50 protein-coding genes (2 of these 50 running past the window's edge) are annotated in these 57,237 nt (G+C 72.0%); 23 read left to right on the forward strand and 27 right to left on the reverse strand.

Annotated elements, in window-relative coordinates:
• The 7 genes from ACIBR0_RS15130 to ACIBR0_RS15160 all read right to left on the reverse strand — a co-directional run.
• On the reverse strand, positions 1-82 hold the beginning of the coding sequence (locus ACIBR0_RS15130) for an ABC transporter ATP-binding protein (RefSeq protein WP_396715913.1). 1,712 nt of this gene lie to the left of the window's left edge; only the first 82 of its 1,794 coding nucleotides appear in the window; its start codon is at positions 80-82; its stop codon lies off the left edge, out of view.
• Between the two features lie 60 nt (positions 83-142).
• Positions 143-1,225, reverse strand: coding sequence for an amidinotransferase (locus ACIBR0_RS15135; RefSeq protein WP_357032898.1), 1,083 nt, complete (start codon positions 1,223-1,225; stop codon positions 143-145).
• Positions 1,218-2,894 carry a carbamoyltransferase N-terminal domain-containing protein gene (locus ACIBR0_RS15140; RefSeq protein ID WP_396715915.1) on the reverse strand — a complete coding sequence of 559 codons (1,677 nt, stop codon included), beginning with the start codon at positions 2,892-2,894 and terminating at the stop codon, positions 1,218-1,220. Before ACIBR0_RS15140 ends, ACIBR0_RS15135 begins: the two co-directional genes overlap by 8 nt.
• Positions 2,891-3,097 carry an MbtH family protein gene (locus ACIBR0_RS15145; RefSeq protein ID WP_357032905.1) on the reverse strand — a complete coding sequence of 69 codons (207 nt, stop codon included), beginning with the start codon at positions 3,095-3,097 and terminating at the stop codon, positions 2,891-2,893. Before ACIBR0_RS15145 ends, ACIBR0_RS15140 begins: the two co-directional genes overlap by 4 nt.
• Positions 3,094-4,863, reverse strand: a complete 1,770-nt coding sequence (locus tag ACIBR0_RS15150) for a SidA/IucD/PvdA family monooxygenase (protein ID WP_396715917.1) — start codon at positions 4,861-4,863, stop codon at positions 3,094-3,096. Before ACIBR0_RS15150 ends, ACIBR0_RS15145 begins: the two co-directional genes overlap by 4 nt.
• Before the next feature lie 30 nt (positions 4,864-4,893).
• Complete coding sequence (locus ACIBR0_RS15155; RefSeq protein WP_396715919.1) at positions 4,894-5,859, reverse strand: fatty acid desaturase family protein; 966 nt, start codon at positions 5,857-5,859, stop codon at positions 4,894-4,896.
• 310 nt (positions 5,860-6,169) lie between these two features.
• Entirely contained in the window at positions 6,170-6,664 is a 495-nt protein-coding gene (locus ACIBR0_RS15160) for a GNAT family N-acetyltransferase (protein ID WP_357032916.1), read from the reverse strand.
• 207 nt (positions 6,665-6,871) lie between these two features.
• Between ACIBR0_RS15160 and ACIBR0_RS15165 the strand changes: the two genes are divergently transcribed.
• The 4 genes from ACIBR0_RS15165 (at position 6,872) to ACIBR0_RS15180 (ending at position 12,165) form a co-directional block, all read left to right on the forward strand.
• Positions 6,872-7,909 (forward strand): Inducer of phenazine A, encoded by a 1,038-nt coding sequence (locus ACIBR0_RS15165; protein ID WP_396715921.1) that lies wholly within the window; start codon positions 6,872-6,874, stop codon positions 7,907-7,909.
• A 136-nt stretch (positions 7,910-8,045) separates the two neighbouring features.
• Complete coding sequence (locus ACIBR0_RS15170) at positions 8,046-10,154, forward strand: iron-containing redox enzyme family protein (RefSeq protein ID WP_396715923.1); 2,109 nt, start codon at positions 8,046-8,048, stop codon at positions 10,152-10,154.
• Positions 10,147-11,982: a carbamoyltransferase gene (locus ACIBR0_RS15175; RefSeq protein ID WP_396715925.1), complete on the forward strand. Its 1,836-nt coding sequence runs from the start codon at positions 10,147-10,149 to the stop codon at positions 11,980-11,982. The genes ACIBR0_RS15170 and ACIBR0_RS15175 overlap by 8 nt, the downstream gene beginning before the upstream one ends.
• Before the next feature lie 39 nt (positions 11,983-12,021).
• Complete coding sequence (locus ACIBR0_RS15180) at positions 12,022-12,165, forward strand: hypothetical protein (RefSeq protein ID WP_396715927.1); 144 nt, start codon at positions 12,022-12,024, stop codon at positions 12,163-12,165.
• Here ACIBR0_RS15180 and ACIBR0_RS15185 read toward each other — a convergent pair.
• The 3 genes from ACIBR0_RS15185 to ACIBR0_RS15195 are packed head-to-tail and all read right to left on the reverse strand — an operon-like array spanning position 12,152 to position 15,192.
• Positions 12,152-13,387, reverse strand: coding sequence for an acetyl-CoA carboxylase biotin carboxylase subunit family protein (locus ACIBR0_RS15185; protein ID WP_396715929.1), 1,236 nt, complete (start codon positions 13,385-13,387; stop codon positions 12,152-12,154). The genes ACIBR0_RS15180 and ACIBR0_RS15185 overlap by 14 nt on opposite strands.
• Positions 13,384-14,385 carry a fatty acid desaturase gene (locus tag ACIBR0_RS15190; RefSeq protein ID WP_357029880.1) on the reverse strand — a complete coding sequence of 334 codons (1,002 nt, stop codon included), beginning with the start codon at positions 14,383-14,385 and terminating at the stop codon, positions 13,384-13,386. The genes ACIBR0_RS15185 and ACIBR0_RS15190 overlap by 4 nt, the downstream gene beginning before the upstream one ends.
• A 15-nt stretch (positions 14,386-14,400) precedes the next feature.
• Positions 14,401-15,192, reverse strand: a complete 792-nt coding sequence (locus tag ACIBR0_RS15195; RefSeq protein WP_396715931.1) for a thioesterase II family protein — start codon at positions 15,190-15,192, stop codon at positions 14,401-14,403.
• Positions 15,193-15,274: 82 nt separating this feature from the next.
• On the opposite strand from ACIBR0_RS15195, the gene ACIBR0_RS15200 reads away from it, so the two are divergent.
• Together ACIBR0_RS15200 and ACIBR0_RS15205 are read left to right on the forward strand one after the other, a co-directional pair.
• Positions 15,275-16,027 carry a leucyl/phenylalanyl-tRNA--protein transferase gene (locus tag ACIBR0_RS15200; RefSeq protein ID WP_396715933.1) on the forward strand — a complete coding sequence of 251 codons (753 nt, stop codon included), beginning with the start codon at positions 15,275-15,277 and terminating at the stop codon, positions 16,025-16,027.
• A 243-nt stretch (positions 16,028-16,270) separates the two neighbouring features.
• Entirely contained in the window at positions 16,271-17,137 is an 867-nt protein-coding gene (locus ACIBR0_RS15205; RefSeq protein WP_396715935.1) for a ParB N-terminal domain-containing protein, read from the forward strand.
• 63 nt (positions 17,138-17,200) lie between these two features.
• Here the strand turns inward: ACIBR0_RS15205 and ACIBR0_RS15210 are convergent, their stop codons facing one another.
• Genes ACIBR0_RS15210 through ACIBR0_RS15225 form a run of 4 tightly spaced genes read right to left on the reverse strand, consistent with a single transcriptional unit; the run spans position 17,201 to position 22,326 of the window.
• A complete protein-coding gene (locus ACIBR0_RS15210) occupies positions 17,201-17,434 on the reverse strand; it encodes a hypothetical protein (protein WP_396715936.1) in 234 nt (77 codons plus the stop codon).
• A gap of 59 nt (positions 17,435-17,493) precedes the next feature.
• Entirely contained in the window at positions 17,494-20,817 is a 3,324-nt protein-coding gene (locus tag ACIBR0_RS15215) for an amino acid adenylation domain-containing protein (RefSeq protein WP_396715938.1), read from the reverse strand.
• Between the two features lie 25 nt (positions 20,818-20,842).
• Positions 20,843-21,034, reverse strand: a complete 192-nt coding sequence (locus tag ACIBR0_RS15220; protein ID WP_357029868.1) for an MbtH family protein — start codon at positions 21,032-21,034, stop codon at positions 20,843-20,845.
• Positions 21,031-22,326, reverse strand: coding sequence for a cation:proton antiporter (locus ACIBR0_RS15225; protein WP_396715940.1), 1,296 nt, complete (start codon positions 22,324-22,326; stop codon positions 21,031-21,033). Before ACIBR0_RS15225 ends, ACIBR0_RS15220 begins: the two co-directional genes overlap by 4 nt.
• Positions 22,327-22,755: 429 nt before the next feature.
• Between ACIBR0_RS15225 and ACIBR0_RS15230 the strand changes: the two genes are divergently transcribed.
• From ACIBR0_RS15230 to ACIBR0_RS15240, 3 genes are read left to right on the forward strand one after another with little or no spacing between them, the layout of a single operon-like run.
• Complete coding sequence (locus ACIBR0_RS15230; protein WP_396715942.1) at positions 22,756-23,361, forward strand: LuxR C-terminal-related transcriptional regulator; 606 nt, start codon at positions 22,756-22,758, stop codon at positions 23,359-23,361.
• An 11-nt stretch (positions 23,362-23,372) separates the two neighbouring features.
• Positions 23,373-23,780: a nuclear transport factor 2 family protein gene (locus ACIBR0_RS15235; RefSeq protein ID WP_396715944.1), complete on the forward strand. Its 408-nt coding sequence runs from the start codon at positions 23,373-23,375 to the stop codon at positions 23,778-23,780.
• A gap of 7 nt (positions 23,781-23,787) precedes the next feature.
• A complete protein-coding gene (locus ACIBR0_RS15240; RefSeq protein ID WP_396715946.1) occupies positions 23,788-25,566 on the forward strand; it encodes a hypothetical protein in 1,779 nt (592 codons plus the stop codon).
• Positions 25,567-25,955: 389 nt separating this feature from the next.
• Here the strand turns inward: ACIBR0_RS15240 and ACIBR0_RS15245 are convergent, their stop codons facing one another.
• The 7 genes from ACIBR0_RS15245 to ACIBR0_RS15275 are packed head-to-tail and all read right to left on the reverse strand — an operon-like array spanning position 25,956 to position 35,018.
• Positions 25,956-27,119, reverse strand: a complete 1,164-nt coding sequence (locus tag ACIBR0_RS15245) for an acyl-CoA dehydrogenase family protein (RefSeq protein ID WP_396715948.1) — start codon at positions 27,117-27,119, stop codon at positions 25,956-25,958.
• Positions 27,116-29,089 carry a biotin carboxylase N-terminal domain-containing protein gene (locus tag ACIBR0_RS15250; RefSeq protein ID WP_396715950.1) on the reverse strand — a complete coding sequence of 658 codons (1,974 nt, stop codon included), beginning with the start codon at positions 29,087-29,089 and terminating at the stop codon, positions 27,116-27,118. Before ACIBR0_RS15250 ends, ACIBR0_RS15245 begins: the two co-directional genes overlap by 4 nt.
• 11 nt (positions 29,090-29,100) lie before the next feature.
• Complete coding sequence (locus ACIBR0_RS15255) at positions 29,101-30,702, reverse strand: acyl-CoA carboxylase subunit beta (RefSeq protein WP_396715952.1); 1,602 nt, start codon at positions 30,700-30,702, stop codon at positions 29,101-29,103.
• Positions 30,703-31,857, reverse strand: a complete 1,155-nt coding sequence (locus tag ACIBR0_RS15260; RefSeq protein WP_396715954.1) for an acyl-CoA dehydrogenase family protein — start codon at positions 31,855-31,857, stop codon at positions 30,703-30,705. It abuts the gene before it with no gap.
• The gene (locus ACIBR0_RS15265; RefSeq protein WP_396715955.1) at positions 31,854-33,533 is read right to left on the reverse strand and encodes an acyclic terpene utilization AtuA family protein; all 1,680 of its coding nucleotides are present in this window, start codon (positions 33,531-33,533) and stop codon (positions 31,854-31,856) included. Before ACIBR0_RS15265 ends, ACIBR0_RS15260 begins: the two co-directional genes overlap by 4 nt.
• Entirely contained in the window at positions 33,530-34,345 is an 816-nt protein-coding gene (locus ACIBR0_RS15270) for a TIGR03084 family metal-binding protein (RefSeq protein WP_396715957.1), read from the reverse strand. The genes ACIBR0_RS15265 and ACIBR0_RS15270 overlap by 4 nt, the downstream gene beginning before the upstream one ends.
• Positions 34,346-34,373: 28 nt before the next feature.
• Complete coding sequence (locus tag ACIBR0_RS15275; protein ID WP_396715959.1) at positions 34,374-35,018, reverse strand: TetR/AcrR family transcriptional regulator; 645 nt, start codon at positions 35,016-35,018, stop codon at positions 34,374-34,376.
• A gap of 49 nt (positions 35,019-35,067) precedes the next feature.
• Here ACIBR0_RS15275 and ACIBR0_RS15280 point away from each other — a divergent pair, with 49 nt between their 5' ends.
• From ACIBR0_RS15280 to ACIBR0_RS15315, 8 genes are all read left to right on the forward strand, one after another.
• Positions 35,068-37,290 (forward strand): gamma-glutamyltransferase family protein, encoded by a 2,223-nt coding sequence (locus tag ACIBR0_RS15280; RefSeq protein WP_396715961.1) that lies wholly within the window; start codon positions 35,068-35,070, stop codon positions 37,288-37,290.
• A gap of 127 nt (positions 37,291-37,417) precedes the next feature.
• Complete coding sequence (locus ACIBR0_RS15285) at positions 37,418-39,688, forward strand: HAMP domain-containing protein (RefSeq protein ID WP_396715963.1); 2,271 nt, start codon at positions 37,418-37,420, stop codon at positions 39,686-39,688.
• A gap of 1 nt (position 39,689) precedes the next feature.
• The gene (gene pgsB, locus ACIBR0_RS15290) at positions 39,690-40,931 is read left to right on the forward strand and encodes a poly-gamma-glutamate synthase PgsB (RefSeq protein ID WP_396715966.1); all 1,242 of its coding nucleotides are present in this window, start codon (positions 39,690-39,692) and stop codon (positions 40,929-40,931) included.
• Positions 40,928-41,413 carry a poly-gamma-glutamate biosynthesis protein PgsC/CapC gene (locus ACIBR0_RS15295; RefSeq protein WP_357029071.1) on the forward strand — a complete coding sequence of 162 codons (486 nt, stop codon included), beginning with the start codon at positions 40,928-40,930 and terminating at the stop codon, positions 41,411-41,413. Before pgsB ends, ACIBR0_RS15295 begins: the two co-directional genes overlap by 4 nt.
• Before the next feature lie 211 nt (positions 41,414-41,624).
• Complete coding sequence (locus ACIBR0_RS15300) at positions 41,625-42,242, forward strand: DUF6230 family protein (RefSeq protein WP_396715968.1); 618 nt, start codon at positions 41,625-41,627, stop codon at positions 42,240-42,242.
• An 18-nt stretch (positions 42,243-42,260) separates the two neighbouring features.
• Positions 42,261-42,881: a DUF6114 domain-containing protein gene (locus ACIBR0_RS15305; protein WP_396715970.1), complete on the forward strand. Its 621-nt coding sequence runs from the start codon at positions 42,261-42,263 to the stop codon at positions 42,879-42,881.
• 332 nt (positions 42,882-43,213) lie between these two features.
• Positions 43,214-43,630: a hypothetical protein gene (locus tag ACIBR0_RS15310; RefSeq protein ID WP_396715972.1), complete on the forward strand. Its 417-nt coding sequence runs from the start codon at positions 43,214-43,216 to the stop codon at positions 43,628-43,630.
• 12 nt (positions 43,631-43,642) lie between these two features.
• Entirely contained in the window at positions 43,643-44,431 is a 789-nt protein-coding gene (locus tag ACIBR0_RS15315) for a M15 family metallopeptidase (RefSeq protein WP_396715974.1), read from the forward strand.
• Between the two features lie 64 nt (positions 44,432-44,495).
• On the opposite strand, the gene ACIBR0_RS15320 is transcribed toward ACIBR0_RS15315, so the two are convergent.
• A complete protein-coding gene (locus ACIBR0_RS15320) occupies positions 44,496-45,173 on the reverse strand; it encodes a Crp/Fnr family transcriptional regulator (RefSeq protein WP_007073398.1) in 678 nt (225 codons plus the stop codon).
• Between the two features lie 217 nt (positions 45,174-45,390).
• Here ACIBR0_RS15320 and ACIBR0_RS15325 point away from each other — a divergent pair, with 217 nt between their 5' ends.
• The 6 genes from ACIBR0_RS15325 to ACIBR0_RS15350 all read left to right on the forward strand — a co-directional run bounded on the left by ACIBR0_RS15325 (position 45,391) and on the right by ACIBR0_RS15350 (position 50,754).
• Positions 45,391-46,053 carry an adenosylcobinamide amidohydrolase gene (locus ACIBR0_RS15325; protein WP_396715976.1) on the forward strand — a complete coding sequence of 221 codons (663 nt, stop codon included), beginning with the start codon at positions 45,391-45,393 and terminating at the stop codon, positions 46,051-46,053.
• 56 nt (positions 46,054-46,109) lie between these two features.
• Positions 46,110-47,276, forward strand: a complete 1,167-nt coding sequence (locus ACIBR0_RS15330; RefSeq protein WP_396715978.1) for a CapA family protein — start codon at positions 46,110-46,112, stop codon at positions 47,274-47,276.
• 82 nt (positions 47,277-47,358) lie between these two features.
• Entirely contained in the window at positions 47,359-48,147 is a 789-nt protein-coding gene (nth, locus tag ACIBR0_RS15335) for an endonuclease III (protein ID WP_396715980.1), read from the forward strand.
• On the forward strand, positions 48,144-48,782 hold the full coding sequence (locus tag ACIBR0_RS15340) for a TlpA family protein disulfide reductase (RefSeq protein ID WP_396715982.1): 639 nt from the start codon (positions 48,144-48,146) through the stop codon (positions 48,780-48,782). The genes nth and ACIBR0_RS15340 overlap by 4 nt, the downstream gene beginning before the upstream one ends.
• Positions 48,779-49,471: an NUDIX hydrolase gene (locus tag ACIBR0_RS15345; RefSeq protein WP_396715984.1), complete on the forward strand. Its 693-nt coding sequence runs from the start codon at positions 48,779-48,781 to the stop codon at positions 49,469-49,471. Before ACIBR0_RS15340 ends, ACIBR0_RS15345 begins: the two co-directional genes overlap by 4 nt.
• A gap of 104 nt (positions 49,472-49,575) precedes the next feature.
• The gene (locus ACIBR0_RS15350) at positions 49,576-50,754 is read left to right on the forward strand and encodes a MarP family serine protease (RefSeq protein WP_396715986.1); all 1,179 of its coding nucleotides are present in this window, start codon (positions 49,576-49,578) and stop codon (positions 50,752-50,754) included.
• An 18-nt stretch (positions 50,755-50,772) separates the two neighbouring features.
• On the opposite strand, the gene ACIBR0_RS15355 is transcribed toward ACIBR0_RS15350, so the two are convergent.
• From ACIBR0_RS15355 to eccCa, 5 genes are all read right to left on the reverse strand, one after another.
• Positions 50,773-51,650 (reverse strand): IS5 family transposase gene (locus ACIBR0_RS15355; protein ID WP_396716072.1). Its coding sequence is split into 2 segments (ribosomal slippage): positions 50,773-51,257 and positions 51,257-51,650, totalling 879 coding nucleotides; the frame shifts between segments, so codons are not numbered across the junction.
• A gap of 145 nt (positions 51,651-51,795) precedes the next feature.
• Positions 51,796-52,515 (reverse strand): phosphatase PAP2 family protein, encoded by a 720-nt coding sequence (locus ACIBR0_RS15360; RefSeq protein WP_396715988.1) that lies wholly within the window; start codon positions 52,513-52,515, stop codon positions 51,796-51,798.
• Positions 52,516-52,567: 52 nt separating this feature from the next.
• The gene (locus ACIBR0_RS15365) at positions 52,568-53,362 is read right to left on the reverse strand and encodes a phosphatase PAP2 family protein (RefSeq protein ID WP_396715990.1); all 795 of its coding nucleotides are present in this window, start codon (positions 53,360-53,362) and stop codon (positions 52,568-52,570) included.
• 53 nt (positions 53,363-53,415) lie between these two features.
• Positions 53,416-54,780, reverse strand: coding sequence for a type VII secretion-associated serine protease mycosin (gene mycP, locus ACIBR0_RS15370; protein WP_396715992.1), 1,365 nt, complete (start codon positions 54,778-54,780; stop codon positions 53,416-53,418).
• Between the two features lie 74 nt (positions 54,781-54,854).
• Positions 54,855-57,237: the 3' portion of a type VII secretion protein EccCa gene (eccCa, locus tag ACIBR0_RS15375; protein WP_396715994.1), read on the reverse strand. 1,565 nt of this gene lie beyond the right edge of the window; the window shows 2,383 of its 3,948 coding nt (coding positions 1,566-3,948); its start codon lies off the right edge, out of view — the gene reads right to left on this strand; the stop codon is at positions 54,855-54,857.

Raw genomic sequence — 57,237 nt, forward strand, 5'->3', positions numbered from 1 at the left:
GATGGGCGCGGAAGGCAGCGAGCAGCAACGCCCGGGATCGCCGGATCTGCCTGAACCGCCCGGCGGTAGTCTGGTCTGCCATCGCGCCTTCCCTGCCACTCGCTGTGCCGGACTCAGTAGTAGAACCCTCGCTGCGCCGGAATCAGAAGTAGGACCGGAGCTCGCCGCGCCGGCGGACGTCCGTCGTGGCACAGTGGAACGAGCCGCCGAAGCTGTTGAAGTTCCGGAACGGGCAGGGGAGCGGTGTGATGCCCCAGCTCTCGGCGAGTTCCTGCATCGGCCGGTCCTCGGCCTCGACCAGCATATGGGTCTCGTCCACCATCAGGACGTTCATGTTGATCCACTTGCTGGTCATGTAGAGCGGGTGGCCGTCCGGGATGACCGGCTCCGGCGCGCGGCGGATCTCCCAGTCCTTGAACTGGCGCGGCACCTCGACCACCCGGTCGGGGTGGATGAGCAGCTTGCCGGGCGCGAGCGGCATCAGGCTCGCGTCGATGTGCATCGGATGGTCGTCGACCAGGTCGACCACGTGCACCTGGTACTCGTCGCCGATCTCCCGGCGCACCCACTCGATGCCCATCATGTTGGTGACATGGCTGCGCTGCACGAAGATGTCCCGGCCGCACCGGATGAAGTCGGCCGCGTCGAAGGTCGGCTCGAACTCGGTGATCACCGACCGGAACGGCTCGCCGTCGGGCTGGTCGGTCCAGCCCTCGACGTACAGCTCGTCGCTGAGCTCCGGGCGCGGGCCGGCGGACCACCGGGCGCCGCCGCGGAAGTACTCCTTGAGCAGCGGCCGGTAGGCGGAGCTGGCGAAGTAGCGCGACCGCCAGGCCATCGGCGCCTCGATGATCTGCTCGCCGATCACCAGCAGCAGGTCGCGCGGCATCGCGTCGTAGAGGCCGGTGCTGGTCCAGCCGGGCGCGCCGTACGACAGGCCGTGGTCGCGCGGGTCCGGCCGGCGCACCCGCACGCCGTGGTTCGTCAGGATCTCGACGAGCTGGTCGAGCTCGTCGCGGGCGGCCGCGATCTGGTCGGCCGGAAACGGCTTGCCGGCCTGCTCCCGGAACACCGCCCGCTGTTCCGGGGAGAGCGGCGCGGCCGTCACGGTGTCGTACGGCGGGAAGTGCGCACCGTCGACGGTGCCGACGATGACCTCCTCCAGCGGGTCCCACTCGTTGTAGGCACGCACCGGTGACCCGGTCGCCCCCTCTGCCTCAGGCACGCTTCGTCCTCCGCTCGTCGGTGTACAGGGTTGCGCCGGACCACACGTACGACGTGCCGCCCCAGGCGGTGGCGGTGGCGACGTCCGGGAAGAACCCGTGCCCCGCCAGGTTGGCGCTGGTGTTGCACAGCAGGGGGATCCCGCTGATCCGGTGGTACTCGTCGAGCACCCGGCCGACCCTGGTGTGCGGCGTGTCCGGCCGGATGGTCTGCAGCCGGGCCGTCCCGTCGAGGTGCAGGACGGCCGGCACCTTCTGCGCCCAGCCGGGACGCAGCCGGTGGTCGAAGAGCATGTACGGGTCGGCGCCGCCGGGGTCGAAGACCGAGGCCGCCGCCGACTCCAGGCAGATCGGCGCGACCGGGCGGTACGGCTCCCGGTGCTTGATCCGGTTCAGCTCGTCCTTCATGGCCGGTGCCACCGGGGCGGCGATGATGCTGCGGTTGCCGAGTGCCCGCGGCCCCAGCTCCGCCCGGCCGTCGACCACCACCACCGGCTCACCGGTGGTGTGCAGCAGCGCGGCCAGCTGCGCCTCGTCGCACGGCCGCGCCGTCCAGCCGGGCGCCGGCCGGCTCGGCGTGACGGCCGGTCCGGAGTAGACGTTCCACTCCAGCGCCGGATCACCGCCCTCGGTCAGCACCTCGCAGAGGGCGGTGCCGATGGCGGCGCCGGAGTCGTTGGTGAACGGCGGCACCCAGACACCGGTGAACAGCCCGCTGGAGCGGATCATGCTGTTCCACTTGATGTTGAGCGCGCACCCGCCGGCGAGGCTGATCGGCAGCGGTGCGGGCAGTTCGAGCCGGGCCACCGCGTCGGTGAGCGCGCTGACCATCGTCCGTCCGATGAACTCCTGGAAGGAGGCGATCAGGTCGGCGCTGGAGTGCGACGGGAACAGCGCGGCGCAGCGGGCGGCCAGCGTGGTGCCGACCTCCGGGCCCAACGACTCGGCGCCCAGCTCGGCGACGAATTTGTCAAGGGCGGCGAGCACGTCGTCGTCGACGCCACCCAGGCCGGCGTACGCCATCGCCTTGCCGGCGGTGCCGAGATGGTGTTCGACGATCTGCACCTCGGTGAGCCCGTCCAGCGGCCGGTGGAACGGCTCCAGCGCCAGGCAGAAGTACGTGAACGCGTCACCGACCAGGCCGAACAGCGGACCCAGGTACTCGCCGGTCACCGGCCGCCCGGGGCGTACGAGGTACAGCCGGGGCAGCGTGCCGCCGTCCCAGACCAGGCCCAGTGAGCTCTGCCCCGCGTACGGGCCGGTGCAGTAGCTGGCGTACAGGTGGTGGCTCGCGTGCGGGTAGCTGCTGTATCCCCCGGCCAGCGGGCTGCCCGCGATGCCGGTGAAGGTGTAGCGCGGCGGAGGGGCGGGCACGAACGGGTCGGCGACGTACGGCGCGGTGGCGACGCTGACCGGCTTCCCGCCGGACAGGGTGTCGATCCGGGTCGGCCCGTCGTCCTCCGACCACCACCCGTCGATCACGAAGCGGTCCACGTCGGCGACGTCGAGCCCGTGGTCGGCCAGGACGGCGGAGATTCGGTCGAGGTCGCCGAGCGCGCTGTAGCGGCGGCCGTTGCCGATCTTCTCCATCTCGGCGCTGAAGATCAGGCGGCGCCCGTCGAGGACGGCGACCGCGCCGTCGTGGGACACCTTGATCCCGCAGACGATCATCGCTGGGACCTGCTCATGGCCGCTCGCAGGCTGGCCGGCCGCATGTCGGTCCACAGCTCGCCGATGCGGGCCAGGCACTCCTCGCGGGACGCCGGCTCGCCGACCGGCGTCCACCCCGCCGGCACCGGGCGGTCCGACCGCCAGATCGAGTACTGCTCCTCGTCGTTGCGCACGACCACGTACGTCTCGTCGGTGTCGGTCATGACTGCCCCTCGTTCTCGGTTCGGACGGCCTGCGGCTCCTGGGTCGAGTGGACGCGGCCGGACAGCATCTCGATCTCGATCTCGATCCCGACGGTGGCGCCGGGCGGGCCCGCCGGTCCTGCCGGGCCGAGCCGGGCCAGGTGCGCGGCGATCCGGTCGCGGTCGCTCACCAGCCGGACGTGCCCGCGGACGTCGACCGACATCGGCCTGCCGGCCGGCGGCCCGGACGGCACCGGGCCGGGGTCGAACACCGCCAGCACCTTGCCGCCGTCGCTCAGCGGCGTCGCTTCGGTGCGGTCCAGGACGCCGAACAGCACGCCCTGCCGGCCGCGGGAGCGGTCCAGGGTCAGCGGCAGCCGGGTCACGACCGGGAACTCCGAGGGTCCGGCGCTGACCACGGTGCCGGAACCGCACCGCTCGATCTGCGCGACCATGGCCTCGGCGCCGTCCCGCGCGGCGGGGAACGCCCGCGCCAGGGAGCCGCCGTCCTTCACGATGGCGGTGACGATCTGCTTGGACCGGAACGGCAGCAGCGACAGCAGCGTGTCGCCGAGCCCGTGCGTCGCCTCGGCGAGGCCCTGCACGTACAGCCCGCAGGTCAGCTCCTCGGCGCAGCGCACCCGGTGGTCGCGGGAGACCACCGGCCGGCCGTCGTCGCCGAGTTCGAGGTGCGGCAGGACGGCCCGGTACATCCGCGTGTCGAGCTCCCGCCGGTACCCGGTGGCCAGCACCAGTCCGTCGGCGCGCAGCTCGTGGGACCCGGCGCCGAAGCGGCTGTGCACGCCGATGCGCACTCCCCCGCCGTCCGCCTCGGCCCGGGTCAGCCGGGAGCCGTCGTGCACCACGAGCCGGGTCCGTCCGCGTACCTCGTCGGCGTAGACCAGCCGGTACAGGTTGTCGAGGAAACCCGCCTCCACCACCCCGTAGTTGGTGTTGCGCAGCCGGGCCGCGTAGTCGCGCCGGTTCTCCTCACTGCGGGAGTAGAACTCGTCGGCGTTGGCCTCGAAGAACTGCTCGTTGGCGAACGGGTTGTTGTCGGTGGCGCGCAGCGAGTACCCGGGCAGGACCAGGTGGACGCGGGCGTTGCGGTAGTGGTCCAGCAGATAGTGGGTGATCTCGCCGGCGCTCTGCCCGTCTCCCGCGACCGCGAACTCCCACTCCCGGTCGTGGTCGGTGAAGGCGCCGGGGAACTGCGACAGGAACGCGCTGGAGTGCACCACGGCCGGGCCGGTCGTGACACCGGCGGGCACCATCGGCACGCCACCGAGCGCGTGCACCACGTTGCGGGCGTGGTACTCGACGACCTCGCCGGTGGCGGTGTCGGTGGCCGTCACCCGCCACAGCGACAGCGTGCCGTCGTCGTCGCGGACCGGCGTCACCGCGGTGACCGCGGAGCGGTACCGCACCATGCCGGCGAACTGCCCGCCGACCCACCGCAGGTAGTCCTGGAACTCCAGCCGGGTGGGCCGGAACTCGGAGAGGTTGACGAACTTCTCCAGCCGCCCCTTGGCCTTCTGGTAGGCGAGGAAGGTGAACGGGCTGGCGAGGTTGCGCAGCGACACCAGGTCCTTGAGGAACGAGATCTGCATGCGTGCCCCGTCGATGAGCATGCCCTCGTGCCAGCAGACGTCCGGCGACCGCTCCAGGAACAGGCAGCTGCGATCGGGGGCGATCTCCTGGGCGGCGATCGCGAGAGCGATGTTCGACGGTCCGAAACCCAGACCGAGCACATCGTACGGATCGTCCGGCGTGCCGAGATCCTTCACGTACCGCTCCTTCCTCGACGACTTACCGGCTCATCCGACGGGCGGTGTCGCGGGTGAGCGCTGGGCGACGCGACCGGTGTCCAGGAAGCCCACCAGCGCCGGCACCGGGGAGACCACGCGTCCGGCTTCGTCGAGGCGCTCCTGGTACTGCTCGGCGACCTCGGGCAGCCGGCTCCAGTGCGTCGCGGGGCGCAGGTGGTGCTCCTGGTGGTAGCCGTCGTTGAAGGTCAGCAGGTTGTACAGCCGGCCGTAGTGGCTCACCGAGTTCGCGTACCGGCTCTCCGGCTCCGCGCCGAAGTGCCGGTAGTAGTTCTGGACGTTGACCAGGGTGAACGCGAGCGCCACCGAGGGCAGGTAGCAGAGCAGGGTCCACTGCCAGGACAGGACCGCGAGCAGCACGGTGAACGCGAGCTGCGCGAGCCGGTCGTACCTGATCTGGTTGAGCTCGGCGGCGCGCCGGGCCGGGTTGCGCGAGGCCAGCCCCAGCAGGGTGGTCTCGCGCGGGCCGACCCCGCCGCCGCGGCGCAGCGTCCCCCAGGTGGCCACCCACTCCTGCGCGGAGGAGGCCAGGCCGCAGACCAGGTACCACCAGAGCGGGGCGTGCCCGTCGTCGCGGCTGTACCGGTAGGTGGAGGTGATGTCGGCGGTGGTCCCGTCGCGTTTGCGGTCGTTGTTGTACCGGTGGTGGTTGCGGACGTGGGTCAGGTGGTAGCCCTGCACCGACTGCGCGATGTTCGCCGAGCTGATCATCGACAACACGGCATTCAGGCGGTTGTCGGTGAACCAGGGCTGATGGACGAACAGGTGGGTGACCACGATGATCGAGTACGTCATCATGGCCGTGACCAGCGCCGCCGAGGCGAGCCGTGGCCAGAGTCCGTCCGGTGTCAGGGCGGCCAGCGCGATCGTGCCGGCGAACTGGGTGAGAGTGATCGCGAGCAGGATGGCGTCGGCCGGGCTGTTGCGCCAGAACTGTCGCGGCTTGGCGTCGACCATTTCACCAGCACCTTTCGTACGCTGCGGACCTGCCCGGTGATTCACCGACGTGTCGATTCACCGGCGCAGATGCGCCGAGCGTCAGGAATTGGGCCGTGACCTACGGGGCCCGGGATACGGCGACGACGCTAGCCATGGCCGGCAGCTGTCAACGATGCCGCGCCCGGCGTCCAACTGTGCACATTCGCCATTTGGAATGGCGGATATGTGTACGCACAGCGACGCGCCGCGCGGTCGTCGGACCACGCGGCGCGTCGCTGTCGTTGATCTGTCCCGGCCCTCGGCGCGTCAGGCGCGCCGGGCCCGGTCGTCAGCCGTCCAGTCTGAAGATCAGCTCGGTGACGGTGGCCTGCCGGCCGGGGGCGAACGAGTCCTCGCTGCCGACGCGCACGAACCCGTTGCGCTCCAGCACCCGGATCGAGCCGGGGTTGTCCTCGACGACCCGGGCGTGGATCGGCCGCTCGGTCACCTCGCGGAGCAGCGCGGCGACGGCGGCGGTGGCCGCACCCCGGCCCCACCAGTCCTTACGGATCCAGTAGGTGAGCTCGGTGTCGCCCTCGATCGGGAAGGTGGCCACGCTGCCGACGACCTCACCGCCGACCTCGATGACCCGGTTGACGATCGCGTCGTCGGCCAGGATCTTCCGATACTTCTCCCGGAAGGCGTCGGCGTCGCGGGCGGTCTTGGCATCGGTGAACGCCGCCAGGTGCTGGGCGGTCTCGTCGAGCTGGATCTCGAAGAGCGCCGGGACGTCGTTCTCGGTCAGGGGTCGTAGCGAGATGTCCCTGGCCACGCTGTCAGTCATCACGCCTCCGCGTCGGACGGAACGACGGGTCGTTCCACATCAGAACCGAGCCGAGGCTAGCACGCCGGCGGGGTCGCTCCGGGCCGGGAAAATCGGCCGCCGGCGCGCGGCCCTTTTAGGGGACACGCCGCCCCGGCGGCCCGGCATTAGGTTGCTTCACAGGGATTTCGGCCGGAGGGCCACCTGCTCGCGAATGGAGGTCCTCTCATGGTGCGGCAGACCGAGCTGTTGACGCCTCAGCTGTCGGACTATCTCGATTTCCTGGATCGCGGGGAGATGAGATACCTCCCCTATCTGATGTATTTCAACAGGCCGAACTACCGATCCGCGGCCATCAACACCGACCGCCTCGGATTCCGGATCTCGCACGGTCCGAGCGGGCCGGGATCGGCCGGCGGCGACCGGATCGAGGGGCCGGTCCGGCTGCTGGTCGGCGGTTCGGTGTCGCTGGGTTACGGCGCCACCACCGACGCGGCCACGATCGCGTCGCGGCTCTGGTCGAAGCACGCGCCGAGCCGGCCGTGGTTGACCTTCGGCGCCCCGTACCTCAACTCCACCCAGGAGTTGATGCTGTTCATGCTCTACCGGCACCTGTTGCCCCCGATCGACGAGATTGTCATCATCAGCGGCTTCAACACGCTGGTCATGGGACAGCTGACCGGGGTGGACGTCGGCGGCCAGGAGCCCTTCTTCTTCTGCAACGAGTACTTCGAGAAGATGCAGGAGCTGCGCGCCCGGTACGCCGAGCCGGCCAGGACCAAGCGGTGGCGCACCGGCCCGCGGCCGCCGTCCCCGTCGGTCGCGCCGTCCGCGGCCCGTCCGACGACGGCCGGCATGATCGAGTCCGCGGTCGGCATCACGATGCGCAACCTCGACAGTTGGCTGGTGATGGCCGCCGCGACCGGCGCCCGGGTGAGTTTCGCCCTCCAGCCGCTCGCGACCTGGCTGCGGGAGACGCCGGCGCCGCAGGAGAAGCTGCTCTTCGACGAGTTCGACGAGCTCTCCGACTACGGCACCTGGGAGGAGCGCTACGGCGACGTCGGCAGCATCGCGACCGGGGCCGCCTACGCCTCGGCTCTCGGCGAGGCATGCGCCCGCAAGGACGTCCCGTTCGTCGACACGCTCTCCCGCCTCGCCGAGGTGACCAAGCCGTCGGACTGGCTCTTCGTCGACCGCGGTCACTACACCGACGAGGGCAACGACGTCGTGGCGCAGGTGCTGGCCGAGAGCCTCCAGCTGTCGTGAGGCCCGGATGTCGACCCGAAGTGAACTGAGGTGACCTCTCCATGTCGTTCCTGCGTACGGTGATCGCCCGGCTGTTCGGCCGCCGCAAGAAGAAGGCGAAGCGCGACGCCTCCATCTACCCGATGTTCTGATGGCGATGGGTGACGATGCGCTGACCCTGCCGGTCCGGACGGTGTTCGCGCGGGCGTGCGAGCCGGAGGAGACGCCGCTGCCCGACACGCTGCGGCCCGCGATCCTCGGCGAGCTGGCCGGCGCCGGCCTCGACGGCGCCGACGGCGACGTCGCCGCGGTCGCCGCCTGGGCCGAGGCCGAACGGGCCCGCTTCACCGCGCTGTTCGCCACCGCCGAACGGGAGGGCTGCGCGGACGTGCTGGTACGCCGTGCGGTACTCGCCTGCGCGCCGCTGGCCTCGATGTCGGGTGCCTGGTTGCAGTGGATGAGCGAGCCGGGAAACGCCGAGGAGCCGGTCACGATGCGGGCGCTCGCGCTGTTCGCGGCCGATGTCGGCGCCGGGCATCCGGGGGCGTCCCGGGGCGATGCCTACCTGGCGCTGATGCGGCACGTCCGGGTGGCCGTGCACGCGCGCCCCGCCGGCCGGCTGGCGCAGGACCGCCGGATCGCAGACCCGTCCTTCCACCTGCCGGCTCTCGCGTTGACGATGAGCCGGCGCCCGGACACGTACGCCGGTGAGATCTTTGGTGTTGATCTTTGTTTGCGTGCCGCCGGTCTGTTGCCGCCGCTCGCCGGTGTCCGGACCCGGCTCGCGGACGCGGCGGACTGGACCGCGCTGGACCCGGGTCGCGCGCGCCGGCCGCACCGGGCGCCGGCGGTCGACGACGCGCGGGCTGTGGCGGACGCGTTCGCCGCGGCAGCCGGCCCGACCGGCGCGGCGGCGTTCGGGCGGGGATTCGCCTGGGCCTTCGCCGCGCTCCGCCGCTGGAGCGACGAGGTGTACCGGGAGCTCGACGCCGCGCGCGACCCGTGGTTCGAGATGGCCGAGCTGATGCGCTCGCGGGCCCGCGAGGCGTCGGCCTATCACGACCGGTTCGTGATGCGCGGGCGGCCGCTGAAGCAGTGGCTGGCCGAGGCCCGGACCGATCCGGGCCCGTTCCTGGCCGCGCTCGCCGACAGCCGCCTGGTGCGCCCGGGCCGGTCGGGGGCGAGCCGGCTCACCGGCGAGCTGGTGTCGGAGAACGGCCGGATGTTCCGGGTGTTCCCCGACGACGACCTCGACGTCATCAACCGGTGGATCGACGCGCTGCCGGCCGATCCGGCCGAGCGCGCGCGGCTGCGGCCCTCCGCCCACCAGCCCCGGAGCATCGAGCTCCGCGTGGCCGCGGGCGGTGACGATGACGGCGAGGCTCCCGCCGGTCCACGGCAGGCCTACACCCGACTGCTGCGGCGCACCATCACGCCGGCCACCCGGCGCTACGCGCTGCGCTACGTCCAGGGGTGGCTGGCCCGCTCCCGCCACGGCATGAGACGGGACACGCGAACGCTGCCCGCCGAGCCGCCGGCGGACGGCCTGCGGCCGTGGCTGCTCGACCAGCACGACCGGCACAACAGCGAGTTCCAGGACGGCTCGGACGATCCCCTGCCGGAGCGTGCCGAGCTGATCGACTCGACGTTGCAGCTGGCGCCCCTCACCCTGATCGACGGCGCCTGGCTGGCCGGTCACACCGACTACCAGCTCGCCTCCACCGAGCGGGGCCACTTCCTGTTCGCGACCTACTGGGACGAGCTGGGCAACGGCGAGCTGGAGCTGAACCATCCGCTGATCTACCGCACGGTGCTGCGGGAGATGGGCATCGACCTGCCGCCGACCCGGTCACCGGAGTTCGCGGCCTGGCCGGCGTTGCGGGACCGCTCGTTCGAGCTACCGGTCTACTGGCTGGCGATCGGCCGGTTCCCGCGTACGTTCGAGCCGGAGATCCTCGGCTTGAACCTGGCCATGGAGTTGTCCGGTGTCGGTGGCAGTTATCGCCGCGCCCGGCAGGCGCTCAAGCGGTACGGCTTCAGCACCGCGTTCGTCGACATCCACAACACCATCGACAACGTGGCGACCGGGCACTCCGCGTGGGCGGCGGACGCCGTCGACGGATATCTGGCGCAGCAGGCGCCGGCGGACCGCGCGCAGGCGTGGGACCGGATCCGGGCCGGGTACCGCTCACTGAACCCACCATCCGGATTCTGGGCGCGTACCGCGGCTCGTCGCGCCCGAGTGGAGGCCTCCGCACATGTCTGACCTGGTTCTCGGTGTCTCCGCGTACTACCACGACAGTGCCGCGGCGCTGGTGTCCGGCGGCCGCCCGGTGGCGGCCGCGCAGGAGGAGCGTTTCACCCGCCGCCGCCACGACTCGGCGTTCCCGGCGAACGCGGTCGCCTACTGCCTGGACGAGGCCGGCGCCACCCTCGCCGACGTGTCGGCGATCGCCTACTACGAGGACCCGGCGCTCAAGTTCCGCCGCGTCCTGGCGACCTATCTCGGTGCGGTCCCGTTCGGGCTGGCCTCGTTTCGTGACACCCTGCCCGGCTGGTGGACGTCGAAGCGACGCGTCACCGACGTGGTCCGCCGCGAGCTCGAAGGGCTGGACCGGGGCCGCGTGCCGGAGATCATCTGCCGGCGGCACCACGAGTCGCACGCCGCGTCGGCGTTCCTGGCCAGCCCGTACGAGTCGGCCGCCGTGCTCTGCATCGACGGTGTCGGCGAGTGGGCGACCACCTCGATCTGGCACGGACAGGGCACCCGGCTGACGCCGAAGGCCGAGATCCGTTTCCCGCACTCGCTGGGCCTGCTCTACTCGGCCTTCACCTACTTCTGCGGGTTCAAGGTGGACTCCGGCGAGTACAAGCTGATGGGCCTGGCGCCCTACGGCGAACCCCGGTACGCCGGCCTGATCCGCGAGCGGCTGATCGACGTCAAGCCCGATGGGTCGTTCCGGCTGAACATGCGCTACTTCGAGTTCCTGCGCGGGCAGGTGATGACCGGCCGCGGCTTCGAGAAGCTGTTCGGCGGCCCGCGCCGCGAACCCGAGGGCGAGCTGACCCGGCGCGAGTTCGACCTGGCGGCGTCGGTGCAGCTGGTCACCGAGGAGGTCGTCCTCGCGCTCGCGCTGACGGCCCGGGAGCTGACCGGCGAGTCACGGCTGTGCCTGGCCGGCGGGGTGGCCCTCAACTGCGTGGCGAACGGGAAGATCGTCGCCGGGTCGCTCTTCGACGAGGTCTGGGTCCAGCCGGCGGCCGGTGACGCCGGCGGCGCGCTGGGTGCGGCGCTCGCGGTCGCGATGGACCGGGGCGCCGAACGGGCGCACGTCGGCACCGGGCACGACGCGATGGCCGGGTCTTTGCTCGGGCCACGGTACGACGACGAGCAGATCGCGGCGTACCTGAACTCCGCCGGCATCCCGCACCGCCGCCTCGGGCCGCAGGAGTTGGCTGCCGAGGTCGCGAAGTCGATCGCCGCGGGGATGGTGGTGGGCTGGTTCCAGGGCCGGATGGAGTTCGGCCCACGGGCGCTGGGATCACGCTCGATCCTGGGCGACGCCCGCGACCCGCGAACCCAATCGATCATGAACTTGAAGATCAAGTTCCGGGAGTCGTTCCGGCCGTTCGCGCCGTCCGTGCTGACCGAGGACGCGAAGGACTTCTTCGACCTGCCGCAGGAGAGCCCGTACATGCTCGTGGTCGCGCCGGTCGCGCAGGCGGCCCGGCTCGCCGTCGACGCCGACTCGGGCCTGACCGGCATCGACCTGCTCAAGGTGCCCCGGTCCGTGATCCCGGCGGTCACGCACGTGGACCACTCGGCGCGCGTGCAGACCGTGGGCCCGCGGGACAACCCCGCCTATCACCGGCTGCTCACCGCACTCAAGCGCGAGACCGGCAGCAGCGTCGTGGTGAACACGTCGTTCAACGTCCGCGGCGAGCCGATCGTGAACACGCCGCAGGAGGCGTACACGTGCTTCATGCGGACCGGCATCGACGTGCTCGCGCTCGGCGGGTTCCTGCTGCACAAGTCCGAGCAGCCCGAGTGGCGCGAGGACCGGGACTGGCGCACCGAGGTTCCCCTCGACTGACCAACCGCCGTCCACCCGTACCGAAGAAAGGACCTTCTGATGCGCAACGCCCTGCTCACCGTCGTGTACGTGCTGTTCGTGATCCCGGCGGGCCTGCTGCTGCGGGCTCTGCGGGATCCGATGCGCCGGTCGTGGTCGCGGCGCCGCCCGAGCTACTGGCAGCAGCCGCTCACGCGGGACTGAAGACCACCTCGTCGGCGATGGCGCGCTCGATGGCGCGCACCGCGGTGAGCACCGCGTCCGGCCCCTCGGCCATGCCCTCCACCACGCCGATCGTGCCGCGGCTGCCCGACCGCCAGTCGACCCGGTCGCCGGGCTCGGCGGTCAGGACGACCGAGAGAATTTCGGGGTGCCGCTCGGTCAGGTCGGCCACGTTGCCCCAGGAGGCCAGCCGCCAGTCACCGAGCGGCGGCAAGATCTGGTAACAGAAGGCGGTTGCCGCCGGCTCCCCCAGCGACACCACCGGCCGGCGGCCGACGGCGACGTCGAACGCCAGTCCGACCGCTCCCACGCCGTACGAGCGGTGCAGCAGGGCGGCCACATAGCCACCCATCCGGGCGTTCACCTCGATCACCACAGGCCCGTCGGCGGTCAGCTTCAGCTCCACGTCGATCCAGCCGTCGCGCAGGCCGAGCGCGTGGCAGGCCGCCTCGGTGACCCGGAAGGCCTCCGCCTCGTCCTTCTCGGGCAGCAGCCCGGGCATGATGAAACCCTGCTCGCGGAACGGTTCCCGCAACGGCAGCCGGGAGTTGAGCACCTGGCAGGCGACCGTGCCGCGCCACAGCAGCATCTCGACCGACACGTAGTCGCCGAGGCCGGGCCCGGCAACCGACGGGCAGCCCACCAGCATCTCCTCGACCACGACCTGGTCGGCCTCGCCCGAGGCGAACGCGTCGGCGGCGTACCGCAGCGCGTCCTGCGGGCCGTCCAGGCGGTAAGTCTGTTGGCTGCCCGCGCCCCGGACCGGCTTGAGCACCGCGGGCGTGCCCACCGAGTCGAGCGCCTCCAGCACCTCGCCGGGCTGCTCCACCAGCCGGAACCGCGGCACCGGCAGCCCGGCGTCGCGCAGCCGCCCCCGCTGCACGTATTTGTCGGTGGCGGCGTGGACCGTGCTCGGCGAGTGGAACTCCAGGCCGAGACGGGACGCCAGCCGCTGCGCGAGCGGCAGGTCACGGTCGCAGAAGACCACGATGCCGGCCGGGTCGCGGGCCGCGAGCACCGCGGCGCCGGCGGCCTCGTCGGTCACGTCGACGACGTCACCGACGGCCGCCAGCAGATCGGCCAGTCCGTCCTCCAACTCGCCGACGGGCGCCGCGAACACCAGGTCGTAGCCCTCGGCGTCGACGGCCAACTCGAGCGGGCTGGCGGCGCCGGCCGTGTAGACCACGACCACCGTGGCGGTCATGCGCCGACCCGCTCGTGCTCACGCTGCGCGGGCAGCGAACGGTAGATCTGTTCCAGGCCACCGAGGGCGCCACCGAGCCGTGGCAGGGCCGCGTAGACCGGGTCGCGGCTCAGGATCGCGTCGACCTCGCGCAGCCGCCACATCGGGGTGCGCGGGAACAGGTGGTGCACCAGGTGGAAGCCCTCGCCGTCGATCTCCCCCAGGAGGAACCGGGTGCCCCACCCGTAGACCCGGTTCCAGGACATGTAGATGTCCACCCGGGGCGCGGTCTCGATCAGCGGGAAGTGCTCCATCAGCTCGGCCACCGCACCGATCCACACCTGGGTGGTGACCAGCGGCACGAACCAGAGCAGCACCAGCCACATCCACCAGCCGCCCAGCACGGCCCAGAGGAGCACCCCGGCCAGCACGACCACCCGCAGCGCGCGCTCGGCCGGCTGCTCGCCCGCCGCGACGATGCGGTGGCGCAGCAGGTAGAGCACGTACGAGGCGGTCGCCCTCGGCGTCACCACGGTGAGCAGGTAGCGGCGCAGCGCGTCGCGGCTCATCTCGTCCCCGCACAGCGCGTTGTCCTTGTACTGCTGGTAGTCCGGGTCCCGGTCCGGGTCGCCGAGCCGGCCGTGGTGCTCGCCGAGGTGCGACGCCCGGTACCCGGTGAAGCTCTGCAGCACCGGGTACCCGCCGAGGACCGCCCCGATCACGCTGCCGGTCCGGTGGTCGGCCATGAACACCCGGTGGGTCGCCATGTGCAGCATCCCGGCGATCCCCCGCTGCCGGCCCCCGATGAAGAACACCGCCACCAGGTAGACCGGCAGCGCCAGCCACCAGGGCGCGTGCTGCCACGACAGGATCGAGGCCGCGCACCAGAAGGCGATCCAGGCCCAGTGCGTGACGGCTTCGAGCGGACCGTGCCAGTTGTCCGGCCGGGACGCGGCCCGGACCGCGGCCATGATCTCGGGCGCGAAACGGTACCGCTCGGCTAGAGCAGAATCGGCCACGGTCTCTCTCCTCACTCAGTGCTGTCCAACTGGCGGCTCTCCCCAGTCAGACATCCGGGCCACGATGTCGGCAACCAGCTCGGCCTCCCGAGCCCGGAGGTAGAAGTGGTCCCCGTCGAACACCCGCCCGGCGGCGCTGCCGGAGGTCAGCTCACCCCAGGCGGCCAGCTCACGCGGCACGTCCCCGGGGTCGCCGCTGCCCCCGTACGCGGCGATCGGGCACCGCAGCCGCACCGGGTCGTCGCGGTGGTACGACAGCGACGCCCGGACGTCGGCCAGCAGCGGCGGCAGCACCAGCTCGCGCAGTTCCGGGTGGTCGAACACGGCTGGGTCGGTCCAGCCGGCCTCGCGGGCCTCGGCCTCGACGGTGGCGTCGTCCATGACCTCGTGCGACGGCGCGGACCGGTGCGGGGCGAGCTGGCCGGAGAGGAACAGACCCGCCGGCCCGGGCCCGCCACCAGCCTCCAGGCGGATCGCGACCTCGTAGGCGACGAGGCTGCCCATGCTGTGCCCGAACAGGAACAGGGGCCGGTCGGCGTAGGGCGCCAGCGCCGGGGCCACCGCGTCGGCGATCTGCACGACCGACGGCATCAGCGGCTCGGCCAGCCGGTCGTGGCGGCCCGGGTACTGCACGCTGATCAGCTCGGTGGTGGCCGGCAGCCGGTCGAGCCACGAGCTGTAGGCGCTGGCCGTGCCGCCGGCGTGCGGCAGGCACACCAGCCGCGCCGCCGGGTCCTGGCGGGGCCGAGGCCGGCGCAGCCAGCGCGCCGACGCGCCGGAGGTGTCCGTTGTCGTGGGTGCGGTCATCGAGGACTCCCGTCAGTCGCGGGTCTGAGGCCAGAATCCGCATGTGATTCTTTGCGAGGGATGCGTCTGGGACGGACTTGCGATGGATAGTGCCCCGGCCGGCGCGCCGGTCGCGATCGGTGGGCGGCTCGACCCGGCCACCGTGATCGGCGGCTACCGGCACGGCACCTACCCGATGCCGGCCGCGACGCCGGCTGACATCGAGGTGAATCACGCCCTGTACGAGGACGCGGTGGAGTCCGGGGCGACCGTGGTGCTCGACTCGCCGCTGCCCGACCCGTACGCGCTGGTCTGGTGGTCCCCGGATCCCCGGCCGGTGATCCCGTACGGCGGGTTGGCCAAGGCACGCAGCCTGATGAAGCTGTTGCGCAACCGGCTGACCTGGACCACCACCACGAACAAGGACTTCGCCCGGGTGCTGGCCGAGTGCCGTCGGGACCGCACCCCCGAGTGGCTGACCACCGAGTTGTGCGAGTGCATGATCACGCTGAACGAGCTGGGCTGGGCGCACAGTGTCGAGGTGTGGGAGCACGAGGAGCTGGTGGGCGGCGCCATCGGCATCGGCGTCGGAGAGGTGTTCGTCCTGGACACCTGTTTCCACCGGCGCGACAACGCGTCGAAGGTGGCGCTGCTCGACATGGAGCACCGGCTCGCCGGCACCGGCGTGACGCTGCTGGACGTCGAGTGGGACAGCGAGCGCAACCAGCGGCTCGGCGCCGGGCCGCTGCCGCGCGGCGAGTTCCTGGCGACGCTGGCCCGCGGCAGCGATCCGGTGCCTCTGGCCGGGGGTGAGGAGCCGGTACGGCGCCTCGGTTTCCTGCGCACGCCGGGGTAGCGGCCGCTGCCCCCTAAACAGGTGAGTCCCGCGTGTCCGGCCAGGTGGTCAGGATGATCGAAGACCGTGTGTCTTCGTTCGACCGTTGAGGCCGTGACAAGGAACGGGGCTGATCCAGTGCCGGTCAACACCTCTAGATCCACCCTTGATGCCGAGCCGCTCGCCGGCCGGGACGAACCTGTCGTGCGGCTGCCGATCTCCGCCATCCGCGATGCCGACTCGCCGCGATCCGCGGGCGTGGACATGGCGTACGCGAGAGCCATGGCGGAGATGGAGGCGGACCTGCCACCGATCGTGGTGCACCGCGCGACCATGCGGGTCGTCGACGGCATGCACCGGCTCGCCGCCGCCCGGCTCCGCGGCGAGCAGGAGATCTGCGCGCGGATGTTCGACGGGGACGACCACGAGGCGTTCCTGCTGGCCGTGCGGCTCAACGTGTCGCACGGGATGCCGTTGACGATCGCCGATCGGCGCGCCGCCGCGATCCGGATCATCCAGAGCCACCCGCAGCTGTCCGACCGGGCGATCGCCTTCACCGCCGGGCTGGCCGCGAAGACCGTCGGCTCGCTGCGCCGCGGGATGGACGGGCCGCCGGTCGAGGCGCGCATCGGCCGCGACGGGCGGGTCCGCCCGATCAACGGGGCCGCCGGCAGGCAGGCCGCGGCCGAGCTGATCGCCGTGCATCCGGAGGCGACGCTGCGCCGGATCGCTCAGGAGGCCGGCATCTCGGTGGAGACCGCGCGCAGTGTCCGGGCGCGCCTGCGCGCCGGCGAGGACCCGGTGCTGGACAGGCGGACCCGCCCGGATCGCGGTGACCGTGGCGTCGACCGGCAGATGACGGTGAAGCTGCCGGAGGCCGACCCCTCCCAGGAGCTGCGCTCGCTGCTGGACACCATCCAGCGGGATCCGTCGCTGCGCTACACCGAGTCCGGCCGGGTGCTGCTGCGCTGGCTGGGCCCGCGGGTGCTGGTGCCCGACGAGATCCCGCTGTCGCTGAGCCACATCCCGCCGCACTCGCGGCTCAATCTCGGGTCGCTGGCGCGGTCCTGCGCGGCGGCGTGGATCCAGCTCGCGATGGGGCTGGAGGACGAGTACGGCCACACCGGCTGAGAACCCGGCGGGAACGCGACGGGCCGGTCTCCTGGTGGACACCGGCCCGTTCCGTGCGGTGTGTCAGCGAGAGCGTGTGCTGCTCGACGCCGCCACCCGGATCCGCAGCCACAGCCGCCGCAGATAGGGCACGTGGGGCGGTGCCGTGCCGTTGCTCGCGTACTCGCCCGGAGGCACCCCGATCCGGTCGGGGTGCACGCAGACCGGGACGCCCGACTCCGGGATGGTGCGGTAGCCGATCTCGCGGTCGAACCGGGTCGACGACTTCGGCCGGTCCGCCACGTCGAACGCGCCCACCCGGAACCACCGGACCGGGCACGCCCTGCAGAACGGTGAGGTCCGCCGCTGCGGCCCGCTCATTCCGCCTCGCTCAGCCGGGTGGCGAGGGCGGCCACGGTCGGCGCCTCGAAGAGGGTACGCAGCGCGACCGGACGCTCGACGACCTCACCGACCTTGGTGACGACCGCGACCGCCAGCAGCGAGTGGCCGCCCAGCTCGAAGAAGTTGTCCCGCAGGCCGACCCGCGGCACGGCCAGCACCTCCGCCCAGATCGCGGCGATGCTCTCCTGCAGCGGCGTGCTCGGCGGCTCGTACTCGGCCGCCCCGGCCCACTCCGCCTCGTCGTCGGGCCGCGGCAGCAGCGCCCGGCTGAGTTTCCCGCTCGGCGTCCGCGGCAGCTCGGTCACCGTCAGGTAGGCCGCCGGCACCATGTAGTCGGGCAGCCGGTCGGCGAGGAAGGCGCGCAGCTCGGCGGCGGCCGGTGGCGCCTGCGGGTCCGGCACCACGTACGCGACCAGGCGCCGGTCGCCGACGCCGTACCGGTGGGCGCCGACGGCGCACTCCAGCACCTGCGGGTGTCCGGTCAGGACGGTCTCGATCTCGGCGACCTCCACCCGGAACCCGCGGATCTTCACCTGGTCGTCGAAGCGGCCGATGAACTCCAGCTGCCCGGCGGCGTTCCAGCGGACCCGGTCGCCGGTGCGGTACATCCGGGTACCGTCGCCGAACGGGTCGGGCAGGAACCGCTCCGCCGTCAGCTCCGGGCGGCCCAGGTATCCGCGGGCCAGCGGGGTGCCGCCGACGAACAGCTCACCGGCGACCCCGGGCGGCACCGGCCGCAACTCGGAGTCGAGCACATAGGTGCGGGCGTTGTCGAAGGGCCGGCCGATCGGTGGCAGCGCCGGCCACCGCGCGGGGTCCCCGCTGAGCTGGTGCGAGGTGGCCAGGTGCACCTCGATCGGCCCGTACTGGTTGAACAGTGTGCAGTCGGGCAGCCGGGTGAAGAACTCCCGGATCGCCGGGGTGGCCTGCAACTGCTCGCCCGCGGTGAGCACCGCGCGCAGCGACGGCGGGAACCGGTCGAGGCGCACGGCGAGCTCGGCCATGCCCTGCAGGGCCACGAACGGCATGAAGACCCGTTCGATGCGCTGGGTCTCGATGACGTCGAGCAGACGCTCGAAGTCGTGCCGAACCTCCTCCTCGACCATGACCAGCGTCTCGCCCACCGCGAGGGTGGTCATCACCTCCTGGTAGAAGATGTCGAAGCTCAACGCCGCCCACTGCAGGGTCCGGCCGCGGCCGCCGGAGCCCTGGCGCTGCTGCCACCGCACCTGGTTGAGCAGGGCCCGGTGGGACATGGCCACGCCCTTGGGCCGGCCGGTGGACCCGGAGGTGTAGAGCACCCAGGCGGTGTTGCCGGGGTCGGCCAGGTTCGGCGGGACCGCGGTGCCGGCCGTGGCGCCGTCCGGCATGCGGTATGCCAGCACCGGCGCGGACCCGTCGGGGCCGGTGTCGCCGCCGGGCGGGCCGATCAGCAGCCGCAGCTGCGCGTCCTGCGCGATCAGCTGCTGGCGTGCGGCCGGATAGGTGGGGTCGATCGGGACGCAGGCACCGCCGGACTTGAGCACCGCCAGGTTGGCGACCAGCATGTCGAGGGAGCGGGGCAGCGCGATGCCGACCCGCTCGTCGGGTCCGACGCCCCGCTCCCGCAGCTGCCACGCCAGGGCGTTGGCCCGCTCGTCCAGTTCACGGTAGGTCAGTTCCCGCCCGCCGAAGACCGCCGCGACGGCGTCCGGGGTGGCGGCGACCTGCCGCTCGACCACCTGGTGCAGGCAGACGTCGTCGTCGTACCGGGTGACCGGGCCGTTCCAGACCTCGAGGACCTCGTGCCACCGCTCGGCGGACATCAGGGGCAGGTCGTCGATCGGCACGGCCGGTGTGGCGACCACCCCGGCCAGCAGGGTGACCAGGTATTCGGCGAGGCGCTGCATGGTGGCGCGCTCGAAGAGCGCGGTCTGGTACTCCAGCCCGACGACCAGCCCCCCGGTCTCGTCCTCCTGGGCGAAGAGCGTGAGGTCGAACATCGCCTTGCGCTCGTCCGGCTCGATCGGGGTGACGGTCAGCCCGTCGAGCATGTCGAACGGCTCGGCCCTGAGGTAGGTGAACAGCACCTGGAACAGCGGCTGCACGGCCATGTCCCGCTGCGGCCGCAGCTCGGCCACGAGGCGGTCGAACGGCGCGTGCCGGTGCTCGTAGGCCTCCAGCAGCCGCGGCTGGAGCTGACCGAGCAGCTCGGTGAAGGTCGGCCGCCCGGCCAGGTCGGCGCGCAGCACGACCGGGTTGACGAAGTGGCCGATGTTGGCGTCGACGTCCGGGCGCGCCCGCCCGTCGACGATCATCCCGACGCTCACGTCGGTCTGCCCACTCCACCGGTACAGCAGCGTGTGGAAGGCCGCCAGCAGCACCATGAACAGCGTGGCGCCCTCCTGCCGGGCCAGCCGGCGCAGCCCGTCGGCCACTTCGGGCGGCACCGGCACCTCGAGGTTGTCGCCGTCGAGTTCGGCGGTGGCCGCCCGGGGGCGGTCGGTCGGCAGGTCGAAGGTGTGCGGTGCGCCGGCCAGCCGCTGCGTCCAGTAGTCCATGTGCCGCCTGGTCTCGGCGGCGTCCCGGCTGTTCTGCCACAGGGCGTAGTCGGCGTACTGCATGCCCAGTTCGGGCAGCTCGGCCGGGGTGCCGGTCCGGTGGGCCCGATAGAGGGTGCGCAACTCCTGGTAGAGGTTGGCGTGCGAGGGCCCGTCGAGCACCAGATGGTACGACCGGAACACCAGCACGTGCTCGGTGGGCGAGAGTCGGATCAGCTCGGTCCGGAAGTTCTGCGGCACGGAGATGTCGAACCGGTACTCGGCGTACATCCGCTTGCGGTCGTTGAGCCACTGCTGCTGCTCGTCGGCGGACCTGTCGGAGATGTCCAGGAAGGTGAAGCGGTCGTCGCCGGGCGGATCCACCACCTGCACGCCGATGCCGTCGCGCGCCGGGAACGCCGTACGCAGGATCTCATGCCGTCGGATGATGTCCGCGATCGCCGACCGCAGCGCCGCCACGTCGAGGTCGCCGCTGATGGCGTGCAGCGCCGTCTGGTTGTACGCCGCACCCAGCACGCCCATCTGCTCGAGGAACCACATGCCCTGCTGGTGGTCGGAGAGCGGGATGACGTCCGGCCGGGCGGCCGGCGCCGGGTCGGCGCGCATCGCGGCGATCACCTCGTCGCGCCGCTCGCGGAGCATCGCCAGCCGTTCACCGTCGAGCGCGCCGGCGGGCCGGTAGCGCAACCGGCCGTCCTGCAGCCACAGCTGTACGCCGGCCACGCGCAGTTCTTCCAGGAAGTCGGAGATCGCTATCACGGGCTGCCCTCTCTCGGCGGACCGCTCAGCGGGTGCTGAGCGGACGCAGGTCGGTCCAGTGCTGCGTGACGTAGTCCAGGCACGCCTGCCTGCTGTCCTCGCCGTGGACGATGCGCCACCCGGCCGGCACCGCCCGGCGGCTGGGCCACAACGAGTGCTGTTCCTCGTCGTTGACGAGCACCAGGAAACGGCCTTCCGAGTCGTCGAACGGGTTCATCTCGACTCCCCTTTCACGAGGGTTGGGTACGCGGCGGCCGAGCGGGCCTCGCGGTCGCGCTCGACCTGCTGCCGCGGATAGACGAAGGGCAGCAGCAGACCCGCCATCGATGTGGTGACCAGCGCCATCAGGACCATGAGCGAGTACAGCCCCTGATCGAGCAGGCCGATCTCGAGACCGACCGCGAGCACGATCAGTTCGGTGAGTCCCCGGGTGTTGACCAGCAGGGCCAGCGCGGTGCTGTGCCGGGGTGACACCCGCACGAGCCGCGCGGCCGTGAAGGCGCCGGCCATCTTGCCGCCGATCGCGATCAGCAGGATCAGCAGCAGCAGGCCGAACTCGCGGGCGTCCATCCCGGACAGGTTCACCGCGAAGCCGGCGACCACGAAGAAGGGTGGCAGCAGCACGATCCGGTCGAACCGCTCGACCCAGGGCAGCACCCGTCGGCGCAGGCCGGCGGCGCCGGAGCGGGGCATCACCGCCCCGAGCAGGAACGCGCCGAAGATCAGGTGCAGTCCCATCCACTCGGTCGCCGCGGACGACAGCCACAGCGCGCCGGCGATCACGACCAGCAGGCCGGCGCCGCGGGTGATCCGGGCGGCGGACCCCCGTTCCGGTCCGGCCGGGCGGCGCCGCGCGAGTCGGGCCAGCGCCGGTCGCACCACCCCGACGAGGATCGCCACGAAGGGCAGCACCAGCAGCATCCGCCAGGGCCAGTCGTCGCCGTACGAGAGGGCGACCAGCACCGCGAGCATCGCCCAGGCGACGACGTCCCCGACCGCGGCCACGGCCAGCGCCAGGCCGCCGACGGGCGTGTCGATCAGCTGGCGGTCGGTGAGGATCCGGGCCAGCACCGGGAACGCGGTGATCGACATCGCCGTGCCGACGTACAGGCAGAACAGCACCGCGGTGCGCCCGGAGCGGTCGCCGACGATGCCGATCGCGAAGAGGCTGCCGAGGACGAACGGCACGACCATCGAGCCGATCGACAACGCCAGCACGATCCTGCTCTGCCCGTTCAGCGGGCTGTCGGCCAGATGCAGGCCCACGAGGAACATGAAGACGCAGACGCCGATGGAGGCGATCGTCGCGAGCGCCGGGCGGATCTCGGCCGGGAACAGCGTCCGCGTGATCGCGCCGTGGAACAGGGTCGGGCCGAGCAGGATGCCGCCGGCGATCTCGCCGATCACCTCCGGCTGGCCGATCCGGCGGCACAGGAGCCCGAGGACCCGGGCGACAACGATGATCACCAACAGGGCGAGGAACAGCGGCGCAACCGTGCCCATAGCCATCCGTCCATCCCTTCGCCCGCCACCGCGTGATCGACAGTAGGCAGGACCGGCCGGGGCGGCGCAGTCACGCGAACCGGCGACGAGACGACCGGCGCCGGGCCGGCTCATCCACTGTGGCGCAGGGCGTTTGCGCACGTCAGAGGCGAGCGCGGCCCACCGAGATGAAGGATCTTACGGTTGCCGCCGGAGCAAGTTCATGTCCCCGATTGGCGCGACCCCCGGGCCAACCTCAACGGTCGGATAATCGCTAATGGCTGTAGATCACGGCCTCTCGATCGATAGCGTTGGATCATTCCGGTGGCCGGTCACGGCCATGGGACGGCCCTGCCGTGTGCCCGCTGTACGGGGTGCCCGGCGGCGGCGGCCCATGGTCCGCCTGCCACTGGGCCAGATGATGGAGAACCCATCCAGGTGCCTACCGGGGGAACTGTGCTTCGCGTTGATGCCCTGATCAGCAGCCCGATCTATCTCGTCGGCCTCATGCAGATTCTCTCCGATGAAGGGATTGCCCTCGTCTCGACCCGCCAGTCTCCCGCCGATCCGATGTCCTGGCTCGCTGACGCGGCCCTGATCGACGACGATGCCCTCGGGGCGGCGGACTGCCTGGACGAGATCGCCGAGGCGGCCCGGACCACGGCGGTCCTGGTCCTGCTCAACGACTGGTCCTTACCGGCCGAGGAGTATCTGCAGGCCGGCGCCAAAGGTGTGATCCACAAACACGAGTCCGCCGAGAACCTGGTCGCGGCGCTGCGAGCCGTGACCGCCGGCGCGCAGGTGCTACCCGAGGGCCATACCGCAACATCTCGGTCGGAACGTCACGAGCCATCCGTATTGAACCTCTCGGAGCGAGAGGAACAGGTGCTCAGCCAGATCTCCCGGGGCTTGACCCACGGACAGATCGCCACCCGGCTCGGCATCAGCCCGCACACCGTCGACACGTATGTCAAGCGCATCCGCGCCAAGCTCGGCGTCGGCAACAAGGCCGAGCTCACCCGGGTCGCGCTGCTCAGCCGGCTGACCAAGGCCGTCGCGTGACCGGAGGCCGCATGCCCCTCGCCGTCCGTCCCCCCGACCAGCAGGTCACCACCGAACTTCAGGCGGTCGAGCACCGCCGGCAGCAGGCCCTCGTCGACGCCGACCTGGACGCCCTGGACGAGATCTTCGACGACACTCTCGTGCACACCCACGCGCACGGCATCACCCACACCAAGACCCAGCTCCTGGAGCACACCGCCAGCCGGCGCCCCTATCTCGGCATCACCCGGGGCGAGTTGCTCATCCGGCTCGTCGGCGACGTCGCCGTCATCACCGGCCCGCTCACCAACCTTCTGCGTACGCCGGACGGCGGGGAACGCACCCTCGCGGGCGTCGCCACCCAGATCCTGCGCCGCGACGAGCGCGGCGGCTGGCGCTTCCTCAGCTTCCAGATGACCCCGTACGCCCAACCGAAGTGAGGTACCCATGACCGGTGACCAGGACGCGCTGGAGAGAGGACATCTGCCGCCCGCCACGTACGGGGTGCGGCTGGTCGGCAGGGCGCAGGTCAACAACCCGTCCGGGGCCGGCCTCGAACGGCACATCTGCGACCTGGCGGCGTACCGGAATCATGCCTTTCTGACCGCCTACCGTGAGCCGACCTGTGAGCGGACCGGCGCCTATGTCATCGACATCAGCGATCCGCGGGCGCCGTTCGAGGTCGAGAGCGCGTTCATGGAGACCACGACAGGGAACTACGTCGGTGAGGGTCCCGGCGTCATCGAGGTCGACAACGAGCACTTCCGCGGTGCGCTGTTCGTCCACGGCAACGAGATCTACGCCCAGGCACACGCCCCGGACCCGACCGGGCCGCGCCAGCGGGGCGGCATCAACATCTGGGACGTCACCGACCCGGAGCACGCCCGGCTGCTGACCGCCCATGCCGGCGACTACACCGACGTCGACGGCTCACCGCTGGAGCAGGCCGTCGAGGTCTACTACGTGTTCCCGTGGACCAACGACCTCACCGGCCGCACCTACGTCGCCATGGTCACGGTCAAGATCACCACTGACATCTGCATCATGGACATCACCGACCCGCGCAACCCGACGATGGTCAACTCCCTCGACCTGCGGGTGCCGCCGTTCGGCGTCGTCCAGGAGTCCCCGCCGGGCCTCAACTCGGTGTTCGCCCACGCCGTCAGCGTGCAGCGGACCGGCGACCGCTATGTCATGAACGCGACGTACTGGGACGGCGGGTACGTGCTGCTCGACGTGACCGACCCGACGCCGGGCAACGTCTCGATGATCGCCCAGTCCTTCTACGCCGAGTTCGACGAGGAGCGCGCCAAGCGCGGGCAGCAGGTCGCGCCGGAGGGCAACGCCGAACACTCCGCTCTCTCCCCCGACGGCCGGTACCTGGTCGGCGCCGACGAGAACTACGAGGCGGTCCGCCTGATCGGCACCATCACGTCGGGACCGGACGCCGGCCTGGAGTTCACCGCGGCGTGGAGCCCGGACACCGCGCCGATCGACGACGAGAACGGCATCTCCGGCACACCCACCTTCGTCGGCAACGGCTGCCCGGGCACGGTCCCGCCCGGCCGCGGGATCGCGCTCATGGAGCGTGACGCCTCGCTGCTGACCGCCGGGTCGAATCCGGGGTGCTCGTTCCAGGAGAAACTGGACGCCGTCGCCGCGGCCGGCTACCAGGCGGGCATCGTCTTCAACCGCCAGGGTCCGGACGCGCTGCACCAGTACCCCACGTCGGCCAAGGGACCGATCCCGCTGATCTTCGTCAACCGCCTCACCGGTCTGCGGCTGCTCGGGGTCACCGGCGTGACCGAGGAGACGGCCGGGTCGACCGCGACACCGGCCACGCCGGCCATCCCCGCGATCGACCTCCGGTCGGTGTTCAACGGATGGGGCTACCTGCGGCTGTTCGAGGCGGACATCCCGGGCGGTTCACTCGCCCAGATCGATACGTACGCCCCCCCGGAGTCGCAGGACCCGAAGTACGCGACCGGCTTCGGTGACCTCTCGGCGTCGCACGTCGCGATCGACCCGGACCGCCGGCTGGCCTACGCCACCTTCTACTCCGGCGGGTTGCGCGTGCTGAGCTACGGCCCGGACGGCCTGCGGGAGGTCGGCGCCTACTGCGAGCCCGGCAACGACTTCCTGGGCGTGGTGGTCCACAAGGTCGGTGCCAAGAACTACGTGCTGGTCACCGACCGCAACTACGGGCTCTACATCTTCGACGTCTGATCGCCGGAACGCTGGTGGCGGGGGGGCGCGGGGGGCCCCCCCCCCCGGGGGGGGCCGGGGGGGGGGCCGCCCGGGGGGGGGGGGGGGGGGGCCGGGGGGGGGGTGTCCCGGAAGCCGGGGGGCGGGGCGGGGGGGGGGCGCGGGGGGGGGGGGGGGGCGGGGCGGCCGCGGGGGGGGGGGGGGGGGGGGGGGGGGGGGGGGGGGGCGGGGGGCCCCCCCCCCCCCCCCCCGGCCCTGGTCGTACGGCAGAAACGGCCGGGCCGTGTCACCTGCCGGTCCGTCCCTCGCCTCTGATCGACTCGACGTCATTGAATTCGGGGTGTCCGGGTGAGGTTGTCAGCCCGACTTCAATGACACCGAGTGGATCTGCGCCCGGAGCCCGGCGTGGGTCAGTACGACTTGTCCTGGCCGAGGACGTGCTGGGCGACGAAGTTGAGGATCATCTCCCGGCTGACCGGGGCGATCCGACCGGCCCGGACGGCGCCGAGCAGGGTCGCCACCCCGTACTCGGTGGTCATGCCGGCCCCGCCGAGGGCCTGCACCGCGGTGTCCACGGCGAGCGCGGCGGCCTCGCCCGAGGCGTACTTGGCCATGTTGCCGGCCACGCCGGCCTCCAGGTCACGGCCGGCGTCGTAGAGCACTGCCGCCTTATGGATCATCAGGCGGGCCAGTTCCACCTGCACGGCGGCGTGCGCGAGCGGGTGTGCGACCCCCTGGTGGGAGCCGATCGACCGGCCACCCCAGACCTTCCGGGTGGCCGTGTACTCCGAGGCGCGTTCGATCGCGTACCGGCCGGTGCCGGCGCCCATGGCGGCGACGGTGATGCGTTCGGGGTTGAGCCCGGCGAACAGGGCCGGCAGCCCGGCGTCCAGGGACTCGCCGACCAGGGCGTCGGCGGGCAGCCGCACCTCGTCGAGGTAGAGCAGGAACTGGTTCTCCGGGGACAGGATCTCCATGTCCAGCTTGGACCGGGTCAGGCCCGGCGCGTCGGTGGGCACGACGAACAGCGCCGGCTTGAGCTTGCCCGTGGCCGCATCCTCGGTACGCGCCACGACCAGCACGTACTGCGCCTCGTCGACCCCGGAGATGTAGCACTTGCGGCCGGAGAGCAGCCAGTCGTCGCCGTCGCGGCGGGCGACCGTGCCGAGGCGGTGGAAGTTCGACCCGGCCTCCGGCTCGGTGATCGCGAAGACCACCTTGAGCGAGCCGTCCGCGAAGCCGGGAAGAAAGCGCTTGCGCTGCTCCTCGGTGCCGTGCCTGTTGATCACGGTCGCGGCGATGGCCGGGGAGACCACCAGCAGCAGGAGCGGGCAGCCGGCGGCGGCCAGCTCCTCGCAGACGATGGCCAGCTCGGTGATGCCGCCGCCTCCGCCGCCGTACTCGCCGGGGATGTTGACGCCGAGGTAGCCGAGCCGGCCGGCCTCGTTCCACAGCTCGGTGGTGTGCCCGCCGGTCTTCGCCTTCTCGACGAAGTAGCCGTGGCCGTACTTGCGGCCCAGCGCCCGGACGGCGTCGCGGAGCTGGTCCTGCTCGGGGGTGAGGTCGACGTTCATCGGGGGTCCTCCTCAGGATTGACCACGGCCAGCACGGCGCCCGTGTCGACCTGGCCGCCGGCCGGGACCGGCAGCTCGGCGACCACGCCGTCGGTGGGGGCGAGCACGGGGTGTTCGAGCTTCATCGCTTCCAGGGTCAGCAGCAGGTCACCGGCGGCGACCCGCTGGCCGACCGTGACGTGCACGCGGGTCACCGCGCCGGGCAGCGGCGCGACCAGCGACCCGGCGGCCAGCTCCGCGGTGGGCAGGGGGAGGCGCGGCAGCTCGGTGAGGCTCGCCGCGCCGTCCGGGCCGTCCACGAAGACCTCCGACCCCACCCGGTGTACGCGGAACGCGCGCCGGACGCCGTCGACGTCGAGCACCACCCGGTCCGGTGCGGCCTCGACCACGCTCACGGCCGGTGTCGGGTCGCCCTCCGGCAACGACCATTCCGCGAGCGCACCCCTGCGGTCCAGGCGGTAGCGGGCCTCGATCTCGCCGTCCGGACCGGTGAAGCGGGTGACCTGCGGGAACGCCGGCACGTTGCGCCAGCCCGAGGGCAGCCCGGCCAGCACCGACGCCGAGGCGCGGCGGCCGGCGGCCGAGGCGAGGGCCCCAGCCAACGCGACCAGGGGGAGTTGGTCGGCGGGCAGCAGCGGCTCGAAGACCTCCGGGTGTCGCTCCAGGAAGCCGGTGTCGACGTCCGCCGCCGCGAATTCCCGGCTGCGCAGCACCCGGACCAGCAGGTCCCGATTGGTGGTCACCCCGTGGAACTCGGCGCGGGCCAGCGCCCCGGCCAGCGTTCGGGCCGCCTCCGCCCGGGTGGGACCCCAGGCGACCAGCTTGGCGAGCATCGAGTCGTAGTGGACGCCGACCGTCGAGCCGTCGACCACGCCGGAGTCGAGCCGCAGGCCGCGCGTCGGGGAGAACTCACCGGCCACCCCCGGGACCGCGAAGCGGCGCAGGGTTCCCGTGGCCGGACGGTAGCCCTGGGCCGGGTCCTCGGCGCAGAGGCGTGCCTCGATCGCGTGACCCTCGGTCGGCGGCGTCGTCGCCAGCGGCAGCGGCTCGCCCTCGGCGACGAGGATCTGCAGCCGGACCAGGTCGAGCCCGGTGACCGCCTCGGTGACCGGGTGCTCGACCTGGAGGCGGGTGTTCATCTCCAGGAAGTGGAAGTCCCCGTCGGGCGCGAGCAGGAACTCGACCGTGCCCGCGCCGACGTAGCCGACCGCCCGACCGGCGGCCACCGCCGCCTCGTGCAGCCGCTCCCGCAGCCCGTCGGGCAGGACCGCCGGGGCCTCCTCGACGATCTTCTGGTGCCGCCGCTGGATCGAGCAGTCCCGCTCGCCGAGGGCCACCACCGTGCCGTGGCTGTCGCCGAGGATCTGCACCTCGACGTGCCGGCCGCGTTCGACGTACCGCTCGATGAAGACCGTGCCGTCGCCGAAGGCCGACGCCGCCTCGCGGCGCGCGGAGGCGACGGCCTCGGCCAGTTCGGCGGCGTCCCGGACCACGCGCATGCCGCGACCGCCGCCCCCGGCGGACGCCTTCACCAGCACCGGAAAGCCGGTGATGTCGTCGGCGTCGGTCCAGGTGGGCAGCATCGGCACGCCCGCCTCGGCGAGCAGCGCCTTGGCCTCCATCTTGTCGCCCATCGCGGCGATCGCCTTGGAAGGCGGGCCGACCCAGGTCAGGCCGGCGTCGGTGACCGCCGTGGCGAACTCGGCGTTCTCCGCGAGAAACCCGTAGCCCGGGTGGACGGCGTCCGCGCTGGCCCTGCGGGCCGCGTCGAGGATGAGGTCGATCCGGAGGTACGTCTCGGCGGGCGTGTTCCCCGGCAGGTGGACGGCCTGGTCGGCCTCGGCGACGAACGGCGCGTCGGCGTCGGCGTCGGAGTGCACGGCGACGGTCCCGATGCCGAGCGTCCGGCAGGTGGCGAAGACCCGGCGGGCGATCTCGCCCCGGTTGGCCACGAGAAGTCTGTTGATCACGAGTCAGCCCCCTACATCCGGAAGACGCCGAAACCGTCGGCGCCCTTCACCGGTCCGTTGTGGATCGCCGACAGGCAGAGCCCGAGGACGGTACGGGTGTCCCGTGGGTCGATCACCCCGTCGTCGTAGAGCCGGCCGGAGAGGAAGAGCGCCCCGGACTGGGACTCGATCTGCTGCTCGACCATCATCCGCATCGCGGCGTCGGAGTCCTCGTCGTAGTCGCGGCCCCGTGCGGCGGCGGCCTGCCGGGCGACGATCGACAGCACCCCGGCCAGCTGCGCCGGACCCATCACCGCCGACTTGGCGTTCGGCCAGGTGAACAGGAACCTCGGCTCGTACGCCCGGCCGCACATGCCGTAGTTGCCGGCACCGTAGGAGGCGCCCAGGTTGACCGTCAGGTGCGGCACCCGCGAGTTCGACACCGCGTTGATCATCAGGGCGCCGTGCTTGATGATCCCCCGCTGCTCGTACTCGGTGCCGACCATGTAGCCGGTGGTGTTCTGGAGGAAGACCAGCGGTGTGTCGGCGGCGTTGGCGAGCTGGATGAACTGGGCCGCCTTCTGGGCCTCCTCGCTGAACAGCACGCCCCGGGCATTGGCCAGGACGCCGACCGGGTACCCGTGCAGCTCGCCCCAGCCGGTGACCAGTGCGGTGCCGTACGCCGGCTTGAACTCGTCGAACTCGCTGCCGTCGAGGACCCGGGCCAGGACCTCACGCGGGTCGAAGGGCACCTTGAGGTCGCCGCTGGCGATGCCCAGCAGCTCCTCCGGGTCGTACTTCGGGGGCTGCGGCACCGGGTTGCGCGGTGGCGGGCCGTGCTTGCGCCAGTTCAGCCGGCGGACGCACTGCCGGGCCAGCCGGATGCCGTCCCGCTCGTCGGAGGCGAGGAAGTCCGCGAGGCCCGACGTGGTGGCGTGCATGGCCGCGCCACCGAGGGACTCGTCGTCGGCGTCCTCGCCGGTGGCCATCTTCACCAGCGGCGGCCCGGCCAGGTACACCTGCGAGCGCTCCCGGATCATGATCGTGAAGTCCGACATGCCCGGCACGTACGCGCCACCCGCCGTGGCGTTGCCGAAGACCACGCTGACCGTGGGAATCTTCTCGGCGGAGAGCCGGGTCAGGTCGCGGAACACCCGTCCGCCCGGGATGAAGATCTCCGCCTGGGTCGGCAGGTCCGCCCCGGCCGACTCGACCAGGTTGACCATCGGCAGCCGGTTGGCCAGGGCGATCTCGCCGGCCCGCCGGGTCTTCGCGAGCGACCACGGGTTGACCGCGCCGCCGCGTACGGTCGGGTCGTTGGCCACGATCAGGCACTCGACGCCCTCGACCACGCCGATGCCGGTCACCACGCTGGCACCGACCGGGAAGTCCGTGCCGTACGCCGCCACCGGGGACAGCTCCAGGAACGGGCTGTCCGCGTCCACCAGCAGCTCGATCCGCTCCCGGGGGAGCAACTTGCCACGCTTGTGGTGCCGGGTCACGTACTTCTCGCCGCCGCCGGCGCGGGCCTGGTCGAGGGCGGCGTCCAACTCCACCAGGCGTTCCCGCAGCGCCTCGCGGTTGGCCGCGAACGCCGGCGAGGACGGGTCGACCGAGCTGTCCAGTGTGGTCATCTACAGGCCCATGCCCTTCGCGATGATCTCGTTCATGATCTCGGTGGTGCCGCCGCCGATGCCGAGGATCCGGGCGTCCCGGTAGTGCCGTTCCACCTCGGCGTCGCGCAGGTAGCCGAAGCCGCCGTGCAGTTGCAGCGCCGCGTCGACCACCTCGGCGCACGCCGCGACGGCGACGTTCTTCGCCATCGCCACCTCGGTCACCACCGGCTCGCCCGCGGCGACGCGGGTGGCCACCACGTGCACGTACGCCCGGGCGGCCTCGGCGCGGGTGTGCATCTCCGCGAGCCGGTGCCGGACGAGTTGCCGGCTGGCCAGCGGGCGGCCGAAGGTCGACCGGTCCCGGCACCAGCGGGTGGCCAGCTCGACGCAGCGCTGCGCGGTCGCGTACGCCTGCGTGGCCAGCGAGAGGCGTTCGGCGGCGAAGTGCTGCATGATCGCCAGGAAGCCGGTGTGCTCCTCGCCGACCCGGTTCGCCACCGGTACGCGGACGTCGACGAACGACAGCTCGGCGGTGTCCGAGCAGTGCCAGCCGAGCTTCTCCAGCCGCCGCCCGACGGTGAAGCCGGGCGTGCCCTTGTCGATCACCAGCAGGGTGAGCCCGTTGCCGGTGGAGACCGCGGTGGTCACGAAGTCCGCCCGGATCCCGCTGGTGATGTAGGTCTTCGACCCGTTCACCACGTAGTGGTCGCCGTCCCGGCGGGCTCTGGTGCGGATGCCGGCCACGTCGGAGCCACCGTCCGGCTCGGTGACCGCCAGGGCGCCGATCGTCGTCCCGGCGAGGGTGGGCCGGACGTAGCGGTCGATGAGATGCTGCGGACCGGAGGCCGAGTCGCTCGGAACGCCGCAAGCGGCGAGGATGTGCGGCAGCGCGATCCCGTGCGTGAACAGGGCCGCGACCAGGCCGGACGAACCACCGGAGCGGATGATCTCCTCGGTCACGATGATCGAGTCCAGCAGGTCGCCGCCGCTGCCGCCGACGGACTCTCCGAAGCCGACGCCCAGCAGGCCGATCTTCGCGGCGGTGGCGTGCAGGCTGCGCGGGACCTCGCCGGCCCGCTCCCAGTCGTCCAGGTGCGGCAGCACCTCGCGGGTCACGAAGGCGCGGGTGAGCTCGCGCAGCTGCCGTCGCTCGGGGGTTTCCACCATGGTCACCGGGTCACTCCTGATGCCGGCAGGTCGACGATCCGGGAGCGGAGCAGCTCACCGAGCGCCTTGGCCTGGGGGTCGAACCGGGTGGAGGCGGCCACTCCCTGGCCGAGCAGCCCCCGGATGACGAAGTTGACCGCGCGCAGGTTCGGCAGCTCGTACCGCTCCACGCTCAATGGGGCGGTCTCCGGCAGCAGCTCGGCCAGCCGCTCGACGGTGAGCCAGCCGCGCAGCCACTCCCACGTCGCGTCGGTCCGCGCCCAGACGCCGAGGTTCGCGTCGCCACCCTTGTCGCCGGAGCGCGCCCCGACCAGTTCCCCGAGCGGCCCCCGCCGGTTCGCGTGGAAGGAAGGGCCCCCGCTTAACGCCTGGTGTTGTACCGGGGGCCCTTCCAAACAGGTCACGGTCGGCGGGGCGATCGGCACCCGTACCCCGTCGGGCAGCACCGCGACGTGCGCCACCTCCGCCTGCGGCACGACGTCCGCCGTGAAGACCCCGTACGGAGTCGCGTCGCCGGGCAGCGTGGTCAGCGTGCAGCCGGGGTACGAGGCCAGGGCCAGCTCCACCGCGGCGGCCGAGAACGCCCGACCGGCCCGCGCCTTGTCGCCGTCCCGCAGGTGTACGTGCAGCAGCGCGCTCGCCGCCTCGGTGTCGGTGGCGTCCACGTGGTCGGTGCGGGCGAGCGTGAACTCCAGCCCGTCCTTGCCGACCGCCTCCTCGATCTGGCCCCGGACCAGGGCCGCCTTCGCGGGGATGTCCAGCCCGCAGAGGACGAACGTCATCGAGTTGCGGAAGCCGCCGAGGTTGTTGACGCCTACCTTGAGGGTGTCCGGCGGGGGAGTTCCCCGGACGCCGTCGACGCGTACCCGGTCCGGCCCGTCCTGGCTCAGCCGCACGGTGTCGAGGTGCGTCACCACGTCCGGTCCCAGGTACGCGGGCGCGCCCACCTCGTACAGCAGTTGGGCGGTGACCGTCTCGACGGTGACCGCGCCGCCGGTTCCCGGATGCTTGGTGATGATCGAGGAGCCGTCCGGGTGCAGTTCCGCGACCGGGAACCCGGGCCGGTGGCCGCCGTCGGGCAGCTCGGTGAAGAAGCTGAAGTTGCCGCCGGTCACCTGGGCGCCGCACTCCAGCAGGTGCCCGGCGACCGTCGCCCCGGCCAGCGCGTCGAGGTCGTCGCGGCCCCACCCGAACCGGGCGATCCCCGGACCCACCACCAGGGACGCGTCGGTGACCCGGCCGGTCACCACCACGTCCGCCCCGGCGTCCAGGCAGGCGGCGATGCCGAACGCCCCCAGGTACGCGTTGGCGGTCAGCGCGTCCGGCCGCTGGAGGGCGTCCCCCTCGACGTACGCGATCCGCGCGTCCAGCCCGAGTCGCTCCGCGAGCGACCCGATCGCGGCGGCCAGCCCGGCGGGGTTCAGGCCGCCGGCGTTGGTCACCAGCCGCACGCCGCGGTCCAGCGCGGTCCCGAGGGTGCCCTCCAGTTGCCGGAGGAAGGTCTTCGCGTACCCGAGGGACGGGTCGCGCATCCGGTCCCGGCCGAGGATCAGCATGGTCAGCTCGGCCAGGTAGTCGCCGGTGAGCACGTCCAGCTCACCGCCGTCGAGCATCTCCCGCCAGGCGGTAGACCGGTCGCCGTAGAAGCCGGACGCGTTGCCGACCCGCAGCACGCCGCTCATGCCTTCACCCCGTCCCGGGGCACGGCGCCCGTCCCGGCCTGCGGCTCGCGGCCGGCTCCGGGTGGGCCGGCGAACGCCTGCGCCACGTCGAGCCACGCGCCGGCGATCGGGCCGGTGGCGACGAGGGCCAGGTCGGCGCGGTGTCGCCGCTGGGTGACCAGCAGGCAGAAGTCCCGCACCGGACCGGCGACCCGGTCGGTGGCGTCGGCCGGACCGTACGCCCAGGTCGCGCCGTCCGGAGTGGAGAGTTCGACCCGCACCGGCGCCGTCGGCACCGGGAGGCCGTGGGCGGCGAAGCCGTGCCCGAGCGTACGGAAGCCGAGGTGCGCGACGTGTCGCAGGCGGACGGTGGCCGGGCGGACGAGGCCGAGCGCGTCGGCGACGTCCTCGCCGTGTGCCCAGGTCTCCATGATCCGTGCGGTGACCATGGAGGCGGGTGACATGCGGGTGCCGTACCACGGGATCTTCTCGCCGGGCGGCGCCGCGGCGAGCGCGGCGGCCAGCGCGGCGCGGCCGGCCCGCCACCGGGCCAGCAGGTCGGGGGGCGGGGCCAGGAACTCCTCCGCACCGTCGTCGACCAGCCGGCTCGGGTCGGGCGCGGAGGTCACCGAGGCGAGGAACGACTCCACGTCGGTGGCGGCCAGCAGCGCCACGTGATCGGTCCAGGCGAGGTGTGCGATCTGGTGCCCGACCGTCCACCCGGGAGCCGGCGTGGGTCGCGCCCAGTCCTCCGGTGGTCTGCCGGCGACCAGGGCATCCAGGTCCTCGGACTCGTCGGTCAGGTCCGTGAGCAGGTCCTTCAGGTCGACCATGGTGCCTCCGGGGGGTGCGGGCGGCCGGTCAGCGTTGGTGGGGCGCGAGGTTCTCGGGGGTGCGGTTCTCGGGGGTGAGCACGGTGGCGAGCTGGCGCTTCCAGGTGTGCAGCAGCGCGATACGGCGGGACGAGTCGTCGCTCAGCAGGTTGGCCACGCCGAGCCCGCGCAGCAGGTCGAGGGTCGCCTGGACCGCCTCCCGTACGCCCGGACGGCGTTCGTCCACGCCGAGCAGGCCGACGGTCAGCCGGTGCATCTCGCGCCCGACCCGGGCCTCCAGCGGCACCAGGGCCTCGCGCAGCTCCCGGTCTGTGCGGGCGGCCACCCACAGCTCCAGGGCGGCGACGAAGAGCGGCCCGGTGAAGGCCGCACCGAGCAGGTCGATCACCCGGTCCAGCCGCTGCGGCCCCGCCGGCAGGGCCAACGCCTCGGTGCGCAGCTCCTCGGCCCGCCGCTCGGCCAGGTGCCCGACCGCGGCGGTCACCAGCGCGGCCTTGGTGGGGTAGTGGTGCAGTTGGGCACCCCGGGAAACGCCTGCCCGGGCCGCGACCACGGTCGTCGTCGTGCCCGACCAGCCGTGCTCCACCAGGCACTCGACGGTCGCCTCCAGCAGCCGGGCCTGGGTGGCGCGGCTGCGCTCCTGTTGAGGGACGCGGGTCGATGCGGTGGGCACGGGGACAGCGTGCCGTGGCGCAAACAAACAGTCAAGACTGATTTTTTTCTTGTCCGGCCGCGCTCCCGCCGATCCTCGTGTCACTCACGACACTCGCACCCCGGAGCGAACGACTTCCGACGATTACCAGCGCCGTCACCCGCCCGCCGCTCATGATGCTGCTATATGCCCTGCTCCCGCTGCGGAAGCCGACGACAAGCAAACCGGCAGTTCCTCGGGACCAATCGCTCCGCACCGGACGACCACGCGGATATCCGCGACGCATACCGGCGACATCAGCGACATCAGCGACATCGTTCGTAAACGTGCGTATGTGGCTTCTCGTGAGAAGCATCCGCCGTCCGGCACGTCACCAGTGCGCCGGTCCCACGGTGAAATGTCGAAAGGATCTCCTGTGACCGCTCGCAAGGTGTTCCACTCGGTCTTCGCCCTGGCGCTCGCCCTCAACCTGGCCCTGGTGGCCGGGCCCGCGGGAGCGCGCGCGCCGGCCGTGCCCGCCGACGTGTGCGCGAACCCCGCCGGACGGGAGGCGGACGCGACCGGGGGCGCGTTCATGGTGGCGGCCGCTCACCCACTCGCCGCGCAGGCCGGCTGCCGCATCATCGCCAAGGGTGGACGGGCGGCGGACGCCGCGGTTGCCGTCCAGGCCGTCCTGGCCGTGGTCGAGCCGCACGCCTCCGGGCTCGCCGGGGGCACCCTCATCAACTACTGGAACGCGGACGAGCGCGACGTCCGGTTCTTCGACGGCATGTCCCGGGCACCCGCCAACGTGACGGAGAACCTGAGGACACCGACGGAGGAGGAGCGTCGGGCGTTGCGGACCGACCGCTTCCCCACCGCGGCGTCCGCGACCGGGCGGTCGTTCGGCGTTCCGGGCACGATTCGGGTGCTGGCGACCGTGCACGGGGAATTCGGTGAACTTCCGTGGGACGAACTCTTCGACGACGCCATCCGGCTCGCCGCGGAGGGCTTTCCGATGTCCGCGAACCTGCACGACGGCTTCGAGGAGCGCTTCAACGGTCGGAAACGGTGCAACTATCCCGACCTGCGTCCCCGGTACTGCAATGGTGACGAGCCGAAACCGGTGGGGACGACGATCCGTAATCCGGAGATCGCCGAGGTCCTGCGTGAGGTCCGGGACGGGGGTGCCACCGCCTTCTACGATCCGAACGGCACCATCGCACCGGCGATCGTGAAGCATGTGACCGGGGACGAGATCAAGCTCAAGGGCAACACGGCGGGTCCCGTCGTGATCCCCAGTCTGATGACCGTGGAGGACTTCGCCGACTACACGCCGGTGGAGCGGACCGAGGTGTGTCGCAAGGCGTTCAATGCGTCGGTGTGCACCTCCCCGCCCGCGGCGTTCGGGGGAGTCGCGGTGCTGCAACAACTCGGGTTGCTCGAACGCGGTCAGGTGGGCAGGACGAAGCCCGGTTCGCCGGATCGTATCCACCTGTCGATCGACGCCAGCCGGCTCTCCAACCTCGATCGCCGTGCCTACGTCGGTGACCCCGAGTTCAACGGGGTACCCGTGGAGGGACTGCTCGAGCCTCGCTATCTCGACTCGCGGTTCGCCCTCATCTCCCCGGATCGCGCGGTCGACCCGGTGGAACCCGGGGATCCGCCGGGGATACCGCCGACGGCGCCTGAGGTCGGTGACCAACCGCCCACCGTCGACGTCGGCGATCCGACGAGCAACGTCAGCATCGTCGACGCGGAGGGAAACGCGATCTCCATGACGACGACCAACAACAGCCACTTCGGGTCGCACCTCGAGGCGCGCGGAATCATCCTCAACAACGCCATGAACAACTTCACCGACACCTCGTCCGTCTCACCCGGCAAACCGGTCAACGTCCTGCAGCCGAAGAAGCGCCCCACCGCTTCGATGGCGCCGACGCTCGTCCTCGACGACAAGGGGCGGGAACTCCGTCTCGTGGTGGGCGCCGCCGGCGGCTCGCACATTCCCGACTATGTGGCGCAGACCCTGGTCGGGGTGCTCGTCGACGGACAGACTCCTGCGGAGGCCATCGATCAGGGGCACTACAGCGGGCAGGACCTCACCCGCGACTGCGGCGGGGTCAGGGGGGCTCCGTCGGAGATCGAGGCCGACAGACGGGTCGCCCTGCGGATCACCACCCTCGTGGAGCGTGAGCATCCCTGTCCCCGCGTGATCGCGTTGGACAGCGGCCTCACCGCCATTCAGGTACGCGGAGACCAACTGCTCGGCGCGGCGGACCAACGGCGCGACGGGGCCGCGGTCGGCGGTTGACCCGTCCCAGGACCCCGCGTTTCCGAACGGTACGGATTCACCTGGGTGGGGTGAGCCCTCCTCACCCCACCGCATTCCATGATCGAGACGGCGTTGGTTCCGAGATCGCGTCAGGGAGGAATTCGCCATGAGCAGCACCGGCGGAGATGATCAGTCCGCGCCGGACCGGCGGACCGACCAGGACAGGTATCGCGGCCAGGCTCCGGTCGCGACACCTGACGCCAACGCGCTGCCGCAGGAGCAGATGTTCGCGTGGCGGAGACGAGCACTCGACCAACAGTTGCCCGCCGCCGGGTTTCCCGCCGGCTCCGCCAGGCCGTCCCTGCTCTACCTGTGGGCGACCATGGTCCTGTCCGCGGCGATCGTCCTGGGGTTCGCGGTCCACAGCCAACGCGCGGTGCCCCCGGCGGTGATCGACTCGCAGCGCGACAACGTGTCGAAGGTGGCCGCCAGCACCCGGCTGACCATCCAGCACTCCATCGACGAACTCGACCAACGGATCGCGGCGAGGAACCCGGCCACGCCCGACCCGGAGCTGCTCAAGCAGGTGGTGGGTGACGGATCGACCTGGAACGGGGCCGCGGTCGTCGAGACGGCCTCCCGCCGCCCGCTGGCGACCCACGGTCCCGGGCTGCCGCTCGAACTCCTCCCGCCGGTGTTGCCGGCCAGCGGCACCTTCCCCGTCACCACCGCCGACGGCCCCGCGCTGGTGCGCGGTCTCGCGCTGGACGGCTCCCGGACCCTGCTCGCGGTCCAACCGCTCGACGTGGACGAGTTGCGGCTCAACCCCAGCGCCCGGCAGGGCGTCTTCGTGCTCACGCCGGACGGCAAGAGCACCCTGATGCAGGGCGTCAGCGCCGTCGACCAGGTCCACCATCCGGTGGTCTTCGGTGGTCTGGCGGGTTCGACGTCAAGCGAGGGTCGCCCCGTCCGGGTGGCGGAATGGTCCGACAAGCAGCTGGTGGTGTCCTCCGCTCCCGTCGGCGAGACCGGCGTGACGTTGGCGACGATGATCGTGGCCGACGAGATGAGCGGCACCTCGCTCCCGCGCGGGGTGCTCATCGGCGTGACGCTGCTGCTCATGGCCGTACCGAGCTTTCTCCTGATGCGGCTGGCCCTGGTCGTCCCCGTACGGTCGCTGCTCGCCCAGGCGAAGGACATAGCGTGCGGATCCGTGCCCGACCGGCGGAGGCCGCTGCTGGTGGCCGAGGCCCATCGCATCGCGCGGGCGCTCGGTCCTCCGCCGGGCGATCCGTCCGGGGAAGGCGCCGGGCGACGGTGGTGGCGCTGGCGGCCGACGGTGACCCAGGGCCTCGCCCTGGCCACCGTGGTGGCGCTCCTCTGGCCGGCGGCTGCGGCGGCGGCCACGCTGCGTGAGCCTGAGCCGTCACTGCCCCAACAGCTCGTGCGGGACGAGGAGAGCCGCGCGGAGGCGGCCAGCACGCTGCTGGGCAAGGCGCTGAACAACGGTCTGGAGACGGTCATCCGCACCTCCCAGGCAGCCGAAGCCGGCAGCCCCGAGCAGGTGAAGCCCATGCTGGAGCACGAGCTCGCCGACCGGCAGCGGTTCCGCAGCCTGTACCTCATCGGGGCGGACGGGAAGACGGTGACGTCCGCCGGGCGGGAGCCGCTCCGCAAGGAGCCGCTGAAGGGTGCGGCGGGCATCGACCTCGACGACAAGGTCGCGCGGCTGCCGGTGGTGTACGCCTTCCAGGTCGGGGCGAACGGTGTCGCGACCGTCGGGGAGTTCAACATCGACTACCTGCTGGGGATGCTGCGCGCGGTCGACGGACAGGTACGGGTCGTCAACGAGGACCTGCGGACCGTGTTCGACTCAGAGGGGTTCCGGGCCTTCGAGGAGTTGGAGGGCACTGCGCGCGGTGCGGCGGCCCGGTCGTTGGAGGGGGGAACGGTTGGTCGGGCCACGAAGCCGGACGGGACGCCGGCCCTGATCGCCGCCGCGGGTTTGAACACACCGAACACGGTCAGCGGTCTCAAGTGGTCCCTCGTCGTGGAGCAGGACCTGAACGGACTGCGACTCCCACAGAGTGACGGCCGACGGTGGACGCTGCTCGTCGCCGCCGCGGTAACCGGCGTCGTGGTGCTCACGCAGGTGTGGCAGTACTTCGTGTTCGCACGTCCGCTCCGACGGTTGGCCGCTTCGGCGGACAGGATCACTGCCGGATCGCTCGACACGCCCATCCCGCCACAACGGCATGACGACATCGGCGCTCTGGCCGTCTGTCTCGAGGTCTGCCGGCAGGTACGTCAGGCCGGCTCGTCCCGGTTGGGCGGCGCCACCCGGTTGCGGGGCCCGGAGCACGACGCGACCGCCGTGCTTCCCGAGGTTCCGCCCCGAACCGGCCCGGAGCACGCCGACCGAAACGAGAGGAGCTGACGTGGCGTACCTCTACCTCGTACTCGTTCTCTGCTGCCTGGCTCTGCTCGTCGGGGGGGTCGTCGAGCAACGTAACCACTACCGCAACCTGACCAGGATCCCGAACCGGGTGCTGATCAACGGCATCCGGGGCAAGAGCTCGATCACGCGGCTGTGTGCGGGCGCCCTCCGTGGCGGTGGCCGCACGGTGGTGGCCAAGACCACCGGCACCGCCGCCCGCTTCATCTTCCCCGACGCCACCGAGGAGCCGGTCCACCGCAAGTTCGGCATCGCGAACGTGGTCGAGCAGATCGGCATCGTTCGCCGGGCAGCCGTCTACCACCCGGATGCCCTGGTCATCGAGTGCATGGCCGTGATGCCCGCGCTGCAGGAGACCAACCAGAGCAAGCTGATCCGCTCGAACATCGGAGTGCTCTGCAACGTCCGGGAGGACCACCTCGCCGAGATGGGACCCACCCTGGACGACGTCGCGCGATCGTTGAGCAGGTCGATGCCCGTGGGCGGGATCTGCATCACCGCCGAGCGCGAACGCCTGGACATCGTGCAGGAGGAGGCGGACCGGCGCGACTGCCACCTCATCGCCGTCGACCCGGAATCGGTCTCCGACAAGGAGATGGACGGTTTCGGGTGGATCACCTTCAAGGAGAACGTCGCGATCGCCCTGGCCGTGGCCGAACAGTTGGGCGTCGATCGACACAGTGCCCTCAAGGGCATGTGGGAGGCGCCGCCCGACCCCGGCGCGCTGTCCGTGGCGCGCGTCATCAGTGATGGAAAGAAGCTCCGGTTCGCCAACGTCTTCGCCGCCAACGACCCGGAGTCCACGCTCATGAACATCCAGCAGTTGCAGGACCAGCGGCTCATCACCCGCCCCCTGACGATGGTCATCAACTGCCGGCCGGACCGGATCGAACGCAACGGTCAGATGGGCGACATGAGTGGCCGCGTGCAGCCGGAGAAGATCGTCCTGATCGGCGAGGTCACCAAGAGCGCGCGAATGCGGGTGCCGGCGGAGCTCCAGGACCGCATCGTCGACATCGGGGGCAAGCTCGCCCCCGACTCGCTGCTGAAGGCGGTCACGGAGGCCACGCCGGCCGACTCCTCGATCGTCGCCGTCGGAAACATCCACGGGCAGGGCGAGGTGCTGATCCACGAACTGGCGGGCCTGCCGGGTTGGACCTGCGAGGACGGCTCACCATCCGCCTCCATGCTCCCGAAGACGACCGGGGAAAGGATCGACCGATGAACTTCGGTGGTGAACTCAGCGCTCAGCTGGCGACCGCGAGCCTCGGTATCGGGCTGGTGTTCGCGCTGCTGTGCTACCTGACCACGAACCTCTCGCCCGGCGGCATGATCACACCGGGCTGGATCGCCCTGACCCTGATCGAGGACCAGCTGCAAGCGGTGATCATCTTCGGGATGACGATCCTGACCTACCTGCTCACTCTCGTGCTCCAGCGGGTGGTCATCCTCTACGGGAAACGGCTCTTCGCGGCGATCGTGCTGCTCAGCGTGCTGTTGCAGCTCACCCTCTTCGTCATCGTGCAACGGGACCTGCCGTTGCTGTTCGCCCATCAGACGCTGGGCTTCGTCATTCCCGGGCTGATCGCGTACCAGCTGGTGCGTCAGCCACCGAAGGCGACCGTCCTGGCGACCGTCGTGGTCACGGGAATCACGTTCGGCCTGGCGTACAGCGGGGTCGTGGCGGGCTTCGTGCCGGTGACGTGATCGGCTGAGAGGTCGACAACGCGGTGACCGCCGACATTCGTCACTTGGAGTGACAGCTCGGCGAGCGCTGGTAGCGTCCGAGGTGAGCCCTCCGTCGCGGTCGACAGGCCGGCGCTGGCAGCGCAAATGCCTCCGCAGCAGCGGTAGACGAGTCAGATGTGGGTAAGCCACCCTGTCCGATCACTCCGCTCGGTAAGACCGAGGAGGAATCGTGCAGGACCAGTACGAGAACCCAGGTCGCACCCGGTGGCGGCGCTTCGCCGCGCTGACGGTGCCGGCCGCCGCCGTGGCAACCGCCGTCGTGTTCGGCGTCGCGAACGGCGCGGTGGCGGCTTCGTTCGCGGTGTCCAGCCAGACCTTCAAGGTCTCGGCCACCGAACTGCGCGGCGAGGGCTTCGTCCAGTACGGCGGGATCGCCCAGGAGGTCGACGGCACGAGGAATCCGGTGGCGGTGACGGGCATCCGCGAGGCGGAGATCGTCAACCTCTGCCAGTCGGTCAAGGTGCCGACGCCCGGCGCCCCCGTGGTCCTGAAGATCACCGCGGGTGACGAAGGCCGACCGGCCACCGCCAGCGATCTGGTGATCGACGTGGTGTCGCTGGAGGGCGATGTGCTGTTCCGGGACATCAACATCGGGCAGGACGCGTCGACGCTGGAGGGCGGCCCCCCGGGCGCGAGGGGTGAGCCGGGGGCTTTCGGTCAGCAGGCCGACGCCGTCACCATCACGAACCTCCGCCAGGTGGCCCGCGCGATCTCCGCGCAAACGTTCAATCTCCGCGGACTCGAGTTGAAGGTCAACGTCGGGGAAGCCGCGAAGGAATGTTTCTGAGCCTGACAGGAGGTGCACGTGGCAGATGCCAAACCGCCTCGGGGCCGATTCAACCGCTACCTCGGTCCCTGGGATGCCTTACGCCGCTGGCGACGGAGCCGGCCGTTCTGGGGCGGGCTCCTGACCGCTCTGGCCGGTCTGGAGATCTTCGGCACGACCCAGATGTCGCTCAGCGGCCTCACCTTCCAGCTGGGACCGACCGGCTTCCTGTCCTGGCTCATACCCGCCATCCTGCTCGCGTGCGGGCTCCTGATGTGGATCACTCCGCAGCAGCGGATCTTCTACGCGGTGGTCGCCGTGGTGACTGCGGTCTACAGCCTGATCGGAATCAACCTCGGCGGTTTCCTCCTCGGTGCGGTGCTCGGCACGATCGGGAGCGGCCTCGGGTTCGCCTGGGTCCCGGGCAGGCAGCCGGTTGGTGACGCGCCGGCCGAGAGCGGGGCTGCCGGGAGCGCGCCGTCCGAGAACACGGCGGCCGACGATGGTTCGGACGCCGGCGGCGAGCCGGACCCAGAAACGTCCACCGACGATCGGGCGGATGGTGACCCAGCCGTCGGCCCGGACCAGGATGCTCCGGCCTCCGGCGACACCGCTTCCAAGGGGCCGGGCGCGGGCAACCGGCCTTCGCGTGACGGCTGATGGCGAGCAGGGGCGGCCGGCGGGTGGCTCAGCCGACGGTACCCTCGGCGCCCTGGCAACGGGACCTGCCGATCGTCGCGGTGCTCCTGGGACTGCTGGGCCTCTCTGCCGCGGCGACGCTGACCGGGCCCGGATCCGCTCTGGCCTGCGCCCCGGCGTCGCCGCCGGCCGGCACGGTCGGCCCTCCGCCGTCGACCCCGCCGGCGGGCTGCGCGACGCCGTCCCCCGCTCCCTCCACGGGTAGCCCTCGGCCGACGCCGTGGCCGCGGATCACCCTCGATCCGGGACAGCCACTGGTGGCGGCCAAACCCCGGCGGCTGAGTGGATCCCAGATGACGATGACCGACCTACGCCTCGAGGGCGTCGTCGACCTTCCCACCGCTGACGGCCCCCTCACGGTCTTCAAGTTCACGGCGCAGAGTGCGGTGGTCGACGAGTTCCGCATGGAACCGTCCGGTGCGGCAGGATCTACGCGGCGGCCACCGGCTCCGGCCAGCCGCTTGACCGTGCAGGACGGGGCCGCCTTCTACGCCACGCGTCTCGTCGGCCGTCTGCTGGGCATCGAGATCACCCTCCGGCCCCACCTGCCCGTCCCTGATCCACTCGCGTCAATGCGTTACGCCTCGGCGACCCTGACCGAGCCGGCCATCGACGTGGCCTTCATCAAGGGTGGCGTGGTCAGTACGGGTGCGACCCTCGACCGCGCGGGCGGGACCCCGATACCCCCACGGAAGCGCGGTGGTGGCTGATAGACAGAAGGTATGCGGACGGCACTCGCGATCCTGCTCGTCGTGGTGGCCGCCGTCGGTCCCCACCACCCGACCACCGGGGCCACGCTGCCCGCGGCGGCACACCGTGAGGCCCGGTTCGTGGTCCTCTCCGACGTCGACCCGCGCATCCTCACCGACATCCGGTACGCGACGGCACACAACTTCGTGGGTCGACCGGTTGCCGGCTATGCCGAACCGCTCTGCCTGCTCACCCGTACGGCGGCAGAGGCGCTGCGCAGAGCGCAGGACGCCGCGCTCGCCCGGGGGCGAAGCCTCAAGGTGTACGACTGCTACCGCCCGCAGCGGGCCGTCGACGACTTCATCACCTGGGCCCGGCAACCGGGGCAGGACCGGATGCGGGCCGAGTTCCATCCCCGGGTGGCGAAATCGGACCTCTTCGCCAGGGGCTACATCGGCGCACCGACGTCCCACAGCGGGGGCAGTACGGTCGACATCACCCTGGTCGACGTGCCGCCCCGCAGCCAACCGGCCTTCGACCCGGGACAGCCGCTGGTCTCCTGCACCGCACCGCAGCGGCAACGGTTCCCCGACAACAGCGTCGACATGGGCACCGGCTTCGACTGCTTCGACCCTCTCGCACACACCGGGTCGACCGAGGTGACCGGTCCGGCGCGGGACAACCGCCGCATGCTCGGGCGGCTGATGTCCGACGCCGGTTTCGTCAACTACGACAGCGAGTGGTGGCACTTCCGTCACCGCGACGAGCCGTGGCCCGACAGGTACTTCGACCTGCCGGTGGCCCGGTCCTCGACGCGCTGACCGGTGACGCGGGCACGTCCGGTCCGGACCGTGGAACGGTCCGGACCGGACGATGCCGTACGGGTCAGACGCGGGCGCGGCGGGCCAGGCGCTCCGGGTCGAGGATGATGATGCTCTTGCCGTCCAGCCGGAGCCAACCGCGCGAGGCGAAATCGGCCAGAGCCTTGTTGACGGTCTCCCGGGAGGCGCCGACGAGCTGGGCGATCTCCTCCTGGGTGAGGTCGTGCGTGACGCGCAGGACGCCCCCGTCGCGGGTGCCGAAGCGCCCGGCCATCTGGAGCAGGTTCTTCGCGACCCGGCCGGGCACGTCGGTGAAGATCAGGTCGGCCAGCGAGTCGTTGGTCCGGCGCAGCCGCCGGGCCAGGACCCGCAGCAACTGCTCGGCGATCTCCGGCCGGTTGTTCAGCCACGGGCGCAGGGCCTGCTTGCGCAGCCGCACCAGGCGGGTGTCCGTCACCGCCGTGGCGGTCGCCGTACGCGGACCCGGGTCGAAGAGCGACAGCTCACCGACCATGTCCGACGGCCCCATGACCGCGATCAGGTTCTGCCGGCCGTCCGCCGCCCGGCGGCCGACCTTGATCTTGCCGGACAGCAGGATATAGAGACTGTCGCCGGGCTCGCCCTCGTTGAAGACGACCTCGCCCTTGCGGACCTCGATCGTCTCCATCTCCTTGGCGAGCGCCTCGGCAGCCTCCGGGTCGACGCCCTGGAAGATCCCGCTGCGGGCCAGTACCTCGTCCATCGCGCACCTCCGCCTGCGCGTGCCGTCCGTCGGCCGGGTCCGCCGTCCGCTGATCCCTCGCGCGTGGCCAGTCTAGGCGCACGTGAGCGGCGATCAGAGGTGCACCCCTGGAATCTTGATCGGTGGACGTAACCCCCCGGACGTCGTCGGGCAGTACGATCGCGCGCCCGCCCGGGTGCCGGCCCTCCGACGAACACGCAGGTCGTAGGGTCATCACGTGCTGAGCGACCCCCTGCTGACCACCCGCCGCGAGGATGGGCGGGACGTGCCGATGCTGGTCTGGCGCCTCGAAAGCCCGCTACTCACGGTAAGTTCCGCGCCACTCGGCGGCGGGCTCGGTCCACGGAACTGGGTGGTCAACGCGACCGTGCCCATGTCGTACGACCGGGACGACCCGGCCGACCACCTGGCCCGGCTCGCCGACCAGCTCGGCCTCGACGGGCCCGGGGTCGGCCTGCTGACCGGTGTCGACGTGGCGGAGGTGGTGGGCCGCGACGACGGCGACGTCCGGGTCTGGGCCACCGTCGGGCTGGGCACGCCGGTCCAGGCAGCCGCGCCCCCGCCGGCCGCGCTGGCCCAGCGGGTGGGAACGGTCAACATCGTGGCGTACGTGCCGGCCCGGCTCTCCGTCGCGGCCCTGGTCAACGCCGTGGCGACCGCGACCGAGGCGAAGGCCCAGGCCATCGCCGAGCTGGGGCTGCCCGGCACCGGAACCCCGACCGACGCGGTCACCGTCCTCTGCCCGACCGGCGGGCCGGAGTCGGCGTACGGCGGGCCGCGCTCGACCTGGGGCGCACCGCTCGCCCGGGCGGTGCACGCCGCCGTCACCGCCGGCGGTGTCGGCACCGTGGTCCCGTGGTCGGACCGGTTGGCGGGCTGAATCTCGCACCGATCGGCTCTCGTGGGCGCGCCGACCGCCCGGTAGGGTCGCGGGCGATGTACTCTGCCGCCTCCCTTCCGACCCGCCCGCGTCGCCGGCTGGCGCTCGCGGTGGGTGTGCTGCTGTCGGCCCTGCTCGCCACCGGCTGTGCCGGGGAAGAGCCCGACGCCGGCGCGGTCTGGCAACCCGGGGCGGGTGGCGGTGGCACCGGCGCCCCGGTCGCCACGAGCGGCGCCCCCGAGCCGGACGGCGCGGCGGCGATATCCCTGTCCGCGACCGGCGACATCATCATGGGCAACGCGCCCGACCGGCTGCCCTCCAACGGCGGCAAGGGCTTCTTCGACTCGGTCAAGAAGGCGCTCGCGGCCGACCTGGTCATGGGCAACCTGGAGGAGCCGCTCACGGTCGACACCGGCACCGGCAAGTGCGGCCCCAACTCGACCCGCTGCTTCCAGTTCCGGGCCCCGCCGGAGTACGCGGCGCACCTCAGGGACGCCGGGTTCGACCTGCTCAACCAGGCCAACAACCACGGCTACGACTACGGGCCGAAGGGCTACGAGAACACCCAGGCCGCCCTGGAGAAGTACGACCTCGCGCACACCGGGGCGCCCGACCAGATCACCGTGGTCGACGTCAAGGGCGTGAAGGTCGCGGTGGCCGGCTTCTCCTCGTACGTGTGGTCCAACCCACTGACCGACATCCCCGCGGCCAAGAAGGTGATCGCCGAGGCGGCCGGCATGGCCGACGTGGTGGTCGTGCAGGTGCACATGGGCGCCGAAGGGGCGGCCATGACGCGGGTCGAGCCGGGCAGCGAGATCTTCCTCGGCGAGAACCGGGGCGACCCGGTGAAGTTCTCCAAGGCGATGATCGACGCCGGAGCGGACCTGATCGTCGGGCACGGGCCGCACGTGCTGCGTGGCATGGAGTTCTACAAGGGCCGGCTGATCGCGTACAGCCTGGGCAACTTCGCCGGCGGGGGCAACTCGCTCAACAACGACGGCCGGCTCGGCTGGGGCGGGGTGCTCAAGGTGTCGCTGGAGCCGGACGGGACGTGGGCCGGCGGCTCGTTCGTCTCGACGTACATGAACGACGCCGGCAAGCCGACGATGGACGCCGACGACCGGGGCCTCGGCCTGGTGCGGGACCTCAGCGCCGACGACTTCCCGAAGACCGGGGCGCGGTTCGACGACTCCGGGAAGATCAGCCCGCCGGCGGGCGGCTGAACCGCCGAGGCGTCGCCGCCCACCGCCCGCACCGCCGCGTGGACGCGGCAACCGGTCGGTCCGGCGACGTAGGCTGGCCGGCGTGACCACCAGCTCCGCTCGCGCCGGCGAGACCGACCTCGGGCGTACCCGCCGTGCCCGGCGGATCGGCCGGGCGCTGACCGAGACCCACCCCGACGCGCACTGTGAACTCGACCACTCCAACGCCCTGGAGTTGGCCGTCGCGACGATCCTCTCCGCGCAGTGCACGGACAAGAAGGTCAACGAGGTCACCCCGAAGCTCTTCACCCGTTACCCGAGCGCCGCCGACTACGCGGGGGCCGACCGGGGCGAGATGGAGGAGCTGATCCGGCCGACCGGCTTCTACCGCAACAAGACCGACTCGCTGATCAAGCTCGGCCAGGCGCTCGTCGACCGGTACGACGGCCGTGTCCCCGGCCGGCTCGCCGACCTGGTGACGCTCCCCGGCATCGGCCGCAAGACCGCCAACGTCATCCTCGGCAACGCCTTCGACGTCCCGGGGATCACCGTCGACACCCACTTCCAGCGGCTCGTGCAGCGGTGGCGGCTCACCACCGAGACCGACCCGGTCAAGATCGAGCACGCGATCGGCGCGCTGTTCCCCCGGCGCGACTGGACGATGCTGTCGCACCGGATCATCTTCCACGGCCGGCGGGTCTGCCACGCCCGCAAGCCCGCCTGCGGCGCCTGCACGCTGGCGAAGCTCTGCCCGTCGTACGGCACCGGCCCCACCGAGCCCGCCGCGGCGGCGAAGCTGCTCAAGGGTCCCCGCGCGCGGGACCTGGCGGTCGCCGCCGGGGTCGACCCGGACCTGGTGCCCGCCCAGGCGGCCGTGGCGGACGTGCCGTGAGCAAGCGACTCGCCCTGCTGCTCGTCCCGGCGCTGCTCGCCGTCGCGGGCTGCACCACCTCCACCGACACCGGCGAGGTGGCCACCAGCCGGGAGAAGGCGGCGAACAGCCGACCGTCGCCGTTCGCCGACTGCGCCGGCCTCGGCGCCCCGCTGCCCTCCGCCGCGCCGCCCGCCTCCACCGCGCCGGCCGGTTCCGGCCCCGGCACCGGGAAGGCGCTGCCCGAGCTGTCCCTTCCCTGCTTCACCGGCGGCACCCCGGTCGCGCTGCGCGACATACGCGGGCCGGCGGTCATCAACGTCTGGGCGTCCTGGTGCCCGCCCTGCCGCAAGGAGCTGCCCGCCTTCCAGCGCCTGAGCGAACGCGCCGCCGGCCAACTGCGGGTGGTCGGCGTCAACAGCCGGGACGGCCGCGAGGCCGCGCAGTCCATCGGTGAGGACTTCGGCGTCCGCTTCCCGGTGGTCGTCGACCAGGGCGAGGCGTTCCAGCGGGCACTGGAGCGCAACGCCATCCCGCTGACCGTCTTCGTCGACGGGCAGGGCACCGTCCGACACGTCGAGGCCTCCGGGGCGCTGGACGACGCCCGCCTCGCCGAGCTGGTCCGGCGGCACCTGGGCGTGGCGGTGCCGGCGTGACGCGGCAGCCGCCCGACTGGATCGACCCGCTGCTGACCCGGCTGGGCAGCGCGCGCACGGAGGACTTCACCCGCCTGGCCACGCCGGAGACCGGGGGCCGGGAGAGCGCGGTGCTGGTGCTGCTCGGCGAGGAGCCCGGCAGCGGCCCGGACGTGCTGATCCTCCAGCGGGCCGCGACCCTGCGCAATCACGCCGGTCAGCCGGCCTTTCCCGGCGGCGCGGCCGATCCCGGTGACGCCGACGCCGCCGCCACCGCCCTGCGCGAGGCGAACGAGGAGGTCGACCTCGACCCGTCCAGCGTCACCGTCCTCGCCGAGCTGCCGAAGCTGTGGATCCCGGTCAGCGACTTCGTGGTGACCCCGGTCCTCGCGTGGTGGCACGAGCCGCACCCGGTGCATCCCCGGGAGCCGGCCGAGGTGGCGCACGTGGCCCGGCTTCCGGTCACCGAGCTGGTCGATCCGGAGAACCGGATGCGCGTACGCCATCCCAGCGGCTGGATCGGTCCGGCGTTCTCCGCCCGCGGGATGCTGGTCTGGGGGTTCACCGCCGGGGTGCTCTCCACGCTCCTGGAGATGGGCGGTTGGGCGCGACCGTGGCCGCGTGGCCGGGTGGTCGAACTGCCGCCCACCGGGGCGGACCCGGCGCCGTCGGCGGGCACCGACGTGGTCGACGAGACGCGCGTCCGCTGATCCGGCCGGCGGACCCACCTCCCGGGATGCCCGTGCGCCGACCGGACGGTCACCTTCCGCAAGCGATGGTCATCTCGCGGGCGATGTGCCCGTACGCTTGACGGGTGTCCGCCGTGGATCTCGTACTGCTGCTGCTCATGCTCGTGTTCGCCATCAGCGGATATCGCCAGGGCTTCGTCATCGGGGTGTTGTCGTTCTCCGGCTTCTTCCTGGGGGCGCTGATCGGGTTGCAGCTCGGGCCGCTGATGGCCCAGCAGTTCGTCGACAGCGGCACCCGCGTGCTGATCTCGCTGGTCGCGGTCTTCGGGCTGGCGGTGGTCGGCCAGGCGCTCGCCGGCTGGCTCGGCTCCCACCTCCGCAAGACGATCACCAGTGACGTCGGGAGGCAGGCCGACGACATCGGCGGGGCCTTCGTCTCGCTCTTCGCCGTGCTCCTGGTGGCCTGGCTCGTCGCGGTGCCGCTCGGCTCGTCGTCGCTGCCCTGGCTGGCCTCCTCGGTCCGCAACAGCGCGCTGCTCACCGTGGTCGACCGGGTCCTGCCCGACCAGGCGCAGGAGCTGTCCACCGCGCTGCGGGACACGGTGGACACGAACGGCTTCCCGGACGTCTTCGGCGATCTGGCGCCCACCCGGGCCCGACAGGTGTCCCCGCCCGACCCGGCACTGGCCGGCTCCCAGGTGGTGGTCAACAGCCAGCGGTCGGTGGTCAAGGTGCTCGGCTCGGCACCGAGCTGTTCCCGCCGGATCGAGGGCTCCGGCTTCGTGTACGCGGACGACCGGGTGATGACCAACGCGCACGTGGTGGCGGGCACCCGCTCCACCGTCGTCGAGCTGAACGGCGACCGGTACGACGGCAAGGTCGTCGTCTACGACCCGGACCGGGACCTGGCCGTGCTGCACGTGCCCGGCCTGCCCGGTCCGTCCATGCGGTTCGCCGCCGGCAACGCGGGCACCGGGGCGGACGCGATCGTCCTCGGGTTCCCGCTCGACGGGCCGTACAACGCCCAGTCGGCACGCGTCCGGGACATCGACCGAATCACCGGTCCGGACATCTACTCGGGCGGGAACGTGACCCGGGAGATCTACACGATCCGGGCGCTGGTGCAGAGCGGCAACTCCGGCGGCCCGCTGGTCTCCTCCAACGGGCTGGTGCTCGGCGTGATCTTCGCGGCGGCGGCGGACGATCCGAACACCGGTTTCGCGGTGACCGCCGCCGAGGCCCGGCCGGTCGCCCTGACCGGCGCGGAGCGGACCCGGGCGGTCGCCACCGGCGAGTGCACCTAGGGCCTGTGTCGAAGTGGGTTACAGCCACTGGTTGATTGCGGCGATGTGAACGGTGGCTTCGTAGCGGACGGCGAGTTTGTCGAAGCGGGTCGCTACGGCCCGGTTGCCCTTGAGCCGGTTGATGCCGCACTCCACGGCATGACGCTGTTTGTACCGCTCGGGATCGAAGACCGGTGGCCGGCCGCCCTTGGACCCCAGCTTGAGCCGGTTGGCGTCTTGGTCGGCCTTGGAGGGGATCGTCGCGGCGATGCCGCGTCGGTGCAGGTAGCGGCGGTTGGCCCTGGACGTGTACGCCTTGTCGGCCAAGACCCGGTCCGGGCGGGTCCGGGGCCGACCCGCGCCCAGGCGGGGCACCCGGATCCCGTCGAGTACCGCCATGAACTGCGGGCTGTCCCCGCGCTGCCCAGCGGTCAACACGATCGACAACGGCTTCTGCCCCTGCTCGCAGGCCAGGTGCAGCTTCGTGGTCAGCCCACCCCGCGACCGACCGAGCGCGTGATCGATCGGCTCAACCGTGACCCCGCCCGGCGGCTCGGCCTGCAGATCCCCCTTTTACGCGCCCCGGCGGCGTGCTGATGAGCCCGGGCAACCGTCGAGTCCACCGACACGTCCCAGACGATACGTCCCGCCGCATCAGCCAGCGCCTGCAACACGGTCAGGATCTTCGCCCAGGTCCCATCACGCTGCCAACGCCGGAACAGCCCGTACGCCGCAGCCCAGGATCCGTAGCACTCCGGGACGTCCCGCCACGGGGCACCGACCCGTGTCCGCCACCGGATCCCATCAATGAGCTGCCGTTTCGTCCATGTCGGCGGCCGACCTGGCCTACGCCCCGCAGGCAGCAGCGGCTCCAGCGCCACCCACTCTGCGTCGGTCAAGTCGTGCCGCCTCGCCACCGCTAGGGTGTCCACGAGGTCTCCGGTGTTCGGGTTCTGCTTGGTCGCTGAACCAGATACCGGAGACCTCGCTACATCTCGACCACCGACACGCGAAGATCCTCACCCAACAGCCCAAGCCCCGGCACCGACTTCGACACAGGCCCTAGCTCCTCGCCACCTGGCCCGCGACCGCCCGATCGGCGGGCACGGGTGACAGCTTGGCCCGGCCCCACCGGACGCTCCGGTCGAGGATCGCGCGCGCCATGATCAGCACGCAGGTCCCGCCGTTGAGGAAGGAAGCCACCACGTCGCTCGGGTGATGCATGCCCCGGTACATGCGGGTCAGTGCGACACCCACCGGCACCAGCAGGAGCAGGGTGCCCCAGGCCACCCTGGTCCGCGTGCTCCGGGCCCGCAGGACGAGCAGCAGCCCGATACCCAGGTAGAGCGCCACCGCCGCGGAGGTGTGCCCGGAGGGGAAGCTCGACGTGGGCGGCGAGACGTCCATCTTCTCCACGGCCGGGCGGTGCCGGTCGATGGCCATGGTGGTCAGCAGGAAGATCAGCGCCTGGGCGCTCACCGCGGCGCACAGGAAGATCGGCTCCCGCCAGCGGCGCAGCCGCAGCCGGAGGAACAGCGCCACCAGGACGGTCACGACCACGATCATCTGGGTGCTGGCCAGCGTGCTGAAGACCAGCGACACGTGGTTCCAGCCGGACGTCCGGTCCGCCGCCAGTTCGCTGTTCACCCCGTGTTCGAGAGTGAAGGGCCAGGACCCGGCGAAGACCCGGGTGACCAGCATCCCGAGCGCCACCATGACGGCGAGCAGGAGCGTCACCGGCAGCAGAACCCGTCGTACACCCTGGAGCACCGTGAAGGACATGGGCCGGCCATTACCCGCCCGCTGATCGATTCACTCCCGCCGGAGCCGCCGCTCAGCCGACACGCGTCGGTTCGTTCCCCTCCCCGGGGTCGACACCGTCCCTTGTGACCCGGACGGAGGGCAGGCCGACGTGGTGGCGCCAGGTGGTGAACGCGGCGGTGGTCGCGGCGACCACGGCGGCGCCGAGCAGCCACCCGCCTACCACGTCGCTGGTCCAGTGCACCCCGAGGGCCACCCGGGTGAAGCCGGTCAGCACGACGAGGACCAGCGCGGCCCCCCAGAGTGCGGCACGCTGCACCGGCTGGCGCGCGTACGGCAGGAACACCATCACCAGGACGCCGGCGGCGAGGGTGGCGTTCAGCGCGTGCCCGGAGGGGAACGCGAAGCCGGCCGCTCGGGCCACCGGGTCGAGCAGGTCCGGCCGGTGCCGCCCGACGAGCAGTTTCAGCAGCGGGCCGAGCAGGCCACCCACGATCATGGTGATGGCCACCCAGAGCGCCAGCCGCCGGGCCTGCCGGCGGACCAGCCAGATCACCAGGACCAGCGCGGCGGCCCGCAGCGGCATCGGGCCGAGCACGTCGGTCCAGACGATCAGGAACCGGGTCCAGCCGGGCCGGTCGAGCGCCCAGCCGTGCAGCGCGTCCGTCACCGTCGCGTCCCAGCGGTGCAGGGGCGACGAGGGCGCCAGGACGAGCAGGGCCAACAGCGAGAACGGCACCAGGACCAGGAAGGCCGCCGCCGAGGCCAGGGTGAGCCGCAGGCCGAGGGAGTGGTCCCGGTCGAGGCGACGCCGCCGCCAGGAGGGTCGGGCATCGGGCGGCAGGGTACGCGGACCGGACGTGCTCATGGGAGCCGTTCTACCCCGGACGTGACCCCGTCAGACTTGGATCACGGAAACCCTCAGCGACTCCACAGGCGGAGCCGGCGTACCACCAGCGCGGCCCCGGTGAGCAGGGCCACCAGTACGGCGATCCCGGTCCAGAAGCGTTCCGGGGTGCTGTCGTCCTCCGCGCCTGCGGGCTGCGCCGACCACCGGGTCTGCTGGCGGGGCGCGGAGAGGCCGAGCCCGTCCCGGTCGGCTCCGGCCCCCTGGGCCTGCGCCGACCCGGGCGCCGGGCCGAACCCGACCACGCCCGGCGAGGACTGGTCGTCGAGGGGGTTGCGGCCGACCGTCGGCACCTCGGCGTCCAGGGCGGCGACCGGGTCGACCAACCCGTACCCGAAGCGGTCGTCGCGGCCGGTGGGGCCGATGTCCTTGGCGGTGGCGAGCAGCCGGTTGACCACGTCACCGGCGGACATCTCCGGGTAGCGGGACCGGATCAGCGCGGCGGTGGCGGCCACCAGCGGTGCCGCGAAACTGGTGCCCTGCACCCGCCAGTACCCCCGGTCCGGGCGTGCGCCGACCAGGCCCGTCGCGGGCGCGGTGAGCACCGTCGAGCGGCCGGTGATCGCGCCCGACCACAGGTTCTCGCTGTTGCGTTCCAGGCCGGACACCGCGATCACGCCCGGCTCCCGGGCCGGGTACCAGACCTTGCTGTCCGATGAGGTCGCCAGGTTTCCGGTGCAGGCCACCACCACGACGTCCCGGGCGAAGGCGTAGTCCAGCGCGGCGGCCAGTGCCGGACTGTCGCTGCTGCCGCCGAGGGACAGGTTGATCACGCGGGCACCGTGGTCGACCGCCCAGCGCACCCCCTTGGCGACGATCAACGCGTCGTCGTAGCGGTTCTCCGCGTCGAGGACCCGGACCGGCAGGATCCGGGCGTCGGGCGCCAGCCCGACGACTCCGCGTTCGTCGTCGTTGCGCCCGGCGATCAGACCCGCCACCGTGGTGCCGTGCCCGACGGGGTCTCCCGCCGTGTCGCCGTCGGGCGTGACCAGGTCGACGCCGGGCAGCACCTGACCGGCCAGGTCCGGGTGGTCGGCGTCCACACCGGAGTCGATGACCGCGACGACGACGCCGCGCCCGGTGGACGTACGCCAGGCGGTCTCCGCCCGTAGCTCGTCGAGCTGCCACTGCTCGTCGCGGACCTGATCGGGGCGTTCCCTGCCGTCGGGTGCCCGACGGACCACCGGGGCCTTCGCGACCTGCTGGGCGGCGACCGCACGGACCGCGGCGGCCCGCTCCGGCCGGGGCGCGGCCCCCGCCGGGGCGACCGGGCCGGCGACGGACACGACAGTGGCCGCCACGCCCAGGAAGGCCCGGACGGCGAACCGTCGAGTGGCCGGCGGAGCGCTGTGCCGCACCCTGGTCACATCTTCAGCCATTCATCGCGACGCAAACATGACGATGGGAGATTACCGGTTCCGGGCCGTCCAGCGGGTCGTTCCCGGAACACCGGTCACACCGGAGGCAGATGGGCCAGCTGCACGAGCCGTACGCCCTCGCGCCGCGTGACCAGGCGACCGCGCCCCGGAGGCAGCGGGCCCGGCCGGACCGGACCGACCAGCGCGCCCTCGTCCGGGTTGCCCGCCATCACGAGCCCCGCGGTCGACAGCTCCCGCAGCCGTTGCACGATCGGTTCGTACTGGGCCCGGCCCGCGCCACCGGACCGCCGCGCGAGCACCAGGTGCAGCCCGACGTCCCGGGCGTGCGGCAGGTGTTCCTCCAGCGCGCGCAACGGGTTGGCCGGGCCACTGGCGACCAGATCGTAGTCGTCGACCAGCACGAACAGCTCCGGACCGGTCCACCAGGACCGATCCCGCAGCTGCGCCGGGGTGACCTCCGGGCCGGGCAGCCGGCCCTGCAGGTAGCCGGAGGCGGACTCGATCAGGTCCGTGGTGTGGCTGGCCGCCGTGCCGTACCCGATGAGGTGGTCGGTGGTGATGGTGTCCATCAGGCTGCGCCGGTAGTCGACCAGGATCACCCGGGCCTGCTCCGGGGTGAACCGGGTGACGATCGAGGTCGCCAACGCGCGCAGGAACGACGACTTGCCGCACTCCGCGTCCCCGAAGACCACGAGGTGCGGCTCGGCCGCGAAGTCCAGCACGACCGGGCGCAGGTCCGCCTCGGCGATGCCGACGGGAAGACGCAGGCCGGTGGTCGCGGTCAGGTCCAGGTCGGCGTACGGCAGGACCGGCGGGAGCAGACGCACCGGGGGCGCGGTCGGCCCCTGCCACGCACCGGCGACCTGCTTGACCAGGTCGGCGGTGTCCGCGCCGGTGCCCGCGAGCTGCGGCAGCGCGGTGAGGAAGTGCAGGCTCTCGGCGGTGACGCCCCGGCCGGGTGTCTTCTCCGGCACGTTCGCCGCGGCCCGCCGGGCGACCAGCGAGTCGGAGGGATCGCCGAGGCGCAGCTCCAGCCGGGAGCCGAACAGGTCGCGGATCGCCGGCCGGAAGTCCAGCCAGCGCACCGCCGTCGCCACCACGTGCACCCCGTACGACAGGCCCCGGGTGGCGAGGTCGGTGATCAGCGGTTCCAGATCGTCGTACTCGCCGCGCAGCGTGGCCCAGCCGTCCACCACGAGGAACACGTCCCCGAACGGGTCGGCGGCCGGTTGGCCGGCACCGGCGGCACGTCGCTGCCGCCAGGTGGCCATCGACTCCACGCCCAGGTCGGCGAAGCGCTGCTCCCGGTCGGCGAGCAGGGTCGTGATCTCCCCGACCGTACGGCGGACCGCCGTCGGATCGGTGCGGCCGGCGACCCCACCCACGTGCGGCAGGTCGCGCAGCACGGCGAGACCACCGCCGCCGAAGTCCAGGCAGTAGACCTGCACCTCGGTGGGCGTGTGGGTGAGCGCCAGCGCGCAGACCAGCGTCCGCAGCGCGGTCGACTTGCCGCTCTGCGGCGCGCCCACCACGGCCACGTGCCCGGCCGCGCCGTCGAGGGCCAGCCAGAACAGGTCACGCCGCTGCTCGAAGGGCTTGTCCACCACGGCCACCGGCACACCGAGCGCGCCGTGCAGCTCCGGGTTGCCGAAGCAGAGGCCGCGTGCCGGGTCGATCCCGACCGGGCCGAGCACCTCGTCCAGCGCCGGGGCCCGCCCGAGCGGCGGAAGCCACACCTGGTGCGCGGGCGGGCCCTGTCCGGCGAGCCGGCCGACCATCAGGTCCAGCAGGTTCGTGCCGCCGACCTCCTCGGCCGGGGGCAGGGCGGGTGGCCCGACCGGCTCGGGCACCGGCACGTGGTGCGTGGTGAAGGTGAACAGGTGCGGCGCGCCGGCGTCGCCCGCGCCCGCCGCGACGCCGCGACGACGCACCGTTCCGGACACGTAGGCGGCCCGGAAACGCACCAGCGGCTCGGTGCCGAAGCGCAGGTAGCCGTGGCCCGGGGAGCGGGGCAGCTCGTGCGCGTCGGGTACCCCGAGCACCGTCCGGGACTCCAGCGCCGAGAAGGTCCGCAACCCGATCCGGTACGACAGGTGGGTGTCGAGTCCCCGTAGGCGCCCCTCCTCCAGGCGCTGGCTGGCCAGCAGGAGGTGCACGCCGAGCGAGCGGCCGAGCCGGCCGATCTGCACGAACAGGTCGATGAAGTCCGGCTTGGCGGACAGCAGCTCGGAGAACTCGTCGCAGACGAGCAGCAGTGACGGCAGCGGTGCGAGCGGGGTGCCGGCGGCCCGGGCCCGTTCGTAGTCGCGGAGGCTGGCGAAGTTGCCCGCCCGGCGGAGGAGTTCCTGTCGGCGGACCAGTTCCCCGTTGATCGCGTCCACCATCCGGTCGACCAGCGGCAGCGCGTCGGCCAGGTTGGTGATCACCGCGGCGGTGTGCGGCAGCCGGTCGAAGGAG

It is taken from the genome of Micromonospora sp. NPDC049497 (assembly GCF_044465805.1).
In the GTDB taxonomy this organism is placed as follows: domain Bacteria; phylum Actinomycetota; class Actinomycetes; order Mycobacteriales; family Micromonosporaceae; genus Micromonospora.

What these genes read in the sequence shown, in the direction of transcription:
- ACIBR0_RS15140 (WP_396715915.1), bottom strand. Translation starts at nt 2,894, where the DNA reads ATGATCGTCTGCGGGATCAAGGTGTCCCACGACGGCGCGGTCGCCGTC.
- ACIBR0_RS15145 (WP_357032905.1), bottom strand. Translation starts at nt 3,097, where the DNA reads ATGACCGACACCGACGAGACGTACGTGGTCGTGCGCAACGACGAGGAG.
- ACIBR0_RS15155 (WP_396715919.1), bottom strand. Translation starts at nt 5,859, where the DNA reads ATGGTCGACGCCAAGCCGCGACAGTTCTGGCGCAACAGCCCGGCCGAC.
- ACIBR0_RS15160 (WP_357032916.1), bottom strand. Translation starts at nt 6,664, where the DNA reads ATGACTGACAGCGTGGCCAGGGACATCTCGCTACGACCCCTGACCGAG.
- ACIBR0_RS15165 (WP_396715921.1), top strand. Translation starts at nt 6,872, where the DNA reads ATGGTGCGGCAGACCGAGCTGTTGACGCCTCAGCTGTCGGACTATCTC.
- ACIBR0_RS15170 (WP_396715923.1), top strand. Translation starts at nt 8,046, where the DNA reads ATGGGTGACGATGCGCTGACCCTGCCGGTCCGGACGGTGTTCGCGCGG.
- ACIBR0_RS15175 (WP_396715925.1), top strand. Translation starts at nt 10,147, where the DNA reads ATGTCTGACCTGGTTCTCGGTGTCTCCGCGTACTACCACGACAGTGCC.
- ACIBR0_RS15180 (WP_396715927.1), top strand. Translation starts at nt 12,022, where the DNA reads ATGCGCAACGCCCTGCTCACCGTCGTGTACGTGCTGTTCGTGATCCCG.
- ACIBR0_RS15185 (WP_396715929.1), bottom strand. Translation starts at nt 13,387, where the DNA reads ATGACCGCCACGGTGGTCGTGGTCTACACGGCCGGCGCCGCCAGCCCG.
- ACIBR0_RS15195 (WP_396715931.1), bottom strand. Translation starts at nt 15,192, where the DNA reads ATGACCGCACCCACGACAACGGACACCTCCGGCGCGTCGGCGCGCTGG.
- ACIBR0_RS15200 (WP_396715933.1), top strand. Translation starts at nt 15,275, where the DNA reads ATGGATAGTGCCCCGGCCGGCGCGCCGGTCGCGATCGGTGGGCGGCTC.
- ACIBR0_RS15205 (WP_396715935.1), top strand. Translation starts at nt 16,271, where the DNA reads ATGGCGTACGCGAGAGCCATGGCGGAGATGGAGGCGGACCTGCCACCG.
- ACIBR0_RS15220 (WP_357029868.1), bottom strand. Translation starts at nt 21,034, where the DNA reads ATGAACCCGTTCGACGACTCGGAAGGCCGTTTCCTGGTGCTCGTCAAC.
- ACIBR0_RS15225 (WP_396715940.1), bottom strand. Translation starts at nt 22,326, where the DNA reads ATGGCTATGGGCACGGTTGCGCCGCTGTTCCTCGCCCTGTTGGTGATC.
- ACIBR0_RS15235 (WP_396715944.1), top strand. Translation starts at nt 23,373, where the DNA reads ATGCCCCTCGCCGTCCGTCCCCCCGACCAGCAGGTCACCACCGAACTT.
- ACIBR0_RS15240 (WP_396715946.1), top strand. Translation starts at nt 23,788, where the DNA reads ATGACCGGTGACCAGGACGCGCTGGAGAGAGGACATCTGCCGCCCGCC.
- ACIBR0_RS15245 (WP_396715948.1), bottom strand. Translation starts at nt 27,119, where the DNA reads ATGAACGTCGACCTCACCCCCGAGCAGGACCAGCTCCGCGACGCCGTC.
- ACIBR0_RS15255 (WP_396715952.1), bottom strand. Translation starts at nt 30,702, where the DNA reads ATGACCACACTGGACAGCTCGGTCGACCCGTCCTCGCCGGCGTTCGCG.
- ACIBR0_RS15265 (WP_396715955.1), bottom strand. Translation starts at nt 33,533, where the DNA reads ATGAGCGGCGTGCTGCGGGTCGGCAACGCGTCCGGCTTCTACGGCGAC.
- ACIBR0_RS15270 (WP_396715957.1), bottom strand. Translation starts at nt 34,345, where the DNA reads ATGGTCGACCTGAAGGACCTGCTCACGGACCTGACCGACGAGTCCGAG.
- ACIBR0_RS15285 (WP_396715963.1), top strand. Translation starts at nt 37,418, where the DNA reads ATGAGCAGCACCGGCGGAGATGATCAGTCCGCGCCGGACCGGCGGACC.
- ACIBR0_RS15295 (WP_357029071.1), top strand. Translation starts at nt 40,928, where the DNA reads ATGAACTTCGGTGGTGAACTCAGCGCTCAGCTGGCGACCGCGAGCCTC.
- ACIBR0_RS15310 (WP_396715972.1), top strand. Translation starts at nt 43,214, where the DNA reads ATGACGATGACCGACCTACGCCTCGAGGGCGTCGTCGACCTTCCCACC.
- ACIBR0_RS15315 (WP_396715974.1), top strand. Translation starts at nt 43,643, where the DNA reads ATGCGGACGGCACTCGCGATCCTGCTCGTCGTGGTGGCCGCCGTCGGT.
- ACIBR0_RS15320 (WP_007073398.1), bottom strand. Translation starts at nt 45,173, where the DNA reads ATGGACGAGGTACTGGCCCGCAGCGGGATCTTCCAGGGCGTCGACCCG.
- ACIBR0_RS15330 (WP_396715978.1), top strand. Translation starts at nt 46,110, where the DNA reads ATGTACTCTGCCGCCTCCCTTCCGACCCGCCCGCGTCGCCGGCTGGCG.
- ACIBR0_RS15360 (WP_396715988.1), bottom strand. Translation starts at nt 52,515, where the DNA reads ATGTCCTTCACGGTGCTCCAGGGTGTACGACGGGTTCTGCTGCCGGTG.
- ACIBR0_RS15365 (WP_396715990.1), bottom strand. Translation starts at nt 53,362, where the DNA reads ATGAGCACGTCCGGTCCGCGTACCCTGCCGCCCGATGCCCGACCCTCC.
- mycP (WP_396715992.1), bottom strand. Translation starts at nt 54,780, where the DNA reads ATGGCTGAAGATGTGACCAGGGTGCGGCACAGCGCTCCGCCGGCCACT.